Source organism: Actinomadura sp. NPDC048394 (genome assembly GCF_040651755.1).
GTDB lineage: Bacteria > Actinomycetota > Actinomycetes > Streptosporangiales > Streptosporangiaceae > Spirillospora > Spirillospora montaniterrae.
Window position 1 is genome coordinate 1 of record NZ_JBEZJL010000024.1, and the last position, 56,311, is coordinate 56,311.

Annotated in this window: 54 protein-coding genes and 1 pseudogene (1 of these 55 cut by a window edge); 35 read left to right on the forward strand and 20 right to left on the reverse strand. The window is 73.3% G+C overall.

Annotated features, from left to right (window positions below; all coding sequences use genetic code 11):
• Positions 1-192: hypothetical protein (locus tag AB0C78_RS18955; RefSeq protein ID WP_360749343.1), on the forward strand; the 192-nt coding region annotated here is incomplete at its 5' end.
• A 55-nt stretch (positions 193-247) separates the two neighbouring features.
• Here the strand turns inward: AB0C78_RS18955 and AB0C78_RS18960 are convergent.
• On the reverse strand, positions 248-1,033 hold the full coding sequence (locus AB0C78_RS18960) for a VOC family protein (protein WP_360749346.1): 786 nt from the start codon (positions 1,031-1,033) through the stop codon (positions 248-250).
• A 206-nt stretch (positions 1,034-1,239) separates the two neighbouring features.
• Between AB0C78_RS18960 and AB0C78_RS18965 the strand changes: the two genes are divergently transcribed.
• The 3 genes from AB0C78_RS18965 (at position 1,240) to AB0C78_RS18975 (ending at position 3,717) form a co-directional block, all read left to right on the forward strand.
• Entirely contained in the window at positions 1,240-2,442 is a 1,203-nt protein-coding gene (locus AB0C78_RS18965) for a cytochrome P450 (RefSeq protein ID WP_360749349.1), read from the forward strand.
• Between the two features lie 123 nt (positions 2,443-2,565).
• Positions 2,566-2,922: a hypothetical protein gene (locus AB0C78_RS18970; protein WP_360749352.1), complete on the forward strand. Its 357-nt coding sequence runs from the start codon at positions 2,566-2,568 to the stop codon at positions 2,920-2,922.
• Positions 2,923-3,159: 237 nt separating this feature from the next.
• Positions 3,160-3,717: a hypothetical protein gene (locus AB0C78_RS18975; RefSeq protein ID WP_360749355.1), complete on the forward strand. Its 558-nt coding sequence runs from the start codon at positions 3,160-3,162 to the stop codon at positions 3,715-3,717.
• Between the two features lie 17 nt (positions 3,718-3,734).
• On the opposite strand, the gene AB0C78_RS18980 is transcribed toward AB0C78_RS18975, so the two are convergent.
• From AB0C78_RS18980 to AB0C78_RS19000, 5 genes and pseudogenes are all read right to left on the reverse strand, one after another.
• Entirely contained in the window at positions 3,735-4,085 is a 351-nt protein-coding gene (locus tag AB0C78_RS18980; protein WP_360749358.1) for an aldehyde dehydrogenase family protein, read from the reverse strand.
• A 223-nt stretch (positions 4,086-4,308) separates the two neighbouring features.
• On the reverse strand, positions 4,309-4,629 hold the full coding sequence (locus tag AB0C78_RS18985; protein WP_360749703.1) for an arginase family protein: 321 nt from the start codon (positions 4,627-4,629) through the stop codon (positions 4,309-4,311).
• A gap of 124 nt (positions 4,630-4,753) precedes the next feature.
• Positions 4,754-4,948 (reverse strand): annotated as a pseudogene (locus tag AB0C78_RS18990) (arginase family protein); the annotation flags it as partial.
• A 430-nt stretch (positions 4,949-5,378) separates the two neighbouring features.
• Entirely contained in the window at positions 5,379-5,663 is a 285-nt protein-coding gene (locus AB0C78_RS18995) for a hypothetical protein (protein ID WP_360749361.1), read from the reverse strand.
• Positions 5,660-6,166 (reverse strand): hypothetical protein, encoded by a 507-nt coding sequence (locus AB0C78_RS19000; RefSeq protein ID WP_360749364.1) that lies wholly within the window; start codon positions 6,164-6,166, stop codon positions 5,660-5,662. The genes AB0C78_RS18995 and AB0C78_RS19000 overlap by 4 nt, the downstream gene beginning before the upstream one ends.
• 193 nt (positions 6,167-6,359) lie before the next feature.
• Here AB0C78_RS19000 and AB0C78_RS19005 point away from each other — a divergent pair, with 193 nt between their 5' ends.
• Entirely contained in the window at positions 6,360-6,920 is a 561-nt protein-coding gene (locus tag AB0C78_RS19005) for a PH domain-containing protein (RefSeq protein ID WP_360749367.1), read from the forward strand.
• 236 nt (positions 6,921-7,156) lie between these two features.
• Here the strand turns inward: AB0C78_RS19005 and AB0C78_RS19010 are convergent, their stop codons facing one another.
• From AB0C78_RS19010 to AB0C78_RS19025, 4 genes are all read right to left on the reverse strand, one after another.
• On the reverse strand, positions 7,157-8,182 hold the full coding sequence (locus tag AB0C78_RS19010) for a M4 family metallopeptidase (RefSeq protein WP_360749369.1): 1,026 nt from the start codon (positions 8,180-8,182) through the stop codon (positions 7,157-7,159).
• A gap of 289 nt (positions 8,183-8,471) precedes the next feature.
• Positions 8,472-9,260: a response regulator transcription factor gene (locus AB0C78_RS19015; protein WP_360749372.1), complete on the reverse strand. Its 789-nt coding sequence runs from the start codon at positions 9,258-9,260 to the stop codon at positions 8,472-8,474.
• A 13-nt stretch (positions 9,261-9,273) separates the two neighbouring features.
• Entirely contained in the window at positions 9,274-10,026 is a 753-nt protein-coding gene (locus tag AB0C78_RS19020; RefSeq protein ID WP_360749375.1) for a thioesterase domain-containing protein, read from the reverse strand.
• Entirely contained in the window at positions 10,023-10,277 is a 255-nt protein-coding gene (locus tag AB0C78_RS19025) for a phosphopantetheine-binding protein (RefSeq protein ID WP_360749377.1), read from the reverse strand. Before AB0C78_RS19025 ends, AB0C78_RS19020 begins: the two co-directional genes overlap by 4 nt.
• Positions 10,278-10,537: 260 nt before the next feature.
• Between AB0C78_RS19025 and AB0C78_RS19030 the strand changes: the two genes are divergently transcribed.
• The 17 genes from AB0C78_RS19030 to AB0C78_RS19110 all read left to right on the forward strand — a co-directional run bounded on the left by AB0C78_RS19030 (position 10,538) and on the right by AB0C78_RS19110 (position 32,784).
• Positions 10,538-11,557 carry an ABC transporter ATP-binding protein gene (locus AB0C78_RS19030; RefSeq protein WP_225991209.1) on the forward strand — a complete coding sequence of 340 codons (1,020 nt, stop codon included), beginning with the start codon at positions 10,538-10,540 and terminating at the stop codon, positions 11,555-11,557.
• On the forward strand, positions 11,554-12,393 hold the full coding sequence (locus AB0C78_RS19035; protein WP_360749382.1) for an ABC transporter permease: 840 nt from the start codon (positions 11,554-11,556) through the stop codon (positions 12,391-12,393). The genes AB0C78_RS19030 and AB0C78_RS19035 overlap by 4 nt, the downstream gene beginning before the upstream one ends.
• On the forward strand, positions 12,393-14,048 hold the full coding sequence (locus AB0C78_RS19040; protein WP_360749384.1) for a hypothetical protein: 1,656 nt from the start codon (positions 12,393-12,395) through the stop codon (positions 14,046-14,048). The genes AB0C78_RS19035 and AB0C78_RS19040 overlap by 1 nt, the downstream gene beginning before the upstream one ends.
• The gene (locus tag AB0C78_RS19045) at positions 14,045-15,508 is read left to right on the forward strand and encodes an AMP-binding protein (protein ID WP_360749387.1); all 1,464 of its coding nucleotides are present in this window, start codon (positions 14,045-14,047) and stop codon (positions 15,506-15,508) included. Before AB0C78_RS19040 ends, AB0C78_RS19045 begins: the two co-directional genes overlap by 4 nt.
• A complete protein-coding gene (locus tag AB0C78_RS19050) occupies positions 15,501-16,109 on the forward strand; it encodes a phosphopantetheine-binding protein (RefSeq protein ID WP_360749390.1) in 609 nt (202 codons plus the stop codon). Before AB0C78_RS19045 ends, AB0C78_RS19050 begins: the two co-directional genes overlap by 8 nt.
• Positions 16,102-16,572, forward strand: a complete 471-nt coding sequence (locus tag AB0C78_RS19055; protein ID WP_360749393.1) for a phosphopantetheine-binding protein — start codon at positions 16,102-16,104, stop codon at positions 16,570-16,572. Before AB0C78_RS19050 ends, AB0C78_RS19055 begins: the two co-directional genes overlap by 8 nt.
• Positions 16,569-19,292: an amino acid adenylation domain-containing protein gene (locus AB0C78_RS19060; protein ID WP_360749396.1), complete on the forward strand. Its 2,724-nt coding sequence runs from the start codon at positions 16,569-16,571 to the stop codon at positions 19,290-19,292. The genes AB0C78_RS19055 and AB0C78_RS19060 overlap by 4 nt, the downstream gene beginning before the upstream one ends.
• A complete protein-coding gene (locus AB0C78_RS19065; RefSeq protein WP_360749399.1) occupies positions 19,289-20,905 on the forward strand; it encodes an amino acid adenylation domain-containing protein in 1,617 nt (538 codons plus the stop codon). The genes AB0C78_RS19060 and AB0C78_RS19065 overlap by 4 nt, the downstream gene beginning before the upstream one ends.
• A 12-nt stretch (positions 20,906-20,917) precedes the next feature.
• Positions 20,918-21,598 (forward strand): GNAT family protein, encoded by a 681-nt coding sequence (locus AB0C78_RS19070; RefSeq protein WP_360749402.1) that lies wholly within the window; start codon positions 20,918-20,920, stop codon positions 21,596-21,598.
• A 97-nt stretch (positions 21,599-21,695) separates the two neighbouring features.
• Entirely contained in the window at positions 21,696-22,034 is a 339-nt protein-coding gene (locus AB0C78_RS19075) for an acyl carrier protein (RefSeq protein WP_360749405.1), read from the forward strand.
• Positions 22,035-27,524, forward strand: coding sequence for an SDR family NAD(P)-dependent oxidoreductase (locus tag AB0C78_RS19080; RefSeq protein ID WP_360749408.1), 5,490 nt, complete (start codon positions 22,035-22,037; stop codon positions 27,522-27,524).
• A 22-nt stretch (positions 27,525-27,546) separates the two neighbouring features.
• Positions 27,547-28,545 carry an LLM class flavin-dependent oxidoreductase gene (locus AB0C78_RS19085; RefSeq protein WP_360749411.1) on the forward strand — a complete coding sequence of 333 codons (999 nt, stop codon included), beginning with the start codon at positions 27,547-27,549 and terminating at the stop codon, positions 28,543-28,545.
• Positions 28,538-29,308, forward strand: a complete 771-nt coding sequence (locus AB0C78_RS19090; RefSeq protein WP_360749414.1) for an alpha/beta fold hydrolase — start codon at positions 28,538-28,540, stop codon at positions 29,306-29,308. Before AB0C78_RS19085 ends, AB0C78_RS19090 begins: the two co-directional genes overlap by 8 nt.
• Before the next feature lie 56 nt (positions 29,309-29,364).
• Complete coding sequence (locus AB0C78_RS19095; protein ID WP_360749417.1) at positions 29,365-30,192, forward strand: ABC transporter permease; 828 nt, start codon at positions 29,365-29,367, stop codon at positions 30,190-30,192.
• Between the two features lie 87 nt (positions 30,193-30,279).
• Entirely contained in the window at positions 30,280-31,272 is a 993-nt protein-coding gene (locus tag AB0C78_RS19100) for a hypothetical protein (RefSeq protein ID WP_360749420.1), read from the forward strand.
• A gap of 31 nt (positions 31,273-31,303) precedes the next feature.
• Complete coding sequence (locus tag AB0C78_RS19105) at positions 31,304-31,438, forward strand: hypothetical protein (protein ID WP_264159645.1); 135 nt, start codon at positions 31,304-31,306, stop codon at positions 31,436-31,438.
• Positions 31,439-31,515: 77 nt separating this feature from the next.
• Positions 31,516-32,784, forward strand: a complete 1,269-nt coding sequence (locus AB0C78_RS19110) for an amidohydrolase family protein (RefSeq protein ID WP_360749423.1) — start codon at positions 31,516-31,518, stop codon at positions 32,782-32,784.
• Positions 32,785-32,814: 30 nt separating this feature from the next.
• Here the strand turns inward: AB0C78_RS19110 and AB0C78_RS19115 are convergent, their stop codons facing one another.
• Together AB0C78_RS19115 and AB0C78_RS19120 are read right to left on the reverse strand one after the other, a co-directional pair.
• The gene (locus AB0C78_RS19115; RefSeq protein WP_360749426.1) at positions 32,815-33,657 is read right to left on the reverse strand and encodes an LLM class flavin-dependent oxidoreductase; all 843 of its coding nucleotides are present in this window, start codon (positions 33,655-33,657) and stop codon (positions 32,815-32,817) included.
• A complete protein-coding gene (locus AB0C78_RS19120; RefSeq protein WP_360749429.1) occupies positions 33,654-34,889 on the reverse strand; it encodes an ATP-grasp domain-containing protein in 1,236 nt (411 codons plus the stop codon). Before AB0C78_RS19120 ends, AB0C78_RS19115 begins: the two co-directional genes overlap by 4 nt.
• Positions 34,890-35,017: 128 nt before the next feature.
• Here AB0C78_RS19120 and AB0C78_RS19125 point away from each other — a divergent pair, with 128 nt between their 5' ends.
• Positions 35,018-36,451 (forward strand): amidase family protein, encoded by a 1,434-nt coding sequence (locus AB0C78_RS19125; protein ID WP_360749432.1) that lies wholly within the window; start codon positions 35,018-35,020, stop codon positions 36,449-36,451.
• A 46-nt stretch (positions 36,452-36,497) separates the two neighbouring features.
• Here the strand turns inward: AB0C78_RS19125 and vph are convergent, their stop codons facing one another.
• Positions 36,498-37,361, reverse strand: coding sequence for a viomycin phosphotransferase (vph, locus tag AB0C78_RS19130; RefSeq protein ID WP_360749436.1), 864 nt, complete (start codon positions 37,359-37,361; stop codon positions 36,498-36,500).
• Between the two features lie 171 nt (positions 37,362-37,532).
• On the opposite strand from vph, the gene AB0C78_RS19135 reads away from it, so the two are divergent.
• Positions 37,533-37,859, forward strand: coding sequence for a hypothetical protein (locus AB0C78_RS19135; protein WP_360749439.1), 327 nt, complete (start codon positions 37,533-37,535; stop codon positions 37,857-37,859).
• A 116-nt stretch (positions 37,860-37,975) separates the two neighbouring features.
• Positions 37,976-38,215 (forward strand): hypothetical protein, encoded by a 240-nt coding sequence (locus AB0C78_RS19140; protein WP_360749442.1) that lies wholly within the window; start codon positions 37,976-37,978, stop codon positions 38,213-38,215.
• A 107-nt stretch (positions 38,216-38,322) separates the two neighbouring features.
• Here the strand turns inward: AB0C78_RS19140 and AB0C78_RS19145 are convergent, their stop codons facing one another.
• The gene (locus AB0C78_RS19145) at positions 38,323-39,570 is read right to left on the reverse strand and encodes an ROK family transcriptional regulator (protein ID WP_360749445.1); all 1,248 of its coding nucleotides are present in this window, start codon (positions 39,568-39,570) and stop codon (positions 38,323-38,325) included.
• Between the two features lie 150 nt (positions 39,571-39,720).
• Between AB0C78_RS19145 and AB0C78_RS19150 the strand changes: the two genes are divergently transcribed.
• The gene (locus AB0C78_RS19150) at positions 39,721-40,845 is read left to right on the forward strand and encodes a substrate-binding domain-containing protein (RefSeq protein ID WP_360749448.1); all 1,125 of its coding nucleotides are present in this window, start codon (positions 39,721-39,723) and stop codon (positions 40,843-40,845) included.
• Positions 40,846-40,879: 34 nt separating this feature from the next.
• Here the strand turns inward: AB0C78_RS19150 and AB0C78_RS19155 are convergent, their stop codons facing one another.
• Entirely contained in the window at positions 40,880-41,722 is an 843-nt protein-coding gene (locus AB0C78_RS19155; RefSeq protein WP_360749451.1) for a helix-turn-helix transcriptional regulator, read from the reverse strand.
• Between the two features lie 144 nt (positions 41,723-41,866).
• Here AB0C78_RS19155 and AB0C78_RS19160 point away from each other — a divergent pair, with 144 nt between their 5' ends.
• The 8 genes from AB0C78_RS19160 (at position 41,867) to AB0C78_RS19195 (ending at position 50,996) form a co-directional block, all read left to right on the forward strand.
• Complete coding sequence (locus AB0C78_RS19160) at positions 41,867-42,121, forward strand: Atu4866 domain-containing protein (protein ID WP_360749454.1); 255 nt, start codon at positions 41,867-41,869, stop codon at positions 42,119-42,121.
• A gap of 77 nt (positions 42,122-42,198) precedes the next feature.
• Positions 42,199-42,957, forward strand: a complete 759-nt coding sequence (locus AB0C78_RS19165) for a glucose 1-dehydrogenase (protein ID WP_360749457.1) — start codon at positions 42,199-42,201, stop codon at positions 42,955-42,957.
• Positions 42,958-43,019: 62 nt separating this feature from the next.
• Entirely contained in the window at positions 43,020-43,787 is a 768-nt protein-coding gene (locus AB0C78_RS19170) for an SDR family oxidoreductase (RefSeq protein ID WP_360749460.1), read from the forward strand.
• Between the two features lie 225 nt (positions 43,788-44,012).
• A complete protein-coding gene (locus AB0C78_RS19175; protein WP_151537771.1) occupies positions 44,013-44,210 on the forward strand; it encodes a hypothetical protein in 198 nt (65 codons plus the stop codon).
• 11 nt (positions 44,211-44,221) lie between these two features.
• The gene (locus AB0C78_RS19180; protein ID WP_360749464.1) at positions 44,222-46,360 is read left to right on the forward strand and encodes a DNA translocase FtsK; all 2,139 of its coding nucleotides are present in this window, start codon (positions 44,222-44,224) and stop codon (positions 46,358-46,360) included.
• 407 nt (positions 46,361-46,767) lie between these two features.
• Positions 46,768-48,855, forward strand: coding sequence for a SpoIIE family protein phosphatase (locus tag AB0C78_RS19185; protein ID WP_360749467.1), 2,088 nt, complete (start codon positions 46,768-46,770; stop codon positions 48,853-48,855).
• 81 nt (positions 48,856-48,936) lie between these two features.
• Positions 48,937-49,980 carry a membrane dipeptidase gene (locus tag AB0C78_RS19190; protein WP_360749469.1) on the forward strand — a complete coding sequence of 348 codons (1,044 nt, stop codon included), beginning with the start codon at positions 48,937-48,939 and terminating at the stop codon, positions 49,978-49,980.
• A 98-nt stretch (positions 49,981-50,078) separates the two neighbouring features.
• Positions 50,079-50,996, forward strand: coding sequence for an NADP-dependent oxidoreductase (locus AB0C78_RS19195; RefSeq protein WP_360749472.1), 918 nt, complete (start codon positions 50,079-50,081; stop codon positions 50,994-50,996).
• 73 nt (positions 50,997-51,069) lie between these two features.
• Here the strand turns inward: AB0C78_RS19195 and AB0C78_RS19200 are convergent, their stop codons facing one another.
• Positions 51,070-51,633 carry a TetR/AcrR family transcriptional regulator gene (locus AB0C78_RS19200; protein ID WP_360749475.1) on the reverse strand — a complete coding sequence of 188 codons (564 nt, stop codon included), beginning with the start codon at positions 51,631-51,633 and terminating at the stop codon, positions 51,070-51,072.
• 71 nt (positions 51,634-51,704) lie between these two features.
• Between AB0C78_RS19200 and AB0C78_RS19205 the strand changes: the two genes are divergently transcribed.
• On the forward strand, positions 51,705-52,874 hold the full coding sequence (locus AB0C78_RS19205) for an FAD-dependent monooxygenase (protein WP_360749478.1): 1,170 nt from the start codon (positions 51,705-51,707) through the stop codon (positions 52,872-52,874).
• A 111-nt stretch (positions 52,875-52,985) separates the two neighbouring features.
• On the opposite strand, the gene AB0C78_RS19210 is transcribed toward AB0C78_RS19205, so the two are convergent.
• From AB0C78_RS19210 to AB0C78_RS19225, 4 genes are all read right to left on the reverse strand, one after another.
• A complete protein-coding gene (locus AB0C78_RS19210) occupies positions 52,986-53,996 on the reverse strand; it encodes an alpha/beta hydrolase (RefSeq protein WP_360749481.1) in 1,011 nt (336 codons plus the stop codon).
• A gap of 37 nt (positions 53,997-54,033) precedes the next feature.
• Positions 54,034-55,455 carry an MFS transporter gene (locus AB0C78_RS19215; protein ID WP_360749484.1) on the reverse strand — a complete coding sequence of 474 codons (1,422 nt, stop codon included), beginning with the start codon at positions 55,453-55,455 and terminating at the stop codon, positions 54,034-54,036.
• A gap of 91 nt (positions 55,456-55,546) precedes the next feature.
• Positions 55,547-55,903 (reverse strand): metalloregulator ArsR/SmtB family transcription factor, encoded by a 357-nt coding sequence (locus AB0C78_RS19220; RefSeq protein WP_360749487.1) that lies wholly within the window; start codon positions 55,901-55,903, stop codon positions 55,547-55,549.
• A protein-coding gene (locus AB0C78_RS19225) for an SRPBCC domain-containing protein (RefSeq protein WP_360749490.1) crosses the window boundary here: on the reverse strand, positions 55,900-56,311 show its 3' portion. 56 nt of this gene lie beyond the right edge of the window; 412 of the gene's 468 nt are visible here — the last part of the coding sequence; the start codon falls outside the window, past its right edge; its stop codon occupies positions 55,900-55,902. The genes AB0C78_RS19220 and AB0C78_RS19225 overlap by 4 nt, the downstream gene beginning before the upstream one ends.

Genomic DNA, 56,311 nt, shown 5'->3' on the forward strand with positions numbered 1-56,311 from the left:
GCCGCGCCCGCCGCCGCCCTGCCGCTGGCGAGGCTGCTGCGGCCGCGGCTCACCTCCGTGCGCGTCATGGCCGGGCCGACGGCCGCGGACGTCGCCGAGCGCATCGACGCCATGGTCCGCGACCGCAGCCGCGACCCGTCGATCGTCTTCGAACTCGTCCGGGCCGAGATCGTGGTCCGCGAGTCGTCCTGATGGGAGCCCCCGCGGCCCGTGAGCCGAGCGGGCACCGCACGGCCGTGCTCGCCCTTCAGCGGCGACGGGCCGGCGCGATGACGCCCAGGCGCGCCCCCGCGGGGTCGGTCAGGATCGCGAAGCGGCCGGGCGGGATGTCGGACGGCGGGACGCGGACCCGGGCGCCGAGGCCGGCTGCCAGCGCGGCGGCGGCGTCGCAGTCGGCGACCTCGAAGTAGGGCGTCCAGCGCGGCACGGCATGGGGCGGCCACTGCTCGTCCATGCGGACCATCCCGGCCACCGCCCGGTCGCCGATCTTGAAGTTGGTGTAGGTCGGGCCGTAGTACTCCCGGTCGACGGCCCGCCAGCCGAAGACCGCCCCGTAGAAGGCGCGGGCCCGGTCGACGTCGCGGCACGCCAGCTCGACCCAGCACAGCGTCGACGGCTCTCCGGCCACCTCGGCTCCCTGGTGCTCGTCGGGTTCCCAGACGGCGAAGGACGCGCCCTCCGGGTCGGCGAACAGCGCCATCCGCCCGAACTGGGTGACCTGCACCGGCCCGGTCAGCTCCCGGCCGCCCGCCGCCAGGACGGCGTCCGCGGTGCCGCCGATTCCGGCGGTACGGAAGAAGCACGTCCAGGAGGGAGGCAGGGTGTCGTCGGCCATCGGCTGCAGGCCGGCGACCTGCGGCCCCTGAGGTCCCCCGAGCGTGCACATCTCGTAGTCGCCGAGCGTGTCCACGGTCACCGTGTAGGTCGACCAGCCGAACAGTCCGGAATAGAACCGCTTGGACGCCTCCAGATCCGGTGTGGCCAGTTCGGCCCAAGTCGGCGTTCCAGGTGCGTATTCGGTCACCTCCGGCATGGCACCCACGCTAGAAGCGGGCGCGCAATATCCACGGATGCCCACGTGACCGAGCGCGCAAAGACCTTTCCAAACGTCGTCTCCTTGACGCGCGCCGGAAGCGAATGCTAAACAGTCGTTCAGCATTAAACACCTGTTCAGCATGGTCCGTCGACCGCCGCGTCCGGCGAGACGGCCCTTCCCACGACCCCCTGGAGGTGCGGCAGGTGAACGCCGGCGGCGAGATCTACTGGGACCCCTACGACGCTGCGCTCGCGCAGGACCCGTACCCGACCTACCGGCGGCTCCGCGAGGAGATGCCGCTCTACTACAACGGCAAGCACGACTTCTACGCCCTCACCCGGGCCGCCGACGTGGCGCGCGGGCTGCCGGACTGGCGGACGTTCTCCTCCGCCCGCGGCGACATCCTGGAGATCGTCCAGTCGGGCCTGGAGATCCCGTCGGGCACCGTCATCTTCGAGGACCCGCCCACCCACGACATCCACCGCCGCCTGCTGTCCCGGCTGTTCACCCCCCGGCGCATCGGCATGCTGGAGCCGAAGGTCCGCGACTTCTGCGTCCGCACCCTCGACCCGCTCACCGGCCTGGACGGCTTCGACCTGGTCGCCGCCGTCGGCGCGGAACTGCCGATGCGCGTCATCGGCATGCTGCTCGGCATCCCCGAGGCCGACCAGCCCGCCATCCGCGACATGGTGGACGACTCGCTGCGCACCGAGGACGGCGGCCGCATGGACCTCGACGGCGGCGCGGTCCTTAACGCCGACGCCTTCGCCGAGTACATCGACTGGCGCCGCGAGCACCCGTCCGACGACCTCATGACCGAGCTGCTGACCGCCGAGTTCCAGGACGAGCACGGCGAGACCCGCACCCTCACCCGCGACGAGGTGCTCACCTACGTCTCGGTCGTCGCCGGCGCGGGCAACGAGACGACCGGACGCCTCATCGGCTGGACCGGCGCTGTCCTGGCACGCCACCCCGACGCCCGCCGCGAACTGGCCGCCGACCCGTCGCTGATCCCGGGCGCCATCGAAGAGATCCTTCGGTACGAGCCGACCGGCCACTCCATCGCCCGCTACGTCACCCGCGACGTGGAACTGCACGGCCAGACCGTCCCGGCCGGGAGCGCCATCGTCTTCATCGTCGCCTCCGCCAACCGCGACAAAGACCGCTACCCCGACCCCGACCGCTTCGACATCCACCGCAACATGGGCCACCTTCTCACCTTCGGCCTAGGCGGCCACTACTGCCTGGGCGCCGCACTGGCCCGCCTGGAAGGCAGGATCGCCCTGGAAGAGATCCTCAAACGCTTCCCCACCTGGGAAGTCGACTGGGACAACGCCAAGCTCGCCCAGACCTCGACCGTCCGAGGCTGGGAAACCCTGCCCCTGATCGTCGGCACGGCCCCCTGACCCCTTCCCACCGGCTCCGGTGACCGGATCCGGGCGCCCTGGCCACCGTCCCGCCACGCGACGCGTCTACCGGTTGTGCATCTTCGGCAGCCCTCTCGCCGTCCTGCCGTACTGGTGGCTGTGATGGCGGCCATCGCCGCCGTCCTGGTCGTGGTGGCGGTCGGCATCCTGGTGCACGCGCACGACGACACCCCCAAGCCCCGGCGCGCCGCCGTCCCGCCACCCACGGCGCCGCCCGCGACCTACGATCTGGCCGCGCGCCTGGCCTGTCACGACGCCCTCCTGGGCGTGGAAGGCACGGCCAGCGCGAACGAGACCGCCATGCAGCAGGCGGTGACGGCCGCCGAGGAGACCACGGTCGAGGCGCTGCGGGACATCCAGATCAAGTACGCGCCGACCGGCCGCCCCCCAGACGGCCCCACGCTGCAAGAGGCAGCGCGAGCAATAGCCCAATGGTGCAACGAACACCACGTAACCTGATCAGCCCCCACCGAGTGCGCTTGCGCGATGGCCTCTCCGTCCCCCTGTCCAGCACCGATCGCACCCCGCGGCACGCTCGGCCGTCGACCCCACTCCACGCCATGGGTCCCTCCCAGGTTCACGGCACGTCCCCTAGTGGCCACGGCGATGCCCGTGTCCGCGGATGGGTTGCTGCGGATCTCACGTCGCCGCTGGGATCGCCATCTCCAGGTCGGGCGGAACGAGAGGACGCGGCCGGTGCAGACACAGGACCCGGACGAGATCGCGGATGACGGGCACGGCCCCTGGCGCCGGCGCCTGGAAGTGCTCGGTGTGATCGCGGGTGTCATCGGCGCGATCGCAGCGGTGATTGCCCTGAAGCCGGTGGTGCTCCCAGACCATGGCGCAGCGGACGACCGGCCGACCCGATCGGCGACGTTCGCCTTCACCGATCCAGAGCCGGACACCGTGGTGAAGACCAAGTGCTCGTTCGAGGCGCGCGGCCAAGGGACCCCGCCCCCCGGCAAGAGCATCGCGGTGGCGACCCAGGAGTTGAACGAGCGGTACTACTTCGAATCGACCGTCCATATCGAGCAAGGCAGGTGGACGGTCCCGATCCAGGTCGGTACCTCCGGCACCCGCAAAGGAACGCGGTTTCAGCTGAGCGCGGTCTTGATGGACGCGACCTGGGAGCGTTACTTGGGCGGGGTGACCGACGAGCAGGGCGCGACCTACTGGTCCTCCGAGGCGCTGCCGCCCGGCGCCAAGGTGGTGGCCGCGGCGACGATCGAGACCAGCGAACACTGCAAGGACTAGCGCGCGGGTTGCGCGGCTTATTGGGTGAGGGCGCGGATCAGCTTTCTGTTGATGAACTCCTCGATGCCGGAGCGGCCGAGTTCGCGGCCGAAACCGGAGCGTTCGATGCCGCCGAAAGGGAGTTCGGCGCGTTCGGAGCCGGTGGGGGAGACGCCCTGCACGCTCGGGTCGGCGATCATGCCGGCGACCTGATCGTTGGTGGCGTAGACGTTGACGTAGGCGCCCGCGGGGAAGCCCGCGTCGAGGAAGATCTGCCCCAGCGCCGCGGCGGAGGCCGGGCATTGCGGGGCGTGCTTCAGCACGATGGTGTTGCCGGCCGCGAGGTTGGGGTGGCGAAGCGGGCGACCTGGTAGGCCGGGAAGTTCCACGGCGTGCTGCCTAGCAGCACGCCAACGGGGGGCGCCGTTCGCGGTGGAGGTCGGCGACCCGTCGCAGCAGGACAGTGCGGTCGGCGACCGTGCTGGTCTGGCCCCACGTTGCGGCCTCAGCGGCGGCGAGTGCGGTCTGGACGGGGGCGTCGGTGGCGGTCGGGTAGTGGCAACCACCTGGCCGGTCGCGGGCTCGGTGACGGTGAAGAGCCGCTCGGGCATGTCAGGCTTCCCGTTCGACCCGGCTCGCCAGGAGGGAGACGAGGTCGAGGCCGGCGAGACCGCGCAGGATCTCCAGCAGTTCGCGGCTGGTGAGTCCGCCGACTTCGGGGGTGCCGGTGCCCGGGGCGTGCGCCGGGTCCAGGACGTCGACGTCGACGGACACGTAGACGGGACGATCGCCGACCCGGGCCCGCAGCCGGTCGGCGATCTCGTCGACGCCCCGGCGCAGGACGTCGGCGGCGGTGTGGATGCCGAAGCCGAGGCGGCGGTCGTTCTGGGGCCCTTCTTGCCGTAGAGGGGGCCGCGGGTGCCGATGTGGCAGAGGGCCTCAGTGCCGAGGATCCCTTCCTCGACGGCGCGGCGGAACGGGGTGCTGTGGGTGTACGCGGCGCCGAGGTAGGTGTCCAGGTGTCCAGGTGGGCGTCGAAGTGGACCAGCGCCACCGGGCCGTGCCGTTCGGCGGCGGCCCGCAGCAGGGGTAGGGCGATGGTGTGGTCGCCGCCGATGGTCACCAGCCGGGTGCCGCGCGGCGGTGAGGTCGAGCGCGGCGGCCTGGACGGTGTCGATGGCCTCGCCGATGTCGAACGGGGCGACGTCCAGCGCCGGGTTGTCGGGCGCAGCAGCCTTGACGCCTCGCGCACGTGGGCGGGGCCGAACTGGGCACCGGGCCGGTACGAGACGCCGGTGTCGAAGGGGACCCGACGACGGCGATGTCGGCGCGTTCCACCTGGTCGAGGCGGGGGAGCCGGGAGAAGGTGGCCGGGCCCGCGTAGCGGGGGGGGGGCGAGCTGTCGATGGCCCCAGCGGGCTCATCATGGTCTTTCCTGACGCCATCACCGGCCTGCTGCTCGAGGTCGTCGGCGAGCGGGGAGCGGCCCCCTTGCCTGCGCCCGAGAAGCGCGCCCTCGAAGTGGCCGACTTCGTCCTGCGCGCCACGCTCGCCTGCCTGGCATACGACAGGAAAGCGCCGCCATCAGCACGCGCTGGACCACGCCGGCGACCACAGCCCCGGCGTGAAGCCGCTGCCTCCACCGGTCACCGCACGATGGGCGGGCGGCGGGCCGTCAGGAACTACTCGTCGGCCTGGTCCTCGTCGGCCTCGCCGATGATCATGGGACGGCCGGCCTGGTACATCGGTCCTCCCGTCCACACCTGGGCGGAGCCGCCGTTCCAGCGGACGAGCCTGACGCCCGACCCCTCACCCGAGGTTCTCTCGCGAAGCCGGACGCCGAGCAGGCCGGCCAGCACGCGGCGCGGCAACGAGTACCCGTCGATGGGCGGAGGAGCGACGCGGCGGGGGGACCCGCGGCCCATCGCGTGCCGCAGGGCGCGGCGCGGCGCCGACGTTCGGCTCATGGCTTGTCCTCCGGGAGTGCCTCATCCTCATCGTCCCCCTTCGCGGAGGAGATGTCCTCCGTGGGGGCGGGGGAAGACGCATCCGTGGAGTTCGTGATCAGTACCGGCGCGGGAGGAGGGCCGGGTGGGGGAGCACGGTCAGGGTCCCCGGCAGCTGGGGGATCGGGATCCTGGAGCGCTTCGTCCACCCCTGGAAGCGAGCCGACCTGGGCCAGGACGGCGGGCGCGGCGAAACCGAAGCCGAGAGCGGCGTAGGCGCCGCTGATCTGGTCGGTCGTGCTGAACAACCAGGCGGCGGCGGCTCCGAGCGGCACGCGGATCACCAGCAGCCAGACGTGCTTCGGCACGTCGACGTACAATTTCCAGCTCGGCGGTGATTCCTTAAGCGCGCCGGACTTGGTACGGCGTTCGCCTTGCCAGACCGTAATCCATTTGAACAAGTCCAGCGCTTCCACTAATGCGCCGCCGGCTGCGCCTATGAGCGTGTACTGCAACACCGACATGGCCTGAACCTAGCTCCGGCGCCCGAGTCGTTCGCTGGGGTGGCCGTTGCCGGACTGGCCGTAGCCGGACGTATCCCTGCTGTACATACCGACCTGTTCTAGGATGGTCCGGTCTGCCTCTGGGAGTGGAGTCGGAGCAGGACCGGCGGGGGGTGACGCGTTCGTTCGGGGGTGGAGTTGTAGCGTGCGCTCCGTGAACGAGTTGTGCTTCCGGGGGAGAGATCGATACCGGCCGTCGTGGCCGCATTTCGCGGCTCTGGGCCTCGGGTTGGTCGTCGAAGGGGCCTTGGCCTTCTCCCGGCTGGGCGTCGTGGGCTCGTGCTCGCTTCTGGGCGGGACGGCCCTGCTCGCCGGTCTCGGCATCGCCCTGGGGCTCCGGAGCTGGACCAGCGTCGGGCCTGCCGGCATAACCATCTGCCGGGGTCTCGGGCGTGGTCGTGTCCACCCCTGGCGCGAGATCCGGTGGATCGACGTACGGGAGACCAAGAGCCAATACGGGACGGTGCTCGCGGCGCGCATCACCCTCGCGGACGGGCGGCGCCGGTCGTTGCCCGCGCTCCAGCACAGCACCCGGTACCCCGACCCCGATTTCCAGGTGGACTTTCAGCGGGTGCTCAACTGGTGGGAGACGAGCACCGACGCGGCCGCGCGGTCACGGCCGCCGGAGCGGGCGCGGAAGCAGGCGACGCCCCAGACGATCGGGCTCGTCCTGGGCGTGCTCATCACGGTCATCGTCGTGCTCGGCGTTCGCTGAGCGGACCGTCCGGACGGGTGACCAGGACGCCAGGACGTCTCCGTGCTGGTCGTGGAAGGCGGCTGCACGACCTGCGGAGGCCAGGATCCGCTTGGACACTAGGCCGCCAAACTCGCGCGGTCGCGCATCGGCTCGGCGGCCGGATGCTCCGGTGCCGCCGAGCCGATGCGGATCCGCTGGTCGCGGCCGATGCCGACCGCGGGGACGCCGTTCAGGTCAGGCCGGCTCCCGTGCGGTCACAGGATGCCGCGAGCGGCGAACGCCGACTGCGCGGCCTGCGCCGCCTGCGGGCCGTACAGGCGCTGCGCCGCCGCGACCGTGGCCTGGGCGGCCGCCTTGAACGAGGTGTCCGGCGCGAACGCGAACTGCGCCTCGACGATCAGTGTGTCGGCCTTGGCGGCGCCGAGGGACTGGCGGATGTCCCAGAGCGCGCGCGACCAGATCTCGCCGTCGGCGTGGACCTCGCCGACGATGTCCTCGGGGTAGTGCTTGGTGCCGTCCAGCCTCCGCAGGCAGTGCGTCGGGCCAGGCGTGTAGGCCACCGAGTCCCAGTCGGCCACGCACGCCTCGGGCGTCTTGGTGGGCACGCCGGTCGCCCAGCTGGTGACCGCCACCGCCAGGTAGTCGCCGAACGCCTCGCCGATCGCGCCCGACTCGGCGTTCGTCCCGAACCCGGGGACCTGGCCGTCCTGCACGGAGTGCCCGTACTCGTGGACGATCACTTCGGCGTCCTCGGCGTCGTCCACGCCGCCCTTGCCGAGCGTGATGTTGGCCTTGTTCCCCTTGAAGAACGAGTTGTCGCCGCCGTACTGGTCGATCCGCAGCTCGATCTGCCGCTGGTTGACGGGGCGCAGCGCGGACCCGAACCCGAGATGCTGCAGATACCGCTGCGCGGTCGTCACCCAGTAGTACCCCATGACCTGCTCGAACTGGTCGGTGTCACGGTGGTAGGCGGGCAGCGCGCCGCCGGTGATCCGGACCGCCTTGCCGGTCTCGCTCTTGACCGCCACGTACCGTCCGGTCAGCGTCCCCGACCCGTCGAGGTCGGTGAGGGTGACGTTCCGGTAGGCGGGCGCCAGCGCGGCGTAGTCGGCGTCCTTGGCGTCGGTGAGCGACTCGTCACCGAGCTGCTGGACGGGATTCGGAAAGAAGACGGTCCCCGTGGCGGTGCCGCCGGAGTCCGCGGCCGAGACGGCCGACAGCGATCCCACGAGGGGAAACGCCATGACGGCCGCCAGGGCGAGACGTTGTGTCCTGCGCATGTGCGGACGCTATGGGCGGTCCATTCGGGGGGACAGGTCCAATTCGCGTCGGGTCCCAAGTCTGTCTGACCCTGCCCGCCGGGGCCGCCGAAGGCTGGCGAACTTTGTCCTAGAACGCCCGCCGCGAACTGATTACACAAGTCAGCGGAGGGCGCCGAGGCCAGCCGGATCCGGCCGTGCCGGGACCCGGCCGGCGTCTCCTCGCGTCCAGCCCGCACCACCGAGACGAGGAGACCCATGGCCCCACGACGGACCTCCCCGGCGGCGTCCGAGCCGGGGCGGGCTCTCCTCAGCGGCTGCCGGCGTGCCGTCTGATCTGGGCGGACGACATCTCGGGGGCGCGCGGCGACGTCGGCGGGGTCTCCGGGGCGCCGAGGCCGTACTGCACCGCGGCGCGGGTGAGGTCGGCCTTGTTGCGGAGGCCGAGCTTCTGCCGGATGCGCTGGACGTAGGTGTCGATCGTCGCCTTGGACAGGCCGAGCTTCGAGCTGATCTGCTTGTGCGTCCAGCCCTCGGCGACCAGGGTCAGCACCTGGCCCTCCCGCTGGGTGAGGCCGCTCTGCAGGACGACCGAGGCGGGGGCGGGTGGCCCGGTGGGCTCGCAGAAGAGCTCCCCGCCGACCGAGCCGAACAGGAAGAAGCGGTCCCGGGCCACGATGCTGAGGGCGACGATGAGGGTGCTGGCCTCGGTGGTCATGTCGAGGTAGCCGTGCAGCCCGGCGCGGATCAGCGTGGACAGCCGGTCGCGGTCGAGCATCTGGGAGATGCCGAGCACCAGGGAGCGTTCCGTCCAGCCGCGCAGGTCGTCGAGGAAGCGGTCGTCGATGATCTGCGGGAGGGCGAGCAGCAGGATGGGCGGCTCGCACGTTTCCTGGAGGAGCGCGTTCACTTCGCCGGCCGTCTGGATCGCGGTCACGCGGTAGAACTGCGAGGCCGACTCCAAGGCGCTGAGGACGCCTCTCATCAGAAGCGAACCGTCGTGCAGGAATAAGACGAGTTGCGGGGCGCGGTCGGCGTTGGCGGCGTCGATGATGTCGAGTACCGAGGGGGAGCGGATGTCGTCCGGTCTGTGTCCCAAGCTCATCAATCCTTCAGGGTGCCAGGTCTCCGAGCGTCTGTGCGAGGCGCGCTCCGAGGGCGGCGGGCGAATCGGTGGTGCGCCCGCCGTTCCCGACCTCGCGGTGGTGCGGTTCTCCTTTTCCGTGAGCCGCCCAGCCGGCCGCATGGCGGCGCGCGTTCGGGTCCCCCGGTCTGAACAGCGACGTGATGGCGGTGTTCAGGGGCGGCATCGGCCGGTGTTCGTACTGGGCGAGCAGTTGGTAGTCGGCGCGGAAAGCGGGCTCGAACACCTCGCGCATATCGTCGACCGCGGCGATCTCCGGCGGTATCCGGCCCTGCGAGACGAGCCGGCGCCAGAATTCCGCCGACTCCAGCGCCAGCAGTTCCCGAGGCGTGCGGTTGACGATGTCCGGCGGCGGATACGCGCTCACGACGAGGCGGACGGGCGCGGGACCGCCGAGCTCCTGGACGCGGTGCGCCACCAGGAAGGCCAGCAGGGCTCCCGAGCAGTCGCCGAAGAGGGCGTACGGGCGGGACAGGTGCGGGAGCAGCGCCTCGGCCAGCTCGGCCGTCAAGGGGGCCAGCTCCGTGCGCGGGGGCTCCCCGAACCTGGCCTCCCGGCCCGGCAGGGCCACCGCCCAGAGGTCGATCCAGCCGGGCAGCCGCCGGGCGAGGCCGGTGAAGACGTTGGGGCCGGCGCCCGCGTTGGGGAAGGCGAACAGCCGGATCGCCGGTTCCGCGGGATCCCCCGTCAGGCGCGTCAGCCAGAGGCCGTCCCCGGTCATTCGCGATGGGGGGCCGCGCGTCCGACGACCGCCGAGAACTCGCCGAGGGTGGGGGCGTCGAAGATGTCGAGGATCGTGAGCGAGCGGCCCAGGCGCTCGCGGACCCGGGTGAGGATCCGGGCCGCCGTCAGGGAGTCGCCGCCGAGCTCGAAGAACGATTCGTGGTCCCCGACCGGGCGCCCCAGGACCTCCGCCCAGATGGCCCTCAGTTCCGCGTCGGTGTCGTCCGGTGCCAGTGCGAAGCCCGCCATGCCGTCGCGTCCTCCCGGAGTGATCAACAACTTGTGTGCATGGTAAGTGACTCCATCGCGGTCTTCCTTGTCAATCAAATGAGACGTTGCTGTTCTTTCGGATGGCTCATTTATGGGACATCGGACCGTGCGACGGGGCGCGGACCTCCGAAGAGTGACTTGTCCGGCGCGACGCGCGGTTGATCGACTTACCGCGTGAGCAAGGCACCGATCATCCGCGTCGGGGACCGCGCCCGGCGGCGCGCCCGGCGGTGCGCCGGGTGAGCGGCCGCGTCGCGGTCGCGCTGACGGACGTGGCCAAGCACTTCCGGCAGGGCCGGCGGACCGTCGCCCAGCGGATCCGCCGGGCGCCCGACACCCGGCGGGAGGTCCCGGCGATCGACGGCGTGGACCTCGCCGTCCGCGACCGCGAGGTCTTCGGCCTGGTCGGGCCGAACGGCGCCGGCAAGTCGACCACCGTGCGGGTGATCGCGACGCTGCTGGAGCCGACCCGCGGCGCCGTCGAGGTGTGCGGGGTCGACGCGGTCGCGCACCCGCGGGAGGCGCGGCGGCACCTCGGCGTGGTGATCGGCGGGGAGCGCAGCGTCTACTGGAAGCTGACCGGCCGGGAGAACCTGGAGTACTTCGCGGCGCTGTACCACCTGCCGCCCCGCGAGACGCCGGGCCGGATCGAGCGGGTGCTGCGCGACGTGGAGCTGCTGGACCGCGCCGACGACTACGCCGAGCGCTACTCGACGGGCATGCGGCAGCGCCTGTCGCTGGCGCGCGCGCTGCTCCAGGAGCCGGCCGTGCTGCTGCTGGACGAGCCGACGTCCGGCCTGGACCCGCGCTCGGCCGAGCGGCTCCGCGAGCAGGTCCGCCGGCTGCGGGACGCCGGGCACTGCGTGCTGATCACCACGCACGACATGGCGGAGGCCGACCAGGTCTGCGACCGGGTCGCCGTCATCGACCGGGGCCGGGTCGCCCGGCTCGGCACCCCGGCCGAGCTGAAGCGGCTGGTCAAGGCCACCCAGGTGGCCCGGGTCCGGCTCGTCCTGCGGGACCGGGCCGGCGACAGCGACCTGCTGGAGTCGGTCGGCCGGTTCGCGACGGTGGCGGACAAGTCCGTCGACGGGCTCCGCGCCGAGATGACCCTGCACCTGGCGCCGGGCGTGGACCTGCTGCCGCGGCTGGTGGAGGCGGCCAACCGGCACGGCGCGACGATCCACGGCGTGGACGTCGAGCCGGTCACGCTCCACGACGTCTTCCTCGCGGTCACCGCCCCGGGGACGGCGGAATGAACCGCGTGGAGGCCGAGTTGCGCGCGATCGCCGCGACGACCCGCAAGGAGCTGCGGCTGATGCGCCGCTATCCCGCGGAGATCGTGGCGCTGGCCGTCTGGATGCTGCTGCTGCCGCTCGCGTACATCGCGCAGGCGACGGCCTTCAGCGGCGGCGGCCCGGCGTCGGTCGCCGCGTTCGAGCGGCGGGCGGGCACCGACGACTACGTCGCCTTCCTCTATCTCGGCTGGTCCGTCTACCTGTGGATCACCGCGGTCCTGTGGGGGCCGGGCCTGGCGCTGCGGCAGGAGCGCCAGCGCGGGTCCTTCGAGACCATGTTCGCCAGCCCGGCGTCCCGGTTCACCCTGCTGTTCGGCGGCGCCCCGGCGCAGATCGTCCCCGTGCTGGTGGTGTTCGCGAGCGCCGCCGCGTCGATGCGGCTGCTGTTCGGCGTGCCGCTGGACGGCGGGGACCTCGTCCGCTGGCTCGCCGTGCTCGCCCTCGCCTTCCCCGTGCTCATGGCGCTCGGCGCGGTGTTCGCGACGGCCTCGCTGTCGCTGCAGGACGCGTCCGGCGCCCTGCAGATCTCGCGGGGCGCGTTCACCCTCCTGTGCGGGGTGACCTACCCGCTCGCCGTGTTGCCGGAGCCACTGCGCGCCGTCGGCAAGGCGCTGCCGCCGACGCAGGTGCTGGACGCCCTGCGCGCCGTGACGGCCGGGCACGAGGGTCTCGCGGCCCGGCTTCCGGGACTGGCGGTCCTGCTAGGCGAGGCCGTTGTCGCCGCCGGGCTCGCCATGGCGCTGCTCTGGCTGAGCGTCCGGCACGCGCGCCGGGCGGGGAAGCTGGGGCTCTTCTGATGGCCGGGACGACGGGACGGGAGGGCCCGCTGACGTGGTACCAGGAGGCCGTCTGGTGGAGCCAGTACTGGAACCCGCCGGACGAGACCTACCCGCCGATGGCGGACGTCTGGTACCTGCCGGAACGTCCCACGGCGGAGGCGGTGCGCGCGGTGTTCGCGGAGCTCGCGGCCCGGCACGAGGTCCTGCGCACCAGCCTGCCGCTGGGGGAGGACGGCCTGCCCCACCAGCGGCTCCACGCGCCCGGCGCGGCGCCGATGCCGCTGCGTTCCGTCCCCTTGGGCGAGCTCCGCGCGGACGTGGCCGGGGTGCTCGGCGGCTTCCGCCGTCCCGGCGCCGGCGATCCGGACGGCCCGCGCTGGCGGGCGGTGCTCGGCGTGAAGGAGGGGCGGGTACCGGCCGTCGCCTTCGCCGGCGACCGGTCGGTCATGGACGGCGGGGCCGTCGCCGGGCTGCGCCACCAGTTCCTCGCCGCGCTCCGCGGCCGCTGCGGCGTTCCACCGGAGGCGGGCGCGCTCCTGCAGCCGCTCGCGCGCGCGGACCATGAGCGCTCCGCCGCCGGACGGGCCAAGGCCGACGCGGCGCTCGGCCGTCTCGCCGACGTGTTCGGCCGGGCTCCGGGCCCGCTGTTCACCGGCCCGCCGGCGCCGCCCGGCTCGCCGCGGTACGTGGAGGCGTCGACGCGCTCGCCGGACCTGGCGGCCCGCGCCGCGCAGGCCGCCCGGATCCACCGGGTGACGCTGCCGAGCATCGTGCTCGCGGCCTTCGCGTCGGTGCTGGCCCTGCGCACGGGACGGTCCGGCGTGCCCATCCGGAGCCTGTGCGCGAACCGGACGACGGCGGCCGAGCGCGCGAGCGTCCTCGGGCTCTACCAGCCGGCCTACCTGGTCCTCGACCTGTCCGGGGACCCGGTCATGGCGGACGTGGTGCGGCGGACGTGGCGGGAGTCCCTCAGCGCCTACGCGCACTCCGAATACCCGCCTGACGAGTTCCGCGAGACCGTGGTGCGCGCCGCGCGCGGGCGCGGGTTCGTCCCGGAGTTCCAGCTCGACTACGACTTCCTGCCCGCGCCCGGTGCCGCCACGGCACGTCCCCCGGCGGGACGGGCGCCGGGAAACGCGGAGCCGCCCGTCGAGCACAGGGGCAGCGACCAGGGCCGCCCCGATTACGCCCTCTTCCAGGCGCGGATGCTCGGCGAGGAGCTGATGCTCGCGCTCGACGCCGACACCGCGCTCGTTCCCCGCGCCGAGATCGACCGGCTGCTGTCCTGGACGGTGCGCGCACTGTTCCTCCTCGCCGACGCCTCCGCCGGCGCCATGCGCTGCGGTGAGTTCGGCGCGGCGATCGGGCTGGAGCCGAAGGCCGCGGAGGGGCCGCAGGCGCCGCCGGTCCCCTCGATCGGTGCGGTGGCCGACCCGGCGGCCGAACGGGCCTTACGGGAAGCGTTCCTGACCGCGCACGGGGGAGTGGGCGACGTGGATCTCCGCGACGACTACGTGGCGGCCGGCGGACGGCTCCGAAAGGTGCCCCGCACGGTGCGCGCGCTCGCCGGTCACGGCTTCGGCGGGCTGCGGGCCGAGCACGTCGAGACGCCGGTGAGCCTGCGGACGGTCGCGGCCTCCCTGCGGCGCGAGCCGTGCGAGGCCGGGCGATGACGGGCGGCGCCGTCCCCGCGGGCGAGCGGTTCCGCGAGCTGGCGCGCGACCGCCCGGACGAGCCCGCGCTGATCGTGGACGGCGGGCCCGACGCGCCGGACACGGTGGTGAGCCGGGCGGAGCTGGACGCCGCATCGGCGGACCTCGCCGCGCGGCTGGTGGTCCCGGCCGCCGCGACCCCCCGGCCGCCCGTGGTGGTGATCGACGCGGCGAACGACGCGCGGACCGTGATCGCGTTCGCGGCCTGCATGCGCGCGCGGCTGCCGTTCCTGCCCCTGGACCCGCTGATGCCGGAGGCGGAGGCGGCGCGGGTGCTGGACGCGCTGTCCGCGCACCGGTCCGCGGTGACCTTGGAGGACACCGCCTCCTTGCCAGGAAGGCCCGGCGTCGCGGACGGCCGGGGAGGGTACCTGCTGGCCACGGGCGGCTCGTCCGGGACGCCCCGCCTGATCGAGCATCCGCGCCCGCTCGACCACGACCCGGCGCGAGTGCCGAACGCGATGCTGCGGGCCGTGGGATGGCGCGGCGGCCAGCGCCAGCTGATCGCGGGTCCGCTGCACCACGCCGCGCCGTTCATGTGCTGCTGGGAGGGCCTGCTCGGCGGCGACACACTGGTGGTGCTGCCGCGCTTCGACCCCCGCCGGATGCTCCGCGCCATCGACGAGCACGCGGTCGAGTGGGCGCAGCTCACGCCCGTCCATCTCCAGTGGGGCCTGCCGGCGCTGGAGCGGTCCGCGTACTCGCTGCGCTCGCTCAACGCCGTGATGCACACCGCCGCGCCCTGCCCCGCCGAGGTCAAGCGCGCCTGGATCGACGTGCTCGGCCCGACGCGCCTCTACGAGGTCTACGGGGCCACCGAGGCGGTCGGGACCACGCTGCTGCGCGGCGACGAGTGGCTGGAACGGCCGGGCAGCGTCGGCCGGGGCTTCTGCACGCAGATCCGCGTCGTCGACGAGGACGGACGGCTCGTCCCGCCCGGCGTCGAGGGCGAGGTGTTCATGCGCCGCACCACCGGCCGCGACGCGGTGGGCCGGGAGCTCGGCGGCGCGTCCGGCGGCGTCCGCTGGACGGTCGACGGCTTCGCCGGGGTCGGCGACGTCGGCCGCCTCGACGCCGACGGGCACCTGTACCTCGCGGCCCGCCGCCACGACATGGTGATCGTCGGCGGCGGCAACGTCTATCCCGCCGAGGTCGAGGCGGCGCTCGCCGAGCATCCCGACATCCTCGACGTCGCGGCCGTGGGCCGGGCCGACCCGCAGCTCGGCGGGCGGCTGCTCGCCCTGGTGATCAGGCGGCCGGGCAGCGCGCTCACCGAGGCCGCCGTGACGGAGTTCGCGCGCGGCCGGCTCGCCCCGCACAAGGTGCCGTGGACGGTGCGGTTCGTGACGGAGCTGCCGCGCACGGAGGCGGGCAAGCTGCACCGGCGCCGCCTCGCCGAACAGGAGGTGACGGGTGTCTGATCTCGACGACGGAGCCGGCGGGCCGGGAGGCGCCGGGGGCCGTCCCCCCTCGGGAGGCACCGGCACGGTCGTCCCGGACCGCGGGACGCGACGGGTCGAAGCGGTCCTGCGGGCCCATCCGGACGTGCGCGAGGCCGTCCTGCTGCCGAGCCTCGGCGACGGCCCGGGGGAGACGGCGCTGGTGGTGCCGCACGGGTACGCCGTCGGACCCGAGCTGGCCGCGCACGTGGCCGCGGAGCTCGGGATCGCGGCGATCCCGGCGACCATCGCGCTGCTGCCGGAGATTCCCCGCGGCCCGGACGGGGCGCCCGACGCGGCGGCCGTCCGCGAGCGGCTCGCCTCCTGGCCCGCCGTGTACCGCTTCGAACTGCCGCGCACCTCCGCCGAACGGCGCGTCGCCGCCCTCTGGTGCCGGGTCCTCGACCGCAGGTGGGTCGGGGTGCACGACGACTTCATCGAGCTCGGCGGCGACTCGCGGACGGCTGCGCTGCTCCTCGCCGAGCTGCGCGCGGAGCCGGGCGCGGACGTCACGATGGGGGACCTGTTCGAGCTCGCCACCGTGGCGCGGCTCGCCGAGCGGTTCGGGCCCGCCGATGGCTGAGCCCGCGCCCAGCGGACGCGCGGCCGGGGGACGCGCGCCCGAAGACGATCTCGCCGCCGAGCTGCGCCGGCACGCCGCGCGGCTGCTCCCGGCGGCCATGGTCCCCAGCCTGATCGTGGAGCTCCCGGAACTGCCGAGAACGCCGAGCGGCAAGCTCGACCGCGCGGCCCTCCCGGCGCCGGACGCCGCTCACGGCCCCGCGCGGGCCGAGCCGGGCGACGGGCGAGAGCCGGGCGACGAGCGGGAGGCGGCGCTCGCGGAGATCTTCGCGGAGGTGCTGGGGCTCCCGGCGGTCGGCGCCGACGACGACTTCTTCCGCCTCGGCGGCACGTCCGTGCACGCGGTCCGCGCGCTGGCCCGCATGTCCGGGCGCTTCGGGACCCGGGTCCCGCCGCTGCGGTTCTTCCAGGAGCCGACCGTCCGGCGGCTCGCCCGCGTGCTGAGGGAAGGGGCCGGCTCGTGACATCCGACGCCCCGGAGGCGGCGCCACCGGCGAGCGCGTACGCGCTGCCGCCCGTCCAGGAGACGATGTGGCTGCGCGAACGGCTGCTGCCGGGCACCGCGATGCACAACCTGGCCGCGGCGCACGAGATCGACGGGCCCGTGGACGCCGGCGTCCTGGCCGAGGCGGTGCGGATGGTCGCGGCCCGGCACGATGCGCTGCGCACCACGTTCCACGAGGTCGCCGGACGGCCGGAGGCGCGGGTCCACGCGGACGCGCCGGTCGAGCTGGCCGAGGTCGACGCGACCGGCTGCGCGGACTGGCGCGACCCGGCGAAGGCCGAGGCGACCCGGCCCTTCGACCTGACCCGCCCGCCGCTGCTGCGCGCCCTGCTCTTCCGGCGGTCGGCGGGCCGCTCGGCGCTCGTCCTCGTCGTCCACCACCTGGTGGCCGACGCCTGGTCGCTCGGGATCCTGTGGGAGGAGATAGGAGACGCCTACAACGCCGGCCTGCGCGGCGAACCGTGGACGCCTCCGCCACCCCTCTCCTACGGCGACCACGCGCGGCGCCGGAACGCGGCGCGCGGCGACGGCCGCAGCGACCGGACGGCGGCCTTCTGGCGCGACCGGCTGGCGACGGCGCCGCCGTTCACCGTCGTCCCGCCGGACCGGCCGCGCCCGGCGGGGGCGGCGACCGGCGGCGCCACGCACGAGGTCCGGCTCGACGCCGGGCTGCGGGACCGGCTGGCGGCGTTCGCGAGCGCCCGGCGCGCGTCGCCGTTCATGGTGCTCGCCGCCGTGTGGAGCGCCGTCCTCGCGAGATACGCCGGGCAGGACGACGTGGTGTTCGGCGTTCCCGCATCCGGGCGGGACCGGCCGGACGTGGAGCGTGTCGTCGGCCTGTTCGCGAGCCCGTTCCCGCTGCGGGTGGCCGTGGACGTCGCGGAGCCGTTCGAGGCGCTGGTCGCGCGGGTGCGGCGGGAACTGCTCGAATCGATGGCCCACCAGGACGTGTCGATGCTGGAGCTGGCGGACGCGGCCCGGGCGCCGCGGCAGCTCGACACGACACCGGTGTTCCAGATCCTGTTCACGCTGTTCCGGACGGACCACCGGCCGCTGGAGCTGGCAGGCGCCGGCTGCCGCTACGTGTCTGGGCTCGTGGAGGCGGTGCAGACAGACCTGGCGCTGACGGCGACGATGCCGAACACGGGGGAGCTGCGGTTCCAGCTGCACTACAGCACCGGCCTGTACGACGCGGAGACCGCGCGGTGCCTGCTGGGATGCGTGGGCGCACTCCTCCGCGACGCTCTCGAGCGCCCCGGCGTGCCGCTCCGTGACCTGCGCATGACCAGCGGATCTCCGGCCCCGGTTCCGGCTGCCGTGTTGCCTTCCGCAGATGCCGTGGGAGGTGAGACGCCACCGGAGATGGTGCGTCGCATGGCGGCGGCCTTACCTGGAGCCGTCGCGGTCTCCGACGGGACGCGTTCGCTGACGTACGCCGAGCTGGACCGGCGGGTCGAGCGGTTCGCCGGCCGGCTGCGCGCCGCGGGCGCCGGTCGCGGCGATCTGGTGGCGCTCCTCCTGCCCCGCAGCGCCGACCTGGTCGTCGCGATGCTCGGCGCGTGGCGGGCGGGCGCCGCCTACCTTCCGCTCGACCCCGGGCATCCGCCGGACCGCCTCGCATCCCTGCTGTCCGACGCGAGGCCGGCTGTCGTCGTGGGCTCCTCGGCGTCCGGTCCGCCCGCGCCCTCCGGTCTGCCGCTGCTGCTCATGGACCGGGACGGCGGGGAGGCCACCCCGTCCGCCCCGCCACCGCACGAACCCGCACCCGGTGATCTGGCGTACGTTATCTACACGTCCGGGTCGACCGGCGGGCCCAAGGGCGTCGAGGTGCCCCACCGGGCCGTCGCGCACCTGTTCCGGGCGATGGCCCGGCGCCCCGGCCTGGAGCGGACCGACACCGTCCTCGCGCTGACGAACCCGACGTTCGACATCTCCCTCGCCGAGCTGATCCTCCCGCTCAGCGTGGGCGCCCGCGTCGTCATCGCACCCCCGGGCGCCGAGCACGACCCGCGGGCCGTCACCGGGCTCGTCCGGGACGCCGGGGTGACCACCGTCCAGGCGACGCCGACCGGCTGGCGGAACCTGCTGCTCGCCGCGCCGGCGGGCCGGTGGCTGCGGCGCGCCTGGTGCGGCGGCGAGGCGCTGGACGCCGCGCTCGCCGACCGCCTCACCGGCCTGGCCGGCGAGGCATGGAACCTGTACGGGCCGACCGAGACCACGGTGTGGTCGCTCGCCGCGCGGCTGCGGCCCGGCGCCGTGACCGTCCCGCTCGGCTCCCCGCTCGGAGAGACGACCGCGACCGTCCGCGACGGGTGGCGCGAGCCCGCCCCGCCCGGCGTCGCGGGCGAGCTGTGGATCGGGGGACCCGGCGTCGCGCGGGCGTACCGGGACCGGCCCGCCCTCACCGCGGAACGGTTCGTGCCGGACGCCGGCGGCGCGGTCACGTACCGGACCGGCGACCTCGTGCGGCTCCGCCCCGGCGGCGGGCTGGAGTACCTCGGCCGGATGGACCGGCAGGTCAAGCTGAACGGCCACCGGATCGAGCCGGGCGAGGTGGAGGCGGTGCTCCGTGAGCACCCCGCGATCGCCGACGCGGCGGTCGTCCTGCGCGACGACCTGCCGGGCGGGCCCCGGCTCGTCGCGTACGTCACCCGCCGCCCGGACGGGAGTGCGCCGTGAGCGGCGGCTCCCTGTACTCGTGGTTCGCCGCGGGCGCCGCACGCCACCCGGACGCCGTCGCCCTGGAGGTGGGGAACGAGAGCTGGACCTATGCCGAGCTGGAGCGGGCTGCGGCCGTGACCGCCGCGCTCATGGCGCGGCGACGTGGCGAACCGCCCCGGCGGGTCGGCCTGCTCTGCTCCCGCACGCTCCCGGCCTACGCGGGCTACCTGGCGGCGCTGCGCCTCGGCGCCGCCGTCGTGCCGCTCGGCCCCGGGTATCCGGCGCCCCGCAACCGGGCCATGGCCGAGGCCACGGGGATCGACGTGCTGCTCACGGACGAGCCCGGAGCCGCGCGGGCGGCCGGGATCGCGGCGGCGGCGCGGGCGGTGATCGTCGAGCTGCCCCGCTCACCGCGCGGCCTCGCGCAGACCTCCTCACCGCCTTCGCCCTCGCCCGCGCCCGCGTCCGTCGAGCCGGACGACATCGCGTACATCTTGTTCACCTCCGGGTCGACGGGCGTGCCGAAGGGCGTGCCCGTCACGCACGCCAACGTCACCGCCTTCCTGCGCTCGTGCGCCGAGCGGTACCGGGTCGTCAAGGGCGACCGGGTGTCGCACACCTTCGAGCTGACCTTCGACCCGTCCGTCTGCGACCTGTTCCTGGCCTGGAGCGGGGGCGCGACCGTCGTCGTCCCGGTGGGGAACGAGTCGCTGCGGCCGTCGGCGTACGTGAACCGCAGGGGCATCACGCACTGGTTCTCGGTGCCGTACGCGGTGTCGCTCGGCCTGCGCGCCGGGGGAGTGGAGCCGGGCTCCATGCCCGGCCTGCGGCGCACGCGCTTCGGCGGCGACCGGCTGACCGCGCGGCAGGCGGCGGCCTGGGCCGAGGCCGCGCCGCACACCGTCATCGAGAACACCTACGGGCCCACCGAGGCGGCGGTGTTCTGCACCGCCTACGAGCTGCCGCGATCACCGTCGGACTGGCCCGCCTCCTGCAACGGCACCGTGCCCATCGGCCGCCCGCTGCCGACGGTGGAGCACGTCGTCATCGGCCCTGACGGGCGGCCCGCGGCGGAGGGCGAGCTGTGCCTGCGCGGCGAGCAGCGCTTTCCCGGCTACCTCGACTCCCGGTCCGACGCCGGTCGCTTCTACGCCCTTCCGCCGGCGGCGCCCGCGCGGGTGCCGTGCCGGCCGGGGCCCTACGGGCCCGAGCACTGGTACCGCACGGGCGACCGGGTGCGCGTCGAGGACGGTCTGCTCGTCCACCTCGGCCGGCTCGACCAGCAGGTCAAGGTGCGCGGCTACCGCGTCGAGCCGGGCGAGGTCGAGGCGGTGCTGCGGCGCCACCCGGACGTCGCCGACGCCGTCGTCTTCCCGGCGGGGGACGGAGACGAGCGCGGCCTCGCGGCGATCTACACCGGCCGCCCGGTGCCCGCGGCGGACCTGGCGGCGGCGGTCCTCGGAGCCCTGCCCCCGCACATGCTGCCGGGCTCGTTCGAGCACCGGACGGAGCTGCCCGTCAACGGCAACGGGAAGGTCGACCGGGCCCGCGCGGCGATGGACGGCGCGGGCGCGGTGGGCGCCGTGGCCGCCGGGGACGCCGCGCGCGGCCCCGTGAAGAGGATCGGATAGCGAGGAGCCACCATGATCGGCACTCTGACCACGCTCGAACACTGCCTTCCCGGCGACTACGAACGCCTCGCCAAGTGGTTCTCCTCGGCGTCCGGATGGTACGCCCTCGGAAAGCAGAAACTGTTCTCCGCCGACGATCTGAGGAACGAGAACCTGCACGGGAAGACGCATTTCCTCATCGTGGTGGAGAACGGCAGCAAGCGGCGGGTCGGCGCGGTCACCTGGACGGAGAAGGAGGAGTACGAGGGCAGCTACGTGATCGGCACCGGCGTCGGGGATCCCGAACTCTACGATCGGGGACTCGGCGCGGAGGCCAGCGTTCTGCTGCTCAACTATCTCTTCCACATGAAGAACGCGCACCGGGTCGAATTCCTCTTCGGCCTGTACAACAAGCACGCGCTTCCCGCGCTGACGCAGTGGAACGTCACGCTCGAAGGGATCCTGCGCGACTACTTCTATCTCGACGGCGAATACCAGGACGCCGCGCTGTGCTCGGTGCTGCGCGATGAGTTCTACGAGTTCGCCGCCGCGGGCGGGTTCCTGTCGACCCTCGACGAGATTCCGCGCGCCGACAAGGAGGAGGCGCGGGCGCTGGTGAGCGAGCATCTCGCGAAAATGCCGGACCGCCATCTGGCGGACCTGTACGGACGGCCCCGTCCGGTCGCCCCGCATCGCCGGGAACGGCCGCTCTGACCAGCGGCGACACAGGTCAGACCTCCAAAAAGAGACTGTCCGGCCGCCGCCGGACGTGGTGGTATCGGGATCATCGTCCACGGAAGGAACGCCGAGGGTGCACGAGGTGGAGTCGGCGGTGCTGGGCATCGTCCGGGACGCCTGGGAGAAACGCCTGGGAAAGCGCGGCCTCGGCGTCGAGGTGAACTTCTTCGACCTCGGCGGGACCTCGCGGATCATCGCCGAGGTGCGCGCCGACCTCATGGCGGGACTCGGACGCGAGATACCCCTCGTGGCGTTCTACCGCCACCAGAACATCAGAGCCCTGGCCCGCCATCTGGCCGGCGGCGCCGACGCCTCCCCCGAGGCCGGGAGAGCGCGCCGGCCCGCGCCGGGCGGGCGGCAGCGGGCACTGCGCGGCGCGGCACGCGCCCGCCGGACGGAAGGTGAGGCGTAAATGGCCGACGACATTCGGGAGAACGATGTCGCGATAGTCGGGATGGCGTGCCGCTTTCCCGGCGCGAACGACGTCCGCGAATACTGGGACAACCTCGTCAAGGGCGTCGAGGCCATCCGTTTCCTGACCGACGACGAGCTGCGCGCCGCCGGCGTTCCGGAGCGCTTCGTCAACGACCCGGACTATGTCAAGGCCTGTCCGATGATCGACGACATGGACGGGTTCGACGCGGCGTTCTTCGGCTACACCGCGCGCGACGCCGAACTCCGCGACCCGCAGGGCCGGCTGTTCCTGGAGACCTGCCACAGCGCGCTGGAGGACGCCGGATACGACGTCGGCCGCTACTCCGGGACCGTCGGCGTGTTCGGCGGGGCGGGGGAGTACCGGTACGGCTCGGACAACGTGCGGCGCAACGGCGCGGCCGTGGACGCCGCCGGCGGGATGAGCGTCGCGACCGCCACCGAGCCCGACTACCTGGCCACCACGGTCTCCTACCGGCTCGGGCTCCAGGGGCCGAGCTTCACCGTCCAGACCGCGTGCTCCACCGCGCTGGTGGCGATCCATCTCGGCTGCCAGTCGCTGCAGATGGGCGAGTGCGACATGGCCCTGGTCGGCGCCGTGGACGTCCGCCTGCCGTACGGGCGCGGCCACTGGCGGGTCGACGGCGGGATCGGCTCGGCGGACGGGCACGTCCGGGCGTTCGACGCCGCCGCGTCCGGGACCATCTTCGGCAGCGGGGTCGGGGTGCTGGCGGTGAAGCGGCTCGCGGACGCCCGGGCCGACGGCGACCACGTGTACGCGGTCATCCGAGGCTCCGCGATCAACAACGACGGCGCCGCCCGCGCCGGGTACACCGCCCCGGGCGTCGAGGGGCAGACCCGGCTGATCGTGGAGGCGCTGGCGGTCGCGCAGGTGCCGCCGGAGACGATCGGGTACGTCGAGGCGCACGGCACCGGCACGCTCGTCGGCGACCCGATCGAGGTGACGGCGCTCAGCGACGCGTTCCGCGCGGCGGGCGCCGCCGCCGAGCAGTACTGCGCGCTCGGCTCGGTGAAGACCAACGTGGGGCACCTCGGCGCGGCGGCGGGCGTCGCCGGGATCATCAAGGCGTGCCTGGCGGTCCGGCACGGGGTGATCCCGCCGACGCTGCACTTCCAGGAGCCGAACCCGGCGATCGACTTCGCCTCCAGCCCGTTCTACGTCAACACCGAGCCGGTGCCGTGGACGGGACCGCGGCGCGCCGGGGTGAGCTCGTTCGGCATCGGCGGCACCAACGCGCACATCGTCCTGGAGGAGCCGCCGGAGGACGTGCGGGTCCCCGACGAGCGCCCATCACCACAGGTCATCGCCCTGTCGGCGCGTACGGGCGGCGCCCTCGCCGCGATGGCCGCGCGGCTCGGCGAGCACCTCGGGGAGCCGGATCCGCCGCCCCTCGCCGACGTGGCGTGGACGCTGCAGCACGGCCGCCGCGAGTTCCCGTACCGACGCACCGTGGTGGCGGCGACCGTGCAGGACGCCGCCGCCGCCCTGCGGGACCTGGCCGGCGCGGCGGCCTCCACCCGGCCCGTCCCGGTGGAGGGGCGCGGCGTGGCGCTGCTGTTCCCCGGCCAAGGCGCCCAGTACCCGGGCATGGGGGAGGGCCTCTACCGGACGCAGAAGGTGTTCCGCACCGTGATCGACGAGTGCGCCGAGGTGCTGGAGCCCCTCATCGGCGCCGACCTGCGCGACCTGCTGTACGGAGGCGCGCCGGGCGAGGAGCTCGCGCGGACCCGGCTCGCCCAGCCCGCCCTCTTCGCCGTCGAGTACGCGGTCGCGCGGCTGTTCGCCTCCTGGGGGGTCGTGCCGGACGCGCTGCTCGGGCACAGCATCGGCGAGTACACGGCCGCCTGCCTCGCGGGCGTCATGTCTTTCGAGGACGCCCTCGCGGTCGTCGCGGCGCGGGGCGAGCTGATGCAGGGCATGCCGCCGGGCTCCATGGCCGCGGTTCCGCTGCCCGAGCACCTGGTCGTCCCGATGCTCCTCGGCGGCGTCGAGGTGGCCGCGGTGAACGGCCCCGCCGCGACCGTCGTCGCCGGTCCCGACGCCGCTGTGGACGCCTTCGAGAAGCGCCTCGAACCGTGGGGCGTGCGCTGCGGCCGGCTGGTCACCTCGCACGCGTTCCACAGCGGCATGATGGACGCGATCGTCGAGCCGTTCCGGGAACGCGTCGCGAGCGTGCGGTTGAACGAGCCGCGCATCCCCTTCCTGTCCAACGTCACCGGCACCTGGATCACCGCCGAGCAGGCCACCGATCCCGGCTACTGGGCCGCGCACCTGCGCAGCGCCGTCCGCTTCGCCGACTGCGTCCGGACGCTCGCCGACGGGGCGGACCGCGTCCTGCTGGAAGCGGGCCCCGGCCGCACCCTCACCGGAGCGGCGCGGCAGTGCCTGCCCGGCGCCCGGACCGTCCTCGCCACCTCCATGCGGCACCCGCTCGGCGAGGGCGACGACGAGGTCCTCGCCCTGGAGGCCCTCGGCAGGCTCTGGAGCGCCGGCGTCCCCGTGGGCTGGGACGGCGCAGCGGGCGGCGACCGCCGCCGCGTGCCGCTGCCGGTCTACCCGTTCGAGCGGCGGCGGTACTGGCTGGATCCCGACCCCGCCGGGACCGCCGGCCAGGACGCGGAGGAGCACGACGAGGGCGCCCGCCCGGTCGAGCGCGCCGTGTACGCGCCCGTCTGGACGGAACGGCCGATCGGGACCGAGGTCCCGGCGGTGCCGGACGGCTCCCGGTGGCTGCTGCTGACCCCCGGCGCCGGGCCGGTGGAGGATCTCGCGGACCGGCTGGAGGCCGAGGGGGCGCGCGTCGTCCGCGTCGCCGCCGGGCCCGGGTTCGCCGAGACCGGCACGGACCGGTTCGCGGTGCGGCCCGCCGAACGCGACGACTACGAGGCCCTGCTCGGCGCGCTCGGCGACGGCGCGTTCCCCACCCATGTCGTGCACGGCTGGACGGCCACCGCCGCCGAACCCGACCCGCTCGCCCCCGAGGCCGTCGAGCGGGCCTGCGACCTCGGCTTCTACTCGCTGCTCCTGCTGGCGCAGGCGCTGGAGGACCGCCTCCCGGACGAGCCCGTCCGGATCGTCGCCGTCAGCACCAACATGCAGGACGTCTCCGGCGAGGGCGCCAACGAGCCCGGCAAGGCGACGCTGCTCGGCCCCGCCATCCTGATGAACCGCGAGTTGCGGCACGTGAGCTGCCGCAGCGTGGACCTCGCCGCGCCCGCCCGCCAGCCGGCCGGCGTCGTCACCGGCCAGCTGCTCCGCGAGTGCCTGCGCGACGACGACGCGGACCGGCAGGTCGCCTGGCGCGGACTGAAGCGCTGGGCCTGGTCGTACACGGGCGTCCCCGTCGAAGTGCCCGAGGAGAAGCCCGCCCTCCTGCGCGAAGGCGGCACCTACCTCATCACCGGCGGGCTCGGCGGCATCGGCCTCACCACCGCCAAGGAACTGGCCCGGACGGCGCGCGCGAACCTCGTCCTGCTCGGCCGCACCGCGCCGCCCGACCCCGACGCGTGGCCCGCCCTCCTCGCCGACGAGGGCACGGACGAGGCCACCAGGCGGCTGCTCGGGGAGCTGGCGGAGATCGAGGAGCTGGGCGGGACCGTCCTGGCCCGCGCCTGCGACGTGACCGACGAGGACGCGCTGGCGGCCGCGGTCGCCGAGGCCGCCGAGCGGTTCGGCCGCATCGACGGCGTCTTCCACTCGGCGGGCGTCGCGGGCGGCGGGCTGCTCGCCGTCCGCGACCGGGAGGCCGCCCGCCGCGTCCTCGCCCCCAAGGTCGCCGGGACCCTCGCCCTGCACCGCGTCCTCGGCGACGACGTGGACTTCGTCGTCCTGTACTCCTCGATCACCTCGGTCGTGGGCGACTTCGGGCAGGTGGACTACTGCGCCGCGAACAACTTCCTCGACTCCTACGCCCGCCGCCGCGCCGCTTCCGGGGCGCGGGTCCTGTCGGTCAGCTGGGGCGCCTGGCGCGACGTCGGGATGGCCGTGGACGCCGCCCGCATCACCCCGAACGTGTTCCGCGAGATGCGGGGCGGCAAGTGGTCCGAGCCCGCCGAGCACCCGCTGCTCGGACGCCGCCTGCACGACCTGTCGGACGACGTGGTGTTCTCCACGGTGCTCGGCCCCGAGTCGCACTGGATGCTCACCGACCACCGGGTCGGCGACATCCCGCTGATGCCCGGGTCGGGATGCCTGGAGATGATCCGGGCGGCGGCCGTCACGGCCTTCGGCGCGGGCGAGGACGAGCACGTCGAGATGACCGACGTCGTGTTCCTCGGCCCCATCGAGGTCCGCACCGACCAGGAGATGCGGATCACGCTGCGTCCCGCGCAGGACGGCTTCCACGACGCCTCCTTCACGGTCGCGCCCGCCGACGCCGACGACCCCGCCGCCTGGACGGAACGGGTCCGGGCGAGGGTGCGGACGGTGCCCGCCACGCCCGCGCCCGTGCACGACGTCGAGGCGGTCCGCGCCGCGTGCGCCGACCACCGCTTCGAACCCACCCCGGACTTCCGCTCCCGGGGGATCGTCGACTTCGGGCCGCACTGGTACAGCGTCGAGCGGGTCGACATCGGCGCGCGCAGGCAGCTCGGCACCGTCGCGCTGCCGGCGGAGTTCCGCGCCGAGTGCGGCCAGTACGTGCTGCACCCCGGCCTGTTCGACGACGCGGTCTCCAACGCCCGCGTCATCGAGGGCATCCGCAAGGGCAACAAGTACCTCCCGCTGAGCTACCGGCGCATCCTCGTCCGGGCGCCGCTCCCGCCCCGCTTCCACGTCGACGTGCGCGAGCTCGACGACGCCGAGGGGGAGATCGTCGCCGCCGACATCCGCGTCATGGCCCCCGACGGCACCGAGCTGGCGGAGATCGAGCAGTACGCGCTGCGGCGGGTGGACCCCGCGGCGTTCGCCGAGGGCGGCGACGAGGGCGCACCGGCGGAACGGGGCCCGGCGGGCGCGCCCGCCCCCGCGGCGGCGCCGGACCGCGCCGACTGGATGATCACCCCCGCCACCGGCATGGACGCGCTGCGGGCGCTGCTCGGCGCGTGGGGCGCCGCGCCGCACCTCGTCGTCTGCCCGGAGGGCCTGGAGGCGAACCTGCGCCGCGTCGAGTCCCTCACCGGCGACGTGCTCGAACGCGAGCTCGGCGACGGCGCGGTGGTCGCCACGACCGCCGCCCAGGGCGAGCGGCTCCTCGACACCCCCTACGCCGCGCCCGAGACGCCCCTCCAGCAGCGGATCGCCGCCCTGTGGTCGGACGCCTTCGGCATCCGCGAGATCGGCCTCGACGACGACTTCGCCGAACTCGGCGGGAACTCGCTCATGGCCGTGCAGCTCGCCTGGCGCGTCCGGCAGCACTTCGACGTGGAGGTCACGGTGGCGCGGCTGTTCCGCCGCCCCACCGTCCGCGCCCTGGCCGAACTGGTGGAGAACGAGCAGGGCGCGCGCTGAGCGTCCGGGAAAGGTTGCGACGATGACGGGATCCTTCATCGCGGCGGACGAGCTGCGGACGGCGGCGAACCCGCTGCTGCTCGGCCCCGGCGCGCACGGGCTGCGCGCCACCGCCGACCGCGCGCGGATGGCCGAGGAGGCGGGCGCCGGGCAGCTGTGGCTCAGCCAGGTCCCCGACAACCACGACTCGGCGCTCGTCGCCGCGGGCTGCGCCGCCGCGACCCGCTCGATGCGCGTCGGGACCGCGGTCACCCCGGTGGCCGGACGCCATCCGGTGCTGGCCGCGCAGGCCGCCTCCGCGCTGGCCGACCTGTCCGGCGGGCGGTTCGCGCTCGGGCTCGGGGCGGGCCACCCGTTCATCAACGAGTTCGTGCTCGGCCTCGACCCCGTCCCGCCGGTCGCGGCGATGCGCGAGTACCTGACGATCGTCCGGACCCTGCTGCGCGAGGGCCGGGTCGACTTCGTCGGGCGCCACCACACCGCGCACGCCTCCAACGTGACCGGGCACGGCGCCGACGTCCCGATCCTGCTCGGCGGCATGCGGCCGAAGATGATCGAGCTCGCGGCGGAGCTGGCCGACGGGCTGCTGCTGTGGCTCGCCCCGCTCCGCTACGTGGAGGAGCACGTCCTGCCCGCCGTCCACGACGCCTGCGCGCGCGTCGGCCGCGACCCCGCGACGCTGCCCGTCCTCGTGGAGGTCCCGGTCTATCTGGCCGACGACCACCCGAACCTGTACTCCGACCTAGAGGGCCTCATCACCCAGTACGCGATGATGCCGTCGTACCGGCACGTGTTCGAGGCGTCCGGGTTCGGGGACAGGCTCGCGACCGGCGAGATCGACCGCGCGATGGCCGACGCGATCGCGATCGCCGGGGACGCCGCCGAGATCGCCGGGCGGCTCGAGGAGTTCCGGACGCTCGGCTGCGTGCCGGTCCCCGCGACCGCCATCGGCGACCGGCCGCTGGAGCTGGACACCCCCGACGCGTTCGCCCGCTTCCTCAAGGCGGTCTGCGTTGCCTGAGCCGGTGGCGCCGCCCGGCCGGTGGACGCGCTTCGCGCTGCCGGCGAGCGCGCCGCGGGTCCGGCTCATCTGCCTGCCGTGCGCCGGGGGAGGCGCGACGGCCTACCGCTCGTGGGTGCGCGAGCTCGCCGGGGCGGGCGTCGACGTCTGGCCCGTCCAGCTGCCCGGCAGGGAGAACCGGTTCGAGGAGGACCTTCCCGGCTCCATGGAGGACCTCGTCGAGGAGCTGCTCGACGAGCTCGGCCCGGCGCTCCGCGCGGCGCCGTACGCGCTGTTCGGGCACAGCATGGGCGCCAGCATCGCGCTGGCGCTCGCCTTCGGGGCGCGGGCGCGGGGGCTGCCCGCGCCGGTGCGGCTGTTCCCGTCCGCCGGTCGCCCCCCGAACCGCCCCGATCCGGACCCGCCCGCCCACAGCCTGCCGAAGGCGGCGTTCGCCGAGCGGCTGCGCGCCTACGACGCCGGTTCGCTCCTGCTCCGCGAACCCGAGCTGCTGGACATGTTCCTGCCCAAGCTGCGCGGCGACTTCGCGCTGTTCGAGAACTACCGGCCGCCGGACGAGGAGCCCCTGGACTGCCCGTTCACCGTCCTCGGCGGGCTCGACGACGCCTCCGTGCCCGCCGCCCTCCTGCCCGCCTGGGCGGACTACACGCGGGGCGCCTTCGAGGTCCGGCTGGTGGCGGGCGGCCACCTGTTCCTGGACTCCGCGCGCGACGCCGTCGTCCGGCTGGTGCGCGGCAGGCTCGTGCCGGAGGCGGCGCGATGAACCCGGAGGCCGCGCGATGAGCCCGGAGGCGGCGGGATGAGCCCGGAGGCGGCGGGATGAGCCCGGACGCGCGCGCACTGCTGGCGGTGGCGCGCAAGGAGCTGCGCGTCCTGCGGCGGTACCCGCTGACGCTGCTGAACACGATGCTGTTCATGCCCCTGTACCAGCTCGTCCTGCCCGTGCTGCTCCTCGGCACCGCGTTCCTCGTGAAGGGGCGCTCCCTGGGCATGGACGAGCTCACCGGCACCTCCGACTTCGGTGGCTGGCTGTCCGCCGGCCTCGTGGGCGCGACCGTCACCGGCACCGTCCTGTCCGGGCCCGCGCAGGCCATGGCCTCGGAGCGGGGCCTCGGCACGCTGGAGCAGACCTGGGCCATGCCGGTGAGCCGCCGCGCCCTCGTCCTCGGCCTGATGACGTGCATGACCGGGCTGAGCCTGCTGGCCGGCGTGACGATGGCGGTCCTGGTGAGCCTGCTGGCGGGCGCCCGCTACGGGCCCGGGACCGTGCTGGTCCTGCCGGTGTTCGCGGCGCTGGTGCCGGGCCTGGCCGGGATGGGGCTGCTCAGCGCGTCCCTGTCGCTGCTGTGGCGGCAGGCCGTCGGGCTCACTGACAACCTCGGCTACGTCGTGACCGTCCTCGCCGGCGTCACGTTCCCCGTGGCGGTCCTCTGGGACGCGCTGCGCCCCGTCTCCTACCTCATCCCCACCACGTGGGCGATCGACCTGAGCCGCCGCGCCGCGCTCGGCGCGGACTCCCTCTACCCGCCCGCCGTGGAGGTGTGCGCCCTGCTGGCGACCTCGGGCCTGTTCCTCGCCGGCGGCACCGCGCTGTTCGGCCGGATGGAGCGCCGGATGCGCGCGGAGGGAGCGCTGAGCCAGCACTGACCATCACCGTCCCATTTATGGGACAGCTCTCGGAAGTAGTGGTTTCGGGGATTATTGAAATGGCGCCGCCTTTCTATGATCAAGGGCATGTCGGTGACTCCTGAAATCGGTTCGCAGGCGGATCCCGGAGCGGCCGGGCACAATCTGCGCCAGGTCTTTCCGGACGGCGAGATATTCGTCGTGTCGGACGACGCGGAACTGAACCGGTACGCGGCCGGGCTGGGCATGCGGGCCCTGCCGCTCGAGGACGCCTCCGGGCTCCCGGACGACGCCAACGTCGTCCTGCTCCTGCGCGCGCGGCTCGTCAGCCGCGACCTGCGCAGGCTGTTCCGCCGCATGCGGGTGCTGCTGGTCCCGATCGCCAGCTTCGACCCGTCCCTGCCGGTCGCCGAGTACACCCTCCGCCTCGTCCGCGCCACCGACTACACCGCGGCGTGCGAGTGGAACCGCTACTGGGCGCGGAGCATCTCCGAGCAGCCGGGCCCGCTCGTCTTCGAGGGCAACGGCACCGACCTGACCTGCTCGTTCGCCGACCGGCTCAGCGCCGACGCGTGGCTCGACCCGCACATCGGCCCCGGCAAGTGGGTCAGCGTGGCGAGCTTCTGCGAGTTCTCCATCACCGCCCCGTCCTCCTCCGACTGGCGCGGCGCCTTCGACATCGCCGGCACGGCGGTCGCGTCCGGGCTGCTCGTCGCCCGGGACGCGCGCGTCCGGCCGGAGGGCGACGAGCGGATCCGCCGGGCCGCCCGGCTGCGCGAGGAGATCGTCGCGCGGGCGCCGATCGAGCTGCGCCTCGCCGGCGGGGTCCTCGCCTCGGTGACGGCCGGCGGCGTGGACTACACCGGCGCCGTGATCGACGTGACCAACCCCGGCTACGCCGGGCACACGCTCGAACTCGGCCTCGGCACCAACATGAACCTCCTCCCGCTGGTGGACTGGGAGCTGAACTCCCAGCTCAACGAGGGGGCCGGGACGCTGCACCTCGGGTTCGGCGAGGGCATGACGGGCGCGCACATGGACTTCGTCGTGGCCGAGTGCGGGCACCGGTTCCAGGAAGGCGGCGCGGGCGCACCGCGCTGAACCCCCACCACTTCGCGAGAGGAGGAGAGACATGCGCGAGCTGACGATCAACGACCAGTCCTGGAACGTCGACGAGGACGACACCCTCGTCGAGGGCGCCGAGCGGCTGGAGTCGGCCGACCCCGTCGAGGCGGCGTCGCTCAGCTACGGCTACGCCAGGATCTAGCCGGTCGGGCGCGGGGGCGGGCTGCCCGTCCCCGCGCCCGGTCGCCCACCTCAGCAGCGGAACGGAGCGGGAACGCGATGGCCGAGCGGACGCGCTACACGGTGATCTCGGCGGACTGCCACGGCGGCGCGGACCTCCTGGAGTACCGCGAGCACCTCGACCCGGCGTACCGGGAGGAGTTCGACGCCTGGGCGGCCTCCTACGAGGTGCCCTACGAGGACCTCAAGGGCGAGGACGGGACCCGCAACTGGGACTCCGACCGGCGCCTGCGCGAGCTGGAGCAGGACGGGACCGTCGCCGAGGTCCTGTTCCCCAACACGATCCCGCCGTTCTTCTCCGCGTCCTCGCTCGGCAGCCAGCGGGCCGCCGAGAGCGCCGCGGACCTGCGCCGCCGCTGGGCGGGCCTGCGCGCCCACAACCGCTGGCTGGCCGGCTTCTGCGCCGCGGCGCCGGGCCGCCGCGCCGGGGTCTTCCAGGTGATGCTCCACGACGTCGGCGAGGCCGTCGCCGAGATCGAGCGCGCCGCCGCGGCCGGCCTGCGCGGCGGGCTGCTGCTGCCCGGCACCCCGCCCGGGTCCGGCCTGCCGCCGCTGTACTACCACGAGTACTACGACCCGATCTGGCGCGCCTGCGTCGAGGCCGGGCTGCCGGTCAACGTGCACAGCGGCAGCGCCGCGCCCCGCGCGGGCGACCGTCCCGAGGACCACGTGCTGTTCATGCTGGAGCTGCGCTGGTGGGACCAGCGGACCCTGCGGCACCTCATCCTCGGCGGCGTGCTGGAGCGCCACCCCGAGCTGACCGTCGTCTTCACCGAGGAGGGGCTCGGCTGGATCCCGAACGCGCTCCGCGCGATGGACGGCTTCGTCGACTCCATGCGCACCGCGTCCGGCAGCGGAGACCTCAGCCACGGCGCGACCGTGGCCCGGAACCTGTCGCTGCGGCCGAGCGAGTACTGGCGGCGCCAGTGCTACGCCGGGGCCAGCTTCATGCACCCGTCCGAGACCGCGATCCGGACCTCGATCGGCGTGTCCCGGATCATGTGGGGGAGCGACTACCCGCACACCGAGGCGACCTACCCCTACAGCGAGGCCGCCATCCGGCTGGCGTACGCCGGGGTGCCCGAGGACGAGGTCGAGCTGATGCTGGCCGGCAACGCCGCCCGCGTCTTCGGGTTCGACCTGGAGGCGCTCGCGCGGCACGCCGAACGGGTCGGCCCCGAGCGGGACGGCGTCAGCGCGGGCGTGGACCCCGCGTCCCTGCCCGCCGGCGTGGCGAAGAGCCCCGCGTTCGCCGGCATCACCCCCGGCTCCAGCAGGACGCGGTGGGTCGACAACCGCAAGGCGTAGCCGGCGGCCGCACGGCGGGGGCGCGGGCGGTCAGCCGCCGGTGACGGCGGGCGCGACCTCCTTCATGAAGCGGCGCAGGTCCCGGACGCCGCCCGCCGGATCGACCATCTGGACGACGAAGTGCCGCACGCCGAGGTCGCGGTCGGCGCACAGCCGCCGCGCCAGCTCCCGCGGGGGCCCCGTCAGGACGAAGCCGGGGACGTCGGCGCGGTGCGAGAAGGCGATCTCGTAGTTCGCCGACACCCGCGCCCTGCCCGTCCGGGGGATCAGCTCGCCCAGCCGCGCGGTGTCGGGCGCCCAGCAGTTCCACCAGTCCGCCCGCTCGCGCGCCAGCGCCAGCGTCCCCTCGCCGACGCCGCCGATGGTCAGCGGGATCCGGGTCTGGACGGCGGCCGGGCCGCCCTGCGGGTCCCGCACGGTGAAGAACTCGCCGGCGTGGTCGACGGGCCGTCCGCTGACGACGAGGCCGAGGACGTCCAGCAGCTCGGCCAGCCGGGCCCGCCGCACGCGGGGCGGGTCCGCGGTGAAGCCCAGGCCGGTCAGCTCGGACGGCGAGGAGCCCCAGCCGAGCCCGAGGTTGAGCCGCCCGCCGCTGATCTGGTCGAGCGTCACCGCCATGCGGCCGAGCAGCACCGGGTTCCGGAACGACTCGCACAGCACCAGGTGCCCCACGCGGACGGCGCTGGTCCGGGCCGCGATCGCCGTCGCGACCGTCCAGCCCTCCAGCGCCCCGCCGGGCACCCCCGGCAGCGCCAGGTGGTCCATGAACCAGACGGCCTCGAAGCCGAGATCCTCCGCGGCCTCCGCGAGCGTCGCCAGCTGCGCGAAGCTCCGCCCGACCTGCGGCAGGTACAGCCCGAACGTCGGCGTCACGCGCCGGTCTCCACGTGCAGGAGGCGCTCCGCCTCGTCCAGGACCCGCCCGCACTCCTCGATCGATCCGGACACGGCGACGGCGTAGGCGATCCGCCCGTACCGGATGTCGCGGGACGGCGGGGACACCGTCTCGCCCGGCTCGGCGAGCGTCACGGCGCGCACCACCTCGGGCGGCAGCCGGTCCTCGTCGAACCGGATCGCCCGGATCGTCGTGTCGTCGCGCTCGGGGTGGAAGAACCGGATCCCGGCCGTGAGCTTCCGGTCCGGGGCGAGGACGGGCGGCAGCCCGCACGCCGCGGCCGCCGACACCAGCCCCGGGTCGATCCCGGTCGCGTACCGGCCGAGCAGCGACAGCAGGTCGCCGCCCAGCCGCCCGTTCAGCTCGATGACCTTGGGACCGCGCCGCGTCAGCCGCATCTCGGTGAACGTGACGCCCTCGGTGAAGCCGAGCGCCGAATGCGCGGCCTGCAGGACCTGCATGACGCGCAGATCGGCGAGCAGCGGGTCGGCGCCGTCCACGAAATGCCCGAGCTCGGCGAAGAACGGCGCGTAGCCGACGACCTTGCGGGCCAGGTAGATCGGCTGCACCCGGCCCCGGTGCACCACCGAGTCGATGCTGATCTCCGGCCCGTCCAGGTACTCCTCGACCAGCACCGGCGTCTCGTACCGCGGCGCCCCGGCCGCACGCGCGCCGGCCGACCACGGGAACCACGACTCGAGCTCCTCGGGGCCGTCCACCCGGACGATCCCGATGCTGCCGGCGAGCCCGCGCGGCTTCAGCACGGCCGGGTACCCGGTCCGCTCGGCGGCGCGCAGCGCCTCGTCGGTCCGCGACACCGCGATCGAGAGCGGCTGCGGGACGCCCGCCCCGGCCAGCGCGGACCGCGTGAGGTGCTTGTCGCTGCAGGCGACGACCATCTCCGGCTTCCCGCCCGGCAGGTCCAGGCTCTCGGCGACGTACGCGGCCGGCACCGCCAGGTCGTCGGACCAGCTGACCACGCCGCGCACCTCGCCGGCGGCCGCGATCCGGACGGCCTCCCGGATCAGCGCGGGCACGTCGAAGACGTCGTCGAAGACCGTGCTGCCGCAGATGTGGGGCCGTTCCCAGGTCGGTTCGGCGCGGCAGAACAAATGGACCCGGTAATCGACTCCGACGGACTCCAGAAGATGGCCGCGAAAAAGCTCGGACCCGTGGCCGATGACGAGGAGGAGCGGTCGTGTGTCAGGCATGCGGATCCCTTCTCCCGCACGGCGGCCGATAGCCGCTTCCGCATGATCGAATCTACAGTGCATAAAGTGAAAATAAAAGGACGGGAACGCGGACGGGCCCGCCCGGCGGCACGGCGGAGAGGACGGCCATGAGCGATGACTTCCTGGACCTCGACGGGGTCGCGCAGGCCGGGCTCGTCCGGACCGGGCGGCTGAGCCCGGCCGAACTCGTCGACGCCGCCATCGACCGGATCGAGCGCCTCGACCCGGTGCTCGGCGCGCTCGCCGCGGAACGGTTCGAGCGCGCGCGCGACGAGGCCGCCCGGCCCGCCCGGCCCGCCCGCGGCGCCTTCGCGGGCGTCCCGTTCCTTCTCAAGGACGCCGTGCAGCACTCAGCCGGCGACCGCTACCAGCACGGCATGACCTACCTGCGCGAGCATCCATGGGTCTCGCCCGCCGACACCGCGCTCACCGGCCGCTACCGCGCGGCCGGGCTCGTCCTCCTCGGCCGGACGAAGGTCCCCGAGCTCACCATGTCGCCCACCACCGAACCGCTCGCCCACGGCCCGGCCCGCAACCCGTGGGACCTCACGCGCTCGTCCGGCGGCTCCAGCGGCGGCTCCGCGGTGGCCGTCGCCTCCGGCATGGTCGCGTTCGCGCACGGGAACGACATGGGCGGCTCCATCAGGATCCCGGCGTCGTGCTGCGGCCTCGTCGGCCTCAAACCGTCCCGCGCCCGCATCACCCTCGCCCCCTACGCCTCGTACTGGGGGCCGCTAACCCACGAGCACGTGCTGACCCGCACCGTCCGCGACAGCGCCGCCGTCCTGGACGCCACCGCCGGCCCCGCCCCCGGCGACCTCACCGCGGCCCCGCCCCCGTCCCGTCCCTGGACGGCGGAACTCGGCGCCGACCCCGGGCGCCTGCACATCGGCCTTCTCCAGGAACGGCCGTCCGGCGGGCCGGTCGCCCCCGAGTGCGTCACCGCGGTGAACGCCACGGCCCGGATGCTGGAGTCGCTCGGCCACCACGTCCGGATACTCGCCCCCGGCGCCTTCGCCGACGCCGACGGCGTCTCGGCCATGGGACTCGTGATCGCCACCTCCGTCGCCCGCGACGTCACCGCCTGGGAACGGCGCATCGGCGTCCCCATGCACGACCTCGAACCGGGGACCGCCGCAGCCGTGACCCGAGGCTCCGCGACCACCACCGCCCAACTCCTGGACGCCCTCGACGTCCTGGCGCGGTGGAGCCGCCGCATCGTCCGCGCCTCCAGCGCGGTCGACATCGTCCTGAGCCCCACCCTGCCGGGACTCCCACCGCCCCTGGGAACGCTGAGCGGCGACCGCCCGCTCAGCGAAACGGCACCGGCCTGGACCGCCATGGCGGAACTGGCCGTCCTCAGCAACATCTCCGGCCAGCCCGCGATCTCCCTCCCGCTGCATCGGACCGAGACCGGCCTGCCGATCGGCGTCCAGCTGACCGCCCCGTACGCGCGGGAAGACCTTCTCTTCCGGCTGTCCTCCCAGCTCGAACGAACCGCGCCGTGGCCCCGGACCCCGTCCCACCTCACCCGCTCCTGACTCGCTGGGCTGTGACCGCATAGGTTCGCCGGTGTGCTGGTGTACCTCAGCGGTAGCCGGCCAGGCCATCCGCGAGTTCTGCCTCGTCGCCGTCGCGGATCGCGTAGAGGGCTTGCTGCAGGGCGAACGTGCCGCGGATCGCGGCGATGCGGGTGAGGAGCCCGCGGTCCGACCAGCCGCCCAGGGCGAGCACCCGCTCCAGGAGCTCAGGGCCGTAGCCGGCACCGATGGCTGCGAGGTCTTCGGCCGGGTCGCCGAGCGCGACATCGTCCCAGTCGAGCACTCCGGAGAGGCGCGGCCGCCCGTGCGTCCACTCCCACAGGACGTTCTCGGCACCGAGGTCGCCATGCACCACCGCTCGGGTGAGGTGGGGAAGGCCGTCGAGTGCCGTGAGTTCCCGACCGGCCCGCAGGCGCCCGCTGTCGGACATGAGCTGGAACAACTCCGCGCGCACGCTCTCCGCGAACAGCCCCCACCGGCCTGCCGGTGCCTGCGGCAGGACCGCTCGTACCGTCTCGTCGGTGCCGGCACGGGCCAGGCCGGACAGCAGCATGGCGTACTGCGCCGCCACGGTGTCGAACACTTGGGCATCGTTGAGGGCGTCGGCCTGCAGCGGTTCGCCGGGTATGCGGCTGAGTACCAGGAACGGCGCCTCGCCGGTGCCGTGGGCGCCGCCCTGGAGCAGCGGCTCAGGTGTGCGGAAGCCGAGGTCGAGGCCGGCGAGTGCGCGCAGTGCGGCGGCCCGCTGGGGCAGCCGGGCGGCCGCCGCCCGGGTTCGAGGCAGGCACACGACGCGGTCCGAGCCGATGACCACGATGTGGAATTGCCCCTGACGTACTGCAAGGTCGTCCGGTTCGTCGGCGGGCAGCAGACGGCCCAGCAGAGCGCGATGCGTCGCACGGATGCTCACGAGCGTGACCTCTCGATCCTTCGATGGGGGCGGAGGTGATGTGCACGAAGTGTCGTCAGGCCCGCCGGCCGATGGCGGTGAATCGGATGTACCCGTTCGGATGGTAGTCGTGTGACTACAGATAGTGATATTCGTGGTTTTCCGGTTCCCGGACACTCCGAAAGAGGACCTATGATCACGCGCTTGTCCCTGGCCGGCCTCGCCCTGGCCGCCGCTCTCGCACCCGGCGCTCCCGCCCTCGCCTCCACGAGACCAGCACAGGTCGCCCTTCCCGGGTACACATGCGACCGGCTGGTGTGGCAGGGCGGGAACCAGTGGGACGGGGTCGACCGCTGCGTCCCGTCCGCGGGCGCCTCTGCCAGCGGCCCCCTCGACGACCCCTTCACCATCACCAGCCGGGAAACCGGCGCCACCTTCACCTGCACCCCGAATTCCTTCGGGCACGCCGGCACGGCCCAGACGCCCCAGCGGGTCCTCGGCAACCGCTGCTCCCCATGACGGACCCGGCTTGACGCTCGGGCGGGGCGCGATCACCGCGCCCCGCCCGCCCTTCCGGCGCCCGTCACCGTCTCCGCGAGCACCACGACGCTCGCACGTGCTGATGTACTGGATGAATGGACCCGCGACGCATCGCGCTCAACCGGCGGCACAGCCAGGAGATGGGCTCGCTGTTCGCGAGATTCCTCGACGCCCATCCCGATGTCGAGTCCGAAGTTCCGTCGGCCCAGATGACCGACGAACAGGATGCCGCGTGGACGGAGTTCAGCGCTGAACTCCTTCGCCGTCATCAGGCCGAGCGCTCGGCTCTCGCCGACGTACTCGAGGCCGAACAGCGCCAGCGCGAAGCCCGATGACCGAACGGTTCACCTGGCCTAGGCGATGGTCAGTGCCTAGCTGATCGGCAGGACCAGTCACCGGCTCCCCCGCGATTGACCCGGCGTGCAGGACGCGGGGGCCTCGCTCACCGGGCCGGCGTCTCCTTCGTGGACGCGGTCCCGGGTCCCCGGGGCGTTCCGCCGAAGTGCGGGGCCAGGAGATGGGCCGACGTCTGGCGGGTCGCGAGGACGATCGCGCCGAACACCTCGGCGCGGTCGCCGAGGCGGCTGCCGGTGACGGTGATGCCCTGGACGAGCGGCGAGGGCAGGCGGTGCAGCAGCACGTCGCGGATCCCGTCCAGCAGCGGGCGGCCGACCGCGGCGACCTCGCCGCCGACGATCACCATCCGCGGTTCGAGCATCGCGCAGATGTCGGCCAGCGCCCGTCCGATCATGTGGCCCGCGTCGGTGACCACCCGCCGCGCCCCCGGATCGTCGGCGGCGAGCAGGGCCACCAGATCGGCGATGGTGGTGTCCGGGCCGCGGGTGCGGGCGAACGCCGCCGTGAGCGCCCGCGCCCCGACGACGGTCTCCAGGCAGCCGCGGTTCCCGCAGCGGCAGACGTAGCCCCCGTCGACCACGGCGATGTGGCCGAGCTCGCCCGCGGCCCCGGTGGCGCCCTGGTAGGGGCGGCCGTCCAGGATCAGCCCGGCGCCCACGCCGTCGGACAGCATGACGTAGATCAGGTCGTCGACGCCGTGCCCCGCGCCGAAGGTCCACTCGGCGAGAGCGCCGAGGTTGGCGTCGTTGCCCACGTGGACGGGCAGCCCGATGCGCTCCCTCAGGCGTTCCGCGACGTCGACGTCGGTCCAGTCGGACAGCATCGAGGGCTGGCTCAGCGTGTGCGACCGCGACCGGACGGGAGCCGACACCGCGACGCCCATGCCGAAGACGCGCCCGGCGTCGCGCCCGACGGTGGCGACCAGGTCGAGGGCGGTGCCGGCGATGAAGTCCAGGGCCTCGTCCGGCCGGTGGTCGACGTCGATCTCGTGGTAGCGCTCGCCGAGCACGCCGCCGGACAGGTCGGCGAGCAGCACGCGGATGTCGGTGTGGCGCAGATGCACGCCGAGCAGCCCGCCGCCCTCCGGGTTCAGGGTGAGCGGGGTCGCGGGACGGCCGCCCCGGGGCGCGGACGGCACCGCGCCCTCCGCCGACTCGGTCAGCACGCCTTCGGCCAGCAGGTCGTTGACGAGGCCGGAGACGGTCGTCCGGGACAGGCCGGTGGCCCGGGCGATGTCGACCCTGCTGATCCGGCCGTGCCGCCGGACGGCGTCGATGACCAGCAGCCGGTTGCGCGACCGCAGGGAGGTGAGGGAACCGGGCGCGTCGTCCATGGCGGCAACCCTAGGAGTTTATCCGTACTCCGTTCAAACTATGGCCATTTGTGGACTCTTTTGTTCTTGACGCTGATTAACCGGCGTTTCTACAGTTCAGCAAAGCCGGCGGCCGGGCAGGGCCCGGCCTCCCACCCCTTTGGAGTTGGCATGCGCAAGAAGACATCGGCGCTGGTTGCCAAAGACACCGTCCTCCGCAAGGGGATCGTGTGCCTGACCGCCCTGACGACGGCCGCGGCGGTCACCCTTTCCGCGTGCGGGGACGGATCCGACGACTCGACCGGCGCAACGAGTTCGGCGGTGAAGGGCAAGGTCGGCGTGATCCTCCCCGACACGACCTCGTCCACCCGGTGGGAGAGCTTCGACCGGCCGTACCTGGAGCAGGCGTTCAAGGCGGCGGGCGTCCAGTACGACATCCAGAACGCGGAAGGCTCGACGCAGCGGTTCCAGACGATCGCCGACCAGATGCTGACGAGCGGGGTCAGCGTCCTGCTCGTGACCGGGCTCGACTCCAACTCCGCGGCGGCGGTGCAGCGCAAGGCCCAGTCGCAGGGCGTCAAGACGATCGACTACGACCGGCTGACGCTCGGCGGGGTGTCCGACTACTACGTCTCCTTCGACAACGTCAGGGTCGGTGAGGAACTGGGCAAGGGCCTGCAGAAATGCCTGGGCGACAAGGCGGCCAACATCGCCTACCTGGACGGCTCGCCGACGGACAACAACGCCACGCTGTTCGCCCAGGGCGCGCACAACATCCTGGACAAGGTCTCCAAGTACAAGAAGGTGGCCGAGCAGCCGGTCCCGGACTGGAAGCCGGAGAAGGCGGCGACCATCTTCGAGCAGATGTACACCGAGCAGCACGGCAAGATCGACGGTGTCCTGGCCGCCAACGACAACCTCGGGAACGCCGCGGTGGCGGTGGTCAAGAAGAACGGGCAGGGCGGAAAGGTCGCCATCACGGGCCAGGACGCGACCTTGCAGGGCCTGCAGAACATCCTGGACGGCTCGCAGTGCATGACCGTCTACAAGCCCGTCAAGCAGGAGGCCGACGCCGCCTCCAAGCTCGCCATCTCCCTGCTGAAGGGGCAGAAGGGCGAGACGAGCGCCACCGTGAAGGACCCGCAGGGCAAGCGCGATGTGCCGTCCGTGCTGCTGATCCCGATCGGGATCTTCAAGGACAACGTCAAGCAGGTCGTCGACGACGGCTTCGTCAAGGCCGCCGACCTGTGCAAGGGCGCCTACGCGTCCAAATGCAAGGACGCCGGCATCCAGTAAACCGAGCACCCGCCCCAAGACGAGACACAGACATTCACCTGTGCGGTTCGTTTTGGCGGCGGGTGGCGTGGATGGTGCCGAGGAGGTCGAGGGCCTGGGCGTCGGCGCCGCCCGGTTCGGCGTGGTAGATCACGAGCTGCTGGCCGGGGGCGTCGCGTACGTCGAAGGCCTGGTAGGTGAGCGTGAGCGGGCCGACGTCCGGGTGCAGGAAGCGCTTGGCGTCCTGGGTCTTGCCCCGTACCGTGTGGGCGTTCCAGAGACGGGCGAAGTCCGCGCTCTGATCGGCGAGGGTGCGGACGAGCTCGGCCAGCCGCGGGTCGTCCGGGTCGAAGCCCGCCGCCTGGCGGAGGTTGGCGACGGCGGCCTGGGCCGCCCGGTCCCAGTCGGTGTAGAAGCTCCGGCCGGCCGGGTCGAGGAAGGTCATGCGGGCCAGGTTGTCGGCCGGTTCGAACGGGGCGTAGAGGGCGTCGGCCAGAGCGTTCGCGGCGAGGATGTCCAGGGTCCGGTTCATCACGAACGCCGGGGTGTGGGGGTAGCCGTCCATCAACTGGCGCAGCGCCGGGCTGACCCGTTCGGCGGCCCGGGTGGAGGGCCGGTCGTCCGGGAGGGTCCCGGCCAGGCGGAACAGGTGCGCCCGGGCGTCGGTGTCGAGGCGCAGCGCGCGGGCTAGAGCGTCGAGCACCTGGGCTGAGGGGTTGCGCTCGCGCCCTTGTTCCAGGCGGGTGTAGTAGTCGGCGTTCACTCCGGCCAGGACGGCGACCTCCTCGCGGCGCAGCCCGGCGACTCTGCGGGTGCCGTAGCTCGCCATGCCGACGTCCTCCGGCCGCAGGGCGGCGCGGCGCGCGCGCAGGAATTCCCCCAGGTGGTTGCCGTCCATGCGGCCAGGCTATGCGGCGGTCGCGGGTGCTGCCTGGGTGCGCCGCACCCAGGCAGCACACGTCCTGGTGAATGCCCTCTGACCTGCGCAGACTCGACGAAGCGGGCCTAAGCTCGCGGAGTGTGCCACAGAGGGGGGACCAACATGATCCACAGTGGCGAGAACGTCGACGTGGTCGGGATGTGGGTGACGGCGGACGGTCACATCCGCCAGGAACTGCTGCCGGACGGACGCTACGACGAGGCCCGAGGCCGGCGGCGCAGCGCGTACACGGGCCGGTACACGGTGACCGGCAGCCACATCGACTACGTCGACGACACCGGGTTCACCGCGACGGGCGACATCCGGGACGGCGTCCTCTACCACGAGCACCTGGTGCTTTACCGGCAGCCGTCGTGACCGAGAACGCGCCCGGCAGCTCGCGGCACGGGACCCGACCCGAGCAAACGACAGCGATGACGAATCCGGAGGACGCCATGACGACACGACGACTCGCCGGCAGGGTCGCGCTGATCACCGGCGCGACCGGCGGCATCGGCGCGGCGACCGCCGAGCTCTTCGCCCGCGAAGGCGCCCGCCTCGTGATCACCGATGTCGCCGACGGACCGCTGCGGGACCTGGCCCGCCGGATCGAGGCGCTCGGCGCGGAGGTCGCCGCCGTCCGCCTCGACGTCTCCTCGGCGCGCGAGTGGGCGGAGGCGATCGCCGTCGTGCGCGAGCGCTTCGGCACCCTGAACGTGCTGGTGAACCTGGCCGGAATCGTGGACTGGCCGGGCATCGAGGACACGGCGGAGGACGCCTGGGACCGCGTCATCGACGTGAACCAGAAGGGCACCTGGTTCGGCATGAAGGCGGCGATGCCGCTCCTGCGCGCGAGCGGCGACGCCTCGGTGATCAACACCTCGTCGGTGCTCGGGCTCGTCGGCAGCGGCTCCGCCGCGGCCTACCAGGCGTCCAAGGGCGCGGTGCGCCTGCTGAGCAAGACCGCCGCGGTCGAGTACGCGCGCCATGGCGTGCGGGTCAACTCCGTGCATCCCGGGGTGATCGCCACGCCGATGATCCAGGAGATCCTGGACGAGCAGGGCGACCGCCAGCCCGACATCCAGCGCACCCCGATGCGCCGGGCCGGGCGCGCCGCCGAGGTCGCACCCGCTTACCTCTTCCTCGCCTGCGACGACTCCTCGTTCGTCACCGGCGCCGAACTCGTGATCGACGGCGGGCTCACCGCGCACTGAGCCGCTGTGGCTTCGTCCCACGCAGCGCCGGGACCCGGCCCTGAGAAGGAAGGAAAGGATCGATGACATCTGCGGATCCGTCCAATGGAACCGGCGAGTTCGCCGGAAAGATCGCCCTCGTCACCGGGGCCGCGCGCGGCGTGGGCAGGGAGACGGCCCGGCTGCTGCACCGCCGTGGCGCCCGGATCGTCGCCGTCGATCAGCGCCGGGAGGTGGAGGACCTGCGAACGGAGTTTCCCGGCGTGCATCCGCTGATCGGCGACGTCGCGGACGAGGCGGTGGCCGCGCGGGCAGTGCGGCAGGCCGTCGAGACGTTCGGCGGCCTGGATATCCTGGTCAACAACGCCGGCCGTGCCCTGAACAAACCGATCACGGACACGACGGCGCGCGACTGGGACGCGCTGATGGCCGTCAACGCGCGCGGCTCGTTCCTCTTCGCCCGCGAGGCCTTCCGCGCGATGCGGGAGCGCGGCGGCGGCGCCATCGTGAGCACGGGCTCGTACGTCTGCACGGTCGGCATGCCGGACGGCGCCGCCTACGCGGCGTCCAAGGGCGCCCTGGCCCAGCTCACCAAGGTCCTCGCCGTCGAGGGCGGCCCGCTCGGCATCCGGGCGAACATCGTGGCCGCGGGCGTCATCGAGACCGACTTCCTCGACACCTTCCGCGCCGACAGCCGCGCGTACCTGGCCTCCTTCGCCGGAGCGCAGCCGCTCGGCCGGGTGGCCCGCCCCGAGGAGATCGCCGAGGTGCTCTGCTTCCTCGCCTCACCGCGCGCCGGCTTCGTCACCGGCGCCGTGGTCGCCGCCGACGGCGGCTTCACCGCGATATGACGATCACGAACCCCGGAATCCGGCCCCGCGTCGCCGTGCGACCCGATCTCGCTATGTCTCGACGCGCCTGAGCTGAATGTCTGCTTCTGGAGCGGCACACCCCGGGATGGATCCGGTGTCCGGACGTCGGTGGGACGACACACCTTGCCGCACTTGCTTAACTATGGACGATCTTGTCGTTACTGTCGTACCCCAGGGTCGGCGACGGGGTCACCGGAGGTAACGATGCGGTCCGGACGGTGGGTGCTCGTCGTCTGGCTGATCATCGGAGCGCTCGCGGCGGGGCAGCGCCACTACTACGCCAAGTTCGACGGCAGCTGCGCCGATTTCGCCACGATCGGGATCACCCTGGTCTCCGGTCCGCTCAACTACATCGGCCTCAACCCCACCGCCTCCTGCAAGGTCCCCCAGCCGAGCAAGTGAAAGGCGGCGGGGTGCGAGCCGGTGAGGAACTAGCGCGTCGGTACCTGCTGGTCAGGCCCCTGGGTCAGGGGGCGATGGGGGAGGTGTGGCAGGCGCGGGATCTGCGCCTGGACCGGGACGTCGCGGTGAAGGTCATGCTGCTGCGCGCGACCAGCGAAGCGACGCGGCTCGCACTGGCCCGATTCGGCCGGGAGGGCAAGGCCGCCGCGCGGCTCAGCCACCCGCACATCGCCGACGTCCACGACATCGACGACCACGAGGGCCGGCCCTTCCTGGTGCTGCCCTTGCTGCCCGGTCCCGACCTGGCCACGCTGCTGGAACAGCACCCTGGCGGGCTGCCGGTGCGGCAGGCCCTCGAATACTGCGCTCAGGCCGCGGACGGCCTGGCGGCCGCGCACGCCGCGGGGGTGATCCACCGCGATGTCAAGCCCGCCAACCTCATCCTCGACCAGCAAGGCCGGGTCAAGGTGTGCGACTTCGGCATAGCCCGCCTGGAAGACGCGACCGCCGGGCTGTCGGCGACCGGGTCGGTGCTCGGCACACCTCACTACATGGCCCCCGAACAGGCCGACGGGCAGACCACCACCCCCGCGGCCGACGTCTACGCCCTCGGCGCCACCCTGTTCCGCCTGCTCACCGGACGCGTGCTGTTCCCCGGCGACAACCTGCTCGCCATCGTGGGCCAGCACTTGCACAAACCTCCGCCCGCTCCCAGCAGCCTGCGGCCCGCCATCCCCCGCGCCGTGGACGACTACCTGCTCGCTCTGCTGGCCAAAGATCCCTTCGCCAGACCGCCCAGCGACACCGTCCCTGCCCGGCTCCGGAGCCTCGCCGCCGGCAGCGAAGCCAAGGTCCTGGTAGCCGACGCGCAGCGGCCGTCCCGCACCGGCGGCCCGCACCATGAACGCGCGCTCGGCCCCTTGCCCGACGGGAGGAAATACAAGCTGCCCCCGGCCTCCCTGCTGCTCCGCGGCCCGGAACCCAAGCCGCGCACGAAGGCCAACGACACGGTGGTGAACGCGCTCGCCGGCGTGCTGGAGCAGTTCGGCATCGACGCGCAGGTCACCGGGTTCACCCGGGGTCCGACGATCACCCGGTACGAGATCGAGCCCGGCCCGGCCGTGAAGGTGGAACAGGTCACCGCGCTGACGAGGAACATCGCGTACGCGGTCAGAAGCGTGGACGTGCGGATCATCTCCCCGATCCCCGGGAGGTCGGCGATCGGCGTGGAGGTCCCGAACACCGACAAGGACGTCGTCAACCTCGGCGACGTGCTCCGCTCGCCCGACGCGACCAACGAGCGCCACCCGCTGGTCGTCGGCCTCGGCAAGGACGTCGAGGGCCGGGCCGTCGCCGTGAACCTGGCGAGGATGCCGCACCTCCTCATCGCGGGCGCGACGGGCGCGGGCAAGGCGACGTGCGTCAACGGGCTGATCACGTCGGTGCTGATGCGGGCGGCGCCGGACGAGGCGCAGATGATTCTCATCGACCCCAAGCGCGTCGATCTCACGATGTACCAGGACATCCCGCACCTGATCACGCCGATCATCAACGACCCGAACAGGGCGGCCAGGGTCCTCCGGTGGGTGGTCGGCGAGATGGACCGCCGGTACGACGACCTCGCCGCGTCCGGGTTCCGGCACATCGACGGCTTCAACAAGGCGGTGAAGACCGGGAATCTGACCGCGCCGCCCGGCGGCGAACGCGCCTACACGCCCTACCCCTACATGCTCGTCATCGTGGACGAGTTCGCCGACCTGATGATGGTCGCGCCCCGCGACGTCGAGGAGTCGGTCGTGCGCCTCGCCCAGCTCGCCCGCGCCGCCGGCATCCACCTCGTCCTCGCGACGGAGCGCCCCTCGGTGGACGTCTTCACCAGCCCCATCAGGGCCAACGTGCCGTCGCGGCTGGCGTTCGCGACGTCCTCCCTGCCAGACAGCCGCGTCATCCTCGACCAGCCCGGCGCGGAGAAGCTGATCGGGCAGGGTGACGCGCTGTTCCTGCCGATGGGCGCGAGCAAGCCGATGCGCATCCAGAACGCCTACGTGTCGGAGAAGGAAATCCACGGCATCGTCGAGCAGTGCAAGAACCAGATGGCCCCCGCCTACAGGGAGGACGTCATCTCGGATTCGCCAAGGCGGAACAGCTGACGGACCCAACGGGAATCCAGCCAGGCGCGCGGATTCGGGTGAACGCGAGCGTCCGGCGAAACGAGACCCGCGAGCGATCCGGTGCGCCGCGACGCGCCGCACGCTCGCGCGGATCTTCTCGGCGGTCTCCGGCTCGTCGCGTCCGGGGATCTCGGTGCCGAGCGCGGCGGCGCGGGCAGCGAGGATCTCCTCAAGATCGAGCTGGGCGATGACGGCGCCGCCTGCCGTCCTGCGGGCGAGGTCTCGGCCGCCACGTTCTGGTCGCAAGGGGTGGCTACTCTTCGGAATGAAATGCTGACCTTAAGTGATGTATGGATGGAGGGGAGGGGGCATCCGGCGCAGACGTGGCAACCGGTGACGCGGTCGGATGAGGCACCCGCTCGTGGGGCCTCGGACGGGTTCGGTGGATGGCTGGGGGACTGGGGATGGGCGGTGCGGACGGGCGCGGGATGGGCTGGCTCGCGCTGGAGGCCTTCGATCCGGCGCCGGTCGCGGTCGCGTTGACGATCGGGCCGGATCACCGTCTGGTGTACACCAACCTCGCCTACCGGGCCTTCGTCGGGGACCGTCCGCTCGGCGAGCCGATCGGACGGGCGTTCGGCGTCGCGGCGAAGCAGGACTACGGCGACCTGTTCGATCGTGTGCTGGAGACCGGTGAACCGGTCAGCCTCGTCGAGGCGCCGGTGCGGCCGGCCGCCGCGGACGCCGGCGACGAGGAGCGGTACTTCTCGTTCACCCTCTCGCGATTCACCCACGACCGGCCGGGGGTCCTGGTGGTCGCCGTCGACGTGACCGAGCAGGCCGCCGCGGTCCGGCGTGCGGATCGGGCCACCGAGGAGCAGAAGCGGTCGCGCCGCCGGTTCGAGAGCCTGGTGTGGATCAACGCGCAGGTCGTGTGGGTGTCGGACGCGGCCGGCCAGGTGATCGAATCGAGTGGCGGCTGGGAGCGGATTACCGGGCAGAGCCGGGAGGAGTTCCTCGGCGAGGGCTGGACGCAGGCGCTGCATCCCGACGACCGCGAGCCCACGTTGCAGTCGTGGGACCGGACCCGCCGGCACGCCCGCCCCTGGCACCACGTCTACCGGGTCCGCACGCGCGACGGCGAGTACCGGCACTTCGAGGTGCGGTCCGCGCCGGTGGTCGAGGACGGCGTCGTCATCGAATGGATCGGCACCTGTTTCGACATCGAGCAGGAGTGGCGGGAGCGGCAGCGCCGCGAGCTGCTGGATCGCGCCGCCGCGGCCGCCGCGGAGCAGCCCGGACTGACCGAGATGTTCGCCGCGCTCGCCGATGTCCTGGTTCCCGCGCTCGCCGACGGATGCGGCGTGCACCTGCTCCCCGATCTCGGCGACCGTCCCGCCGGCGCCCCGGTCATCGCCCAGCGCGTCGCCACCGCCGCGGATCGCGGGCTGCGGCGGCAGTCGAACGCGGTCGAGCAGCGGTTCGCTCCCGACAGCGGGTTCGCCCGCGCGCTAGAGCGGCGCAGGCCGCTGCAGCGCACCTTTCCGCCGGGCAGCCCGCCGTCCGGCCTGCTGCCCAAGAGCACCACCGACTGGCTGGCCGAGACCGGCGCCACCAGCGTCGTGTTAATGCCGGTCGTCGTCGACGGCGCCGTGGCGGCGGCGGTCACCGCCGCGCGGCGCGGCGACCGCGGGCCGATGAGCCGCGACGACATCGCCCTCATGCGGCAGATCTTCGAGCACACCCACGACGCGCTGAGCGGCGCCGTCCAGTTCCACCGGACCCAGCAGATCGCGCTGGCCCTGCAGCACGGCCTGCTCGCCGAGCCCCCCGCGCTCAGCGACCTGCAGATCGTCGCGCGGTACATGGCGAGCCCCGCGGCCGCCGAGGTGGGAGGCGACTGGTACGACTCGTTCGTCCTTCCCGACGGCGCGACCGTGGTGGCCATCGGCGACGTCGCGGGCCACGATCTGGCCGCCGCCGTCGGCATGAGCCAGCTCCGGAACATGCTGCGCGTGCTGACGGCCGATCGCCTCGCCCCGCCCGGCGAGATCCTGCGCCGGCTGAACAACGCCATGGAGACGGTGGCGCCCGAGGCGACGGCGACCTGCGTCCTCGCGCGCGTCGAGGAACCCGGACCCGGGCGGTGGCAGCTCAACTACGCCGTCGCCGGGCACCCGCCGCCGCTCCTGGTCACCTCCGGCGGCGACGGCCGCTTCCTCCAGGAGGGCGCCAACCCCCTGCTGGGCTTCCCTTTCGACCAGACCTACGAAAGCTCGACCGAACCGCTCCCACCCGGCTCCACCGTGCTGCTGTACACAGACGGTCTCGTGGAACGCCCCGGCGAGCACCTGGACGCGGGCCTGGACCGCCTTCGCCGCCAAGCCTGCACGCTCGCGCACCGGCCCCTCGATCTCCTGTGCGACGGCCTCCTGGACGACCTGCCCACCACCGGCACCGACGACATCGCCATGATCGCCGTCCGGACTCCCGGAACCGCCGCGCCGACGGCCTCGACCAAGCCGCAGAACTAGCGACCCGGCCCACGACGTCCGTGCGCGACCAAGGCTCCACGCGGCGCATGGCTTCCGCATCGCCGGGTTACAGTTCCGATCATGCCTGCTGACTTGCATGAGAGCGCCGTGGTGGCCGACGCGCACAACGACCTGCTGATGGCGGTGGTGGCCCGTCCGCCCGCGCGGTGGGCGTCGTTCTTCCGGGAGCGATGGCTGCCGCAGCTGCGCGCGGGCGGGGTCGATCTGCAGGTGCTCCCGGTGTTCATCGACGGCCAGTTCAGGCCCGAGGGGGCGCTGCGCGAGACGCTCCGGATGATCGAGTGCGCGCACGTGATCGCCGAGGGGAACCCCCAGGACGTCCGGCTCTGCCTCGACGGGGCGCAGATCGACGCGGCGCTGGCCGAGGGGAGGATCGCGCTGGTCCTGGCGCTGGAGAGCATGCCCGGACTGGACGCCGACATCGAACTCCTCGCGACCGTGCATCGGCTCGGCGTGCGGGTCGCGTCGATGGCGCACTGGGGACGCACCCCGCTCGCCGACGGCAGCGGCGAGGACGCCACCGCGAGCCGGCTGACCGCCGCCGGCGTCCAGGCCGTCGCCGAGATGGAACGGCTCGGGATCCTGCTGGACATCTCCCACCTCGGCGCCACCGGGGTGGAGCACGTCCTGGAGCTGGCGTCCCGGCCGGTGATCGCCACCCATTCCAGCGCCCGCGCCCTCCGCGACCACCACCGCAACCTGACCGACGACCAGATCCGCGGCGTCGCGGCGACCGGCGGCGTGGTCTGCGTGAACTTCCTGCCGGGCTTTCTGTCCGCCGATCCGTCCGGCTACACCCTCGCCCGGCTCGCCGAGCACATCGAGCACGTCGCCTCGGTGGCGGGCATCGACCACGTCGGCCTGGGGCCCGACTTCATCCACGAGGTCTACGCCGACCTCACCCCGCCCTGCTGCGAGGACCCCGCGGCCAACGCCGGCTTCGACGTCATGGCCACGCTCCCCGGACTGGCCGGCCCCTCCGGCCTGCCCCTGCTCACCGGCGAACTGCTGGCCCGCGGCCTGCCCGAACCCGACATCCGCAAGATCCTCGGCGGCAACCTCCACCGGCTGCTCGCCGCCCATCTCACTGTAAAGAAGCCATGAGGAGGGTATTGATGCATGCTGCGCCGAGCTGACGGCGCTGGGAAAGGCCGGCCGCCTCATGGTGAGGCGGGCGAGGACCGGGGACAGGGAGGCGCCTGATGAAGGCGATCGTGGTGACGGACGAGGCCGCGGGAACGGCCGGGATGACGCTGGTGGAGCGGCCCGAGCCGCCGGCGGCGATCAACGACGTCGTCGTCGAGGTCCATGCGTCGGGATTCGTCCCGACCGAGCTGACGTGGCCCTCGACCTGGACCGATCGCCTCGGCCGTGACCGGACGCCGTCGGTCCCCGGGCACGAGCTCGCCGGAGTGGTCACCGCCATGGGCTATGGCACGACGGGGGTGTCGGTGGGGCAGCGGGTGTTCGGCCTCACCGACTGGCATCGCGACGGAACCCTGGCGGAGTACGTGGCGATGGAGGCGCGCAACCTCGCGCCGCTGCCGGGCGACGTCGACTTCACGGTGGGCGCGAGCCTGCCGATCTCGGGCCTGACCGCGTGGCAGGGACTGTTCGAGCACGGCCGCCTTCAGGCTGGGCAGAGCGTCCTGGTGCACGGCGCGGCGGGCGCGGTCGGATCGATGGTGACGCAGCTGGCACGTGAGGCCGGCGCCCACGTCATCGGCACCGGACGCGCCGCCGACCGTCGGAAGGCGCTCGGCTTCGGCGCGATGGAGTTCGTCGACCTGGAGGGCGACGCGCTGGAAGACGTCGGCGGAGTCGACCTGGTCTTCGACGTCATCGGCGGCGACGTCCAGAGGCGGTCTGTGGGTCTGGTCCGAGCCGGAGGGACGCTGGTGTCGGTCGTCGGACCGGTCGAGGCGCGGCCCGCCGACGGGCTCGCGGTCGATTTCGTCGTCGAGTCCGATCGTGCCCAACTGGGTGAGATCGTGCAGCGGGTGCGTGACGGGCGGCTGCGCACGAACATCGGCGACGTCGCGTCCCTCGATGATGCCGTCGCGGCCTTCAACCGGACCGGGCGGCGCAAGGGAAAGACGATCATCAGCGTCCGTCCGTAGGCGACGGGCTGCTGCGGGCAGGAGATCGCCGGCATCTTCTTTCGCGTGGACTTGCCGCTCGTCGCGGAACTGCTCAAGGGGTGGAGCTGTTCGGGGCGGAGAGGCCGTCCAGGAGGACGGTGAGGTAGGCGTCGGTGAGGCCGGGGTCGGTCCGGGCGATGGCCGGCGCGGTGGCGATGATGAGGGCGCTGGCGGCTGCGAGGTCGAGGTCGGTGCGGACGTGCCCGTCGCGGCGGGCGCCTTCGATCATCTCCTCGACGGCGCCGACCAGGTCGGCGCGCAGCGCGGTGGTGAGGGGCAGGTCGAGGCCCGTCAGCTGGTCGTTCATGGCGTGGTGGGCGGCCTGGAAGGCGATCAGTTCGCGCAGGAAGGTGCGCAGCGCCTGGTGGGGCGTGGTGTCGGCGATCAGGTCGCGGGCGCGCTGGACGACGGGTCGGAGCAGGCGGGCGACGGCGGCGTCCAGCAGGGCGTCCTTGCCGCCGAAGGCGCGGACGACCGTGCCGGCGCCCAGGCCGGCGCGCTCGGCGATGGCCCCCACGGTCAGGGACGTCCCCGGTTCGGCGAGCAGGGCCATGGCGGCGTCGAGGGCGAGGTCCCGGTTGCGGACGGCGTCGGCTCGGCGTGCGGGTGTTGACAACTGGAATGCTCCTTCCACATAATCATCTGGAACCCACGTTCCAGATTTGGTCCAGTGTAGAGGAGCCCCCCATGAACGAGCGGATCCTGATCTCCGGAGCCAGCATCGCCGGCCTCACCCTGGCCCACTGGCTGGCCCGGCACGGCTTCCGGCCCACCATCGTCGAGCGCGCCCCCGGGCTGCGCGCCGGCGGCAACGGCGTGGACGTCCGCGACGACGCGGCCACGGTCATCGAGCGGATGGGCCTCATGCCCCGAGTGCGGGAACTGGCCGCCGACGTGCACGGCATGAAGTTCGTCGACGCCGCCGACCGCGCCGTCGCCCGGATCGACACCCGCGGCGCCGGCTCGGTGGAGATCATGCGCGGCGACCTGGTCGCGCTGCTGCACGAGGCCACCGACGCCGAGATCGTCTTCGGCGACTCGATCAGCGGGATCGAGCAGGACGACGACGGCGTGACCGTCGCCTTCGAGCACGCGCCCGCCCGCCGCTTCGACCTGGTCATCGGCGCCGACGGGATGCACTCCAACGTGCGGCGGCTCGCGTTCGGCCCGGAGGAGCGGTTCATCCGGCACAAGGACCACTACTTCGCCTTCGGCAACGCCGACGCCGCCCTCGGCGAGGACCGCTGGGTGACGATGTTCAACACCCCCGGCAAGATGACCGGGATCTACCGGTCCGGCAACCACGAGCAGGCCAAGGCCTACTTCATCTTCCGCTCCGGGCCGCTGGACCACGACCACCGCGACACCGCCGAGCACCGCCGCCTGCTCGGCGAGGCGTTCGCCGACCAGACCTGGGCCCCCACCCGGGCCCTGCTCGACTCCGCGCTCGCCGACCCCGACCTCTACTTCGACGCCCTCGGCCAGGTCCACATGGATTCCTGGTCCACCGGCCGCGTCGCCCTCGTCGGCGACGCCGCCTGGTGCGCGTCCCCCGCCTCGGGCGCGGGCGCGGAACTGGCCATCGTCGGCGCCTACCGGCTGGCCGGCGAACTGGCCGCCGCCAACGGCGACCACCAGGCCGCCTTCGCCCGCTACGACGCCGTCCAGCGGCCGCTGGTCGACAAGAAGCAGCAGATCGGCCCCAACGTGGGCCTCATGGTGCCGAAGACCAGCGGCGGCCGGTGCGTCCGCGACGCCCTCGTCCGGCTGTCGGTGATGAAGATCGCCGGAGCGGTCGAGCGCCACGTCCAGACCCACACCGCCCGCCCCCTGCCCGACTACCACCGCGCCGCCTGAGACCTGGAAGGACCTGGTCACGTGCTCCGCCTGCCGCCTGCCGCTGGACGCCACCGGGCCACGGTTGCTCCAGCGGCCGGCGCGTCGTGCGAGCGGGTCAGCTCCTTGTGTTCAGGACGCGGCGGTATTCAAGATGCGGCGCATCCACGATGTGCGGGCCGCCTTGGCCGCCTGGGACACGGCCGCCTGCGGTGCCATGAAGTCGAAGCCATGGAACCCGCCGGACCAGACGTGCAGCTCCGCCTGCCCACCGGCCCGCCAGATGGCCGACGCGTAGGCCACGTCCTCGTCGCGGAAGGACTCGGCGGAACCGACGTAGACGAACGCCGGCGGCAGGCCGGACAGGTCCGTCGCCCGGGCGGGCGCGATGTACGGCGAGACGTCCGGCCCTCCGCGCGCGTCGCCGAGCAGGGACGTCCAAGCGGTCACGCTGAGCGTGTTGATCCAGCTGTCCTGGCTCGCCATCTGCCGGGCCGACGGGGTGTCGCCGCGGTCGTCGAGCATCGGCATCTGCAGCATCTGGCCCACGAGCGCGGGGCCGCCGCGGTCGCGCGCGAGCAGTGCCATCGCCGCTGCGAGGCCGCCACCGCCGCTCGGGCCGGCGACGATGATGCGGTCCGGGTCGATGTTCAGCTCCGCCGTATTCGCCGCGACCCACAGCAGGCCGGCGTAGCAGTCCTCGACCTGCGCGGGGTGCGGGTGCTCCGGCGCGAGCCGGTACTCGACGGAGACGACCGCGGCGCCCACCGACGAGGCGAGGTCGAGGATGTCGGGCATGTTGGTGCGCCGATCGCCCAAGATGCTCCCGCCGCCGTGCGTGTAGTAGATCGCCGGGGTCGGCGCCTCCGCGCCCGCCGGGCGGCAGATGAGCAGGGTGATGTCGGGGGCGCCGGCCGGTCCAGGCGCCGTCCGTTCGAAGACCTGGAACTCGCCGTCCCGGCCGAGCTCGTCGTCCGACATGACCGGCGCCGTGCCGGTGGGGCCCGAACGGAACGCCGAGACCAGGTCGGGCGTGGTGGACGGCGGCATCATCGCGGCGAACGCGGCCTCCGCCCCGGCGAGTTCCGGGTCGTACGGAGGCGGAGGGCCGACCTGATCGGCGGACGCGGTCTTGGTGCTCACGGATGGTCTCCTGTTCTGTGTTGCGCGGCGTCCCTGGTCAGTGGGTCTGGACCTTGTCGGCGACCGCCGCCGCAGGGGTGTTCGCACTGTGCCGGGCGCGGGGCCGGAGACCGATCCAGACGAGTGCGGCGCTCGCGAGGGTGAACGCCACGTTCACGGTCAGGGCGAGGTGGATCCCGTTCAGCTCGGACGTCCCGGTGGCGGCGACGGCGCTGAGGATGGGGATGCCGATGGTGATGGCGACGTTCTGGGTCATCGTGGTGAGGCCGGTGGCCAGCCCCTGCTCGTGGTCCGGCAGGCCGGAGGTGCCGGTGACGGTGTAGGCGACGATGGCCGTCACGTGCCCGAAGAAGCTGACGAGCAGGGCCGGGATCAGGACGGCCAGCCCGGCGCGGTCGGCGCCGAGGAAGATCAGCGGGACCGTGGCGAGGGTCTGCACGGCCAGCCCCGCGGGCAGTACCGTCCGGTACCCGCGGCGGCCGATGAGGCGGCCGGCGACCGGGCCCGCGAGCACCGCCGCCAGGCCGGGCACCCCGAAGATAAGGCCGGTGACGAGCGGGTCGAACGCCAGGACGTTCTGCAGGTAGAGCGTCATCATGAAGATCATGGACGTCTCCGTGCCGAACACCACGAGCCCGGCGTAGTTGCCCCATTTGACGGTCGGCCGCCGGAGGATGCGGACGGGGGCGAGCGGCGCCGGCGAGCGCAGCTCGACCAGCCAGAACGCGGCCAGCAGGACGGCGCCGGCGGCACCGGCCGGGACGCTCCTCTCGACGATCGCGTAGACGGCGGCCAGCAGGCCGCCGGTCACGGTGACCGCGCCGGGGACGTCCAGCCCGACCCGGTCCGGCACCCGGCTCTCGCCGATCAGCAGCGGGGCGAGGACGAGGATGGCGACGGCCACGGGCACGTTGATGAAGAACGCCGACCGCCAGCTCAGCGCGCTGACCAGGGTGCCGCCGAGCAGCGCGCCGATGGTGAAGCCGCCCGACAGCAGCGCGCCGTTGAGGCCCAGGACGCGGTCGCGCGTCGCGCCCTCCTCGAAGGTGGTGGTGAGGAGGGACATCGACGCCGGGATCGTCAGGGCGGTCGACAGGCCCTGCAGCGTGCGGGCGGTCAGCAGCATCGCGGGATCGGTCGCGAGGCCGCCGAGCAGCGAGGCGGTGGTGAGCAGGACGATGCCCGCGAGGAACAGCCGGCGGCGGCCGAGCAGGTCGCCCAGCCGTCCGCACAGGAGGGTGAACCCGGCCGCGGGCAGGGCGTAGGCGGACGCGATCCAGGGCAGCGCCGTCAGGCTGAGCCCGACGCCGTCGCCCACCTCCGGCAGCGCGACGTTCAGGATGGAGAAGTCGACGGACAGCATGAACCCGGCGCCGAGCAGGACGAGCAGGATCAGCCGTTGCCGGCCGGTGAAGCGCGCCGGCCGGGCGGCCGGGGGCGAGGTGATGCCGGTGGACATGACGGTTCCCTTCTGGAGAACCCGGTACGGAAGGTGTGGGCGCATGCTCGGCACACCCCGCGGTGCGCGGGGTGTGCTCGGAGCCCTCTTGCTAGCGTTCTTCTGATTCGGCCGCTTCGGCGACGCGCTTGATGATCGCCAGGCGCCGGTCCCACCCGGCGGCGACCGCGGCCATCCACCGCGCGGTCGCGTCCAGCGCGGCGGGCCGCACCGCGTACCGCACCTCCCGGCCGACCCGGCCGCAGGTCACGAGCCCGGCGGCGTCCAGGACGGCGAGGTGCTTGACGACCGCCTGCCGCGAGACGGGCAGGCCTTCGGCGAGCGTCGTCGCGGTGGCCTCGCCCTGCGAGGCGAGCAGGTCGAGCAGGTCGCGCCGGGTCGGGTCGGCCAGGGCGACGCAGACGCTGCCGATCTCGTCGGCGCCGCCGAGGCGTTGCGGGGTGCTCATCCGGACCGTTCGGCGGTGTTCGCGAGCGCCTCGAACACCTGAGGCCAGCCTTCGGAGTTGAAGCGGAACGCGTCCCCGCGCAGCTCGTCGGATCCGGCCAGCGCCGCGAAGCCGCTCTCGACGACGCGCAGCCGCGTCTTCCCGTTTTCGGCGCTCAGCGTGAACTCCACCAGCGTGCTGTTGCCCTCGCGCAGTTCCTCGCCGGGGAACGCGCTGGCCCACCGGTACGCCACGTACGTCGGCGGCTCGACCTTCTCCACCCGCACCGCGACCTCTCCGAGAATGGGGTTCTTGGCCATCATCGACTCGCCTTCCCCGGCCACCGTACCGGCCGGGCCCGCGCCGTCGTCCTTCCAGATGCTCGCCTCCTCCGACACCCAGAAGCCGGGCTCGGCCACCAGCGACCAC

Bases quoted from the DNA above. Each gene is read 5' to 3' on its own strand.
- AB0C78_RS18960 (WP_360749346.1), bottom strand. From the start codon at position 1,033: ATGCCGGAGGTGACCGAATACGCACCTGGAACGCCGACTTGGGCCGAA.
- AB0C78_RS18970 (WP_360749352.1), top strand. From the start codon at position 2,566: ATGGCGGCCATCGCCGCCGTCCTGGTCGTGGTGGCGGTCGGCATCCTG.
- AB0C78_RS18995 (WP_360749361.1), bottom strand. From the start codon at position 5,663: ATGAGCCGAACGTCGGCGCCGCGCCGCGCCCTGCGGCACGCGATGGGC.
- AB0C78_RS19000 (WP_360749364.1), bottom strand. From the start codon at position 6,166: ATGTCGGTGTTGCAGTACACGCTCATAGGCGCAGCCGGCGGCGCATTA.
- AB0C78_RS19010 (WP_360749369.1), bottom strand. From the start codon at position 8,182: ATGCGCAGGACACAACGTCTCGCCCTGGCGGCCGTCATGGCGTTTCCC.
- AB0C78_RS19020 (WP_360749375.1), bottom strand. From the start codon at position 10,026: ATGACCGGGGACGGCCTCTGGCTGACGCGCCTGACGGGGGATCCCGCG.
- AB0C78_RS19025 (WP_360749377.1), bottom strand. From the start codon at position 10,277: ATGGCGGGCTTCGCACTGGCACCGGACGACACCGACGCGGAACTGAGG.
- AB0C78_RS19035 (WP_360749382.1), top strand. From the start codon at position 11,554: ATGAACCGCGTGGAGGCCGAGTTGCGCGCGATCGCCGCGACGACCCGC.
- AB0C78_RS19040 (WP_360749384.1), top strand. From the start codon at position 12,393: ATGGCCGGGACGACGGGACGGGAGGGCCCGCTGACGTGGTACCAGGAG.
- AB0C78_RS19045 (WP_360749387.1), top strand. From the start codon at position 14,045: ATGACGGGCGGCGCCGTCCCCGCGGGCGAGCGGTTCCGCGAGCTGGCG.
- AB0C78_RS19055 (WP_360749393.1), top strand. From the start codon at position 16,102: ATGGCTGAGCCCGCGCCCAGCGGACGCGCGGCCGGGGGACGCGCGCCC.
- AB0C78_RS19070 (WP_360749402.1), top strand. From the start codon at position 20,918: ATGATCGGCACTCTGACCACGCTCGAACACTGCCTTCCCGGCGACTAC.
- AB0C78_RS19080 (WP_360749408.1), top strand. From the start codon at position 22,035: ATGGCCGACGACATTCGGGAGAACGATGTCGCGATAGTCGGGATGGCG.
- AB0C78_RS19085 (WP_360749411.1), top strand. From the start codon at position 27,547: ATGACGGGATCCTTCATCGCGGCGGACGAGCTGCGGACGGCGGCGAAC.
- AB0C78_RS19095 (WP_360749417.1), top strand. From the start codon at position 29,365: ATGAGCCCGGACGCGCGCGCACTGCTGGCGGTGGCGCGCAAGGAGCTG.
- AB0C78_RS19100 (WP_360749420.1), top strand. From the start codon at position 30,280: ATGTCGGTGACTCCTGAAATCGGTTCGCAGGCGGATCCCGGAGCGGCC.
- AB0C78_RS19105 (WP_264159645.1), top strand. From the start codon at position 31,304: ATGCGCGAGCTGACGATCAACGACCAGTCCTGGAACGTCGACGAGGAC.
- AB0C78_RS19110 (WP_360749423.1), top strand. From the start codon at position 31,516: ATGGCCGAGCGGACGCGCTACACGGTGATCTCGGCGGACTGCCACGGC.
- AB0C78_RS19120 (WP_360749429.1), bottom strand. From the start codon at position 34,889: ATGCCTGACACACGACCGCTCCTCCTCGTCATCGGCCACGGGTCCGAG.
- AB0C78_RS19125 (WP_360749432.1), top strand. From the start codon at position 35,018: ATGAGCGATGACTTCCTGGACCTCGACGGGGTCGCGCAGGCCGGGCTC.
- AB0C78_RS19135 (WP_360749439.1), top strand. From the start codon at position 37,533: ATGATCACGCGCTTGTCCCTGGCCGGCCTCGCCCTGGCCGCCGCTCTC.
- AB0C78_RS19140 (WP_360749442.1), top strand. From the start codon at position 37,976: ATGGACCCGCGACGCATCGCGCTCAACCGGCGGCACAGCCAGGAGATG.
- AB0C78_RS19145 (WP_360749445.1), bottom strand. From the start codon at position 39,570: ATGGACGACGCGCCCGGTTCCCTCACCTCCCTGCGGTCGCGCAACCGG.
- AB0C78_RS19150 (WP_360749448.1), top strand. From the start codon at position 39,721: ATGCGCAAGAAGACATCGGCGCTGGTTGCCAAAGACACCGTCCTCCGC.
- AB0C78_RS19155 (WP_360749451.1), bottom strand. From the start codon at position 41,722: ATGGACGGCAACCACCTGGGGGAATTCCTGCGCGCGCGCCGCGCCGCC.
- AB0C78_RS19160 (WP_360749454.1), top strand. From the start codon at position 41,867: ATGATCCACAGTGGCGAGAACGTCGACGTGGTCGGGATGTGGGTGACG.
- AB0C78_RS19165 (WP_360749457.1), top strand. From the start codon at position 42,199: ATGACGACACGACGACTCGCCGGCAGGGTCGCGCTGATCACCGGCGCG.
- AB0C78_RS19170 (WP_360749460.1), top strand. From the start codon at position 43,020: ATGACATCTGCGGATCCGTCCAATGGAACCGGCGAGTTCGCCGGAAAG.
- AB0C78_RS19175 (WP_151537771.1), top strand. From the start codon at position 44,013: ATGCGGTCCGGACGGTGGGTGCTCGTCGTCTGGCTGATCATCGGAGCG.
- AB0C78_RS19185 (WP_360749467.1), top strand. From the start codon at position 46,768: ATGGCTGGGGGACTGGGGATGGGCGGTGCGGACGGGCGCGGGATGGGC.
- AB0C78_RS19190 (WP_360749469.1), top strand. From the start codon at position 48,937: ATGCCTGCTGACTTGCATGAGAGCGCCGTGGTGGCCGACGCGCACAAC.
- AB0C78_RS19195 (WP_360749472.1), top strand. From the start codon at position 50,079: ATGAAGGCGATCGTGGTGACGGACGAGGCCGCGGGAACGGCCGGGATG.
- AB0C78_RS19205 (WP_360749478.1), top strand. From the start codon at position 51,705: ATGAACGAGCGGATCCTGATCTCCGGAGCCAGCATCGCCGGCCTCACC.
- AB0C78_RS19215 (WP_360749484.1), bottom strand. From the start codon at position 55,455: ATGTCCACCGGCATCACCTCGCCCCCGGCCGCCCGGCCGGCGCGCTTC.
- AB0C78_RS19220 (WP_360749487.1), bottom strand. From the start codon at position 55,903: ATGAGCACCCCGCAACGCCTCGGCGGCGCCGACGAGATCGGCAGCGTC.